The organism is Frankia sp. Allo2 (genome assembly GCF_000733325.1).
GTDB classification, from domain to species: domain Bacteria; phylum Actinomycetota; class Actinomycetes; order Frankiales; family Frankiaceae; genus Frankia; species Frankia casuarinae.
Map to the genome: position 1 here is coordinate 166,643 of NZ_JPHT01000001.1, position 44,807 is coordinate 211,449.

Sequence of the window (44,807 nt, forward strand, 5' to 3'; positions counted from 1 at the left end):
TGGCGCGGGTCCGGGTGGCGCGGGCCGTCATAGCGCGCGCCGTCGTACCGTGGGTCGCCCTGCCGCCGGTCTTCATGGCGTGGCGCGTCGAACCGTGGCGCGTCGAACCGTGGCGCGTCGAACCGTGGCGCGCCACGGCGTCCGTCCGGGTCGACAGGATGGTCCCGTTCCGGATGGTCCCGTTCGGAGTGCCGGGGCCGGCGCGCGAGTCCCCGGTCCGGATCTGGCTGCTCCGGACGGGTCTGCCAGGGATAACCGGGATACGACTGGTCCGGGGGGAACCGGGCCGGGCGTTCGGCCGCCGGGTAGCCGTCCTCGTCGCAGTNCCCGACATNGGGTGGGTCCCGGTCCGACGGTCCACCGCCGGTACCGCGATCACGCCGGGGGTCGGTAGCACCCCTGCGATGCCGGGCCCCAGGCCGGCCCTCCTCCTCGACCGGCGTCATGGGCCGCTCCGTCGCCGTCGGAAGGGAGCTGTGGCCGCCGAGTCGCCGGTGTCCTCCTGGCTGTCGAGGCCGTGGCGAAGGGTGTCTCGGTCCTGGTCGTCATAGCGCCGGACGGCCGTCCGTACCACCGGCGTCGTCGTAGTCGAGGTGGCGGCTTCGCGCTCGTCGTCGCCACTATGCCGGGTCGAGACCGAGGCGGCGGGGGTGAGCGGACCGGCGGGGGTGAGCGGACCGGCGGGGGCGACCGGATCGACCTGGTTCACCTGGTTCACCTGGTTCACCGGGTAGAGCGGGGCAGTCGGCCCGGTCATAGCCTCGTGCGGACCCGCCGGTCTACCCAGGTCGTCCTCGGCCCCACGCAGGCGGGCCCGTAGCCGTCGCGCCAGGCGGATGATGACCGCCAGGAGCAGCACGCCGATGGCACCGATGGTGATCGCGGTCGCGATGGCGCCGTAGACGGTGGATCGGACGAGAACCCGGTTCGGTGGTTCCTTGGACAGCGCCTGCCCGTCGAGGTTGAGTTTGCGGATCTCGAGGGGAAACGTTCCCGCGCCTTCGGCCTCCATCCCGATCTCGACCTGAGCCTTCTGCCCTGGGGGAAGGCGGAGTGTCTGCCGGGCTGGCGAGCGCAGCCGGGACCGGTTGGTCGAAGAGAAGGCGAGCACCACAGTGACCTCGTATTGGGTGTTGTTCTCCAAGGTGATCGGGACCAGCCCACGTTTGCTCGTCAGGTTGACGCTGCGGGAGGCCACCACCTGGATTCCGTTGCGGATCGCGGACGCCTCCCCGTCCNCCTGCTGGCTCAACGACACACCGTCAACCCTGCGGTCTCCCCGCCACGCGGCGGAGGCCGCCGTGACAAGCGCGTTCTTCATCGGGTTGATGAGCTGCAGCTGGCACCTGGGACCGCGCCTGGGTGGGCACAGCACGGGGCTCAGGGCCTGCACCTCGTCGAGGACGTCCTCGACGGCGGTGAGGTAGTTGGCCGGCAGTTCGCGGGCCTGTGCCTCGGCCGGGTAGACGAGCCGGCCCGGCCGGTCGGCCGGCCGGCCCTGGCCCCCGGCACCTGCGTCGAGTCCCACCGAGATGGAGTAGCCGCTGGTGAGGGTGTCGAGTACCGACCGTGCCCAGTCGCTCGGCGGATCCCAGTCCCGGGGCAGCGCCAGGACCTGGAACCGTTGCTCGGGTCGTTCGGCGGTGATCATGCCGAGCTCGGCCCGCAGGCGTGCCAGGGCCGTCCCGAAGTCGGGACCGTCGGGCAGCCCGGTGTAGGCGGTTGCGATCCTGGTGAGCCGGCGGTCGGCCGCGAGCGCCTGGATCGGTCCGGCCGAGGTGGCGAGGCTGACGGTCGCTGACGGAGTATAGGTGATCTTCGTCGCGGGGGGTAGCAGCTGGTCATCGAGGATCACGGTCCCGACCTCCAGCTGGCGCAGTACGTCCACGGTGGTGGCGTCCGCCGACCCGTCGGCAGGGTATGCGATGGTGCCCTTCTGTAGAGGGGCACGCCCCAACAGTTGGGCCAGCACAACTTCGCCAGTCTTGACGGCGTACTTCATCGTGTCCAGCTTCCGGGCGTGGACGAGCGCGGTCAGATCGGCATCCCCGTAGGGCAGCGCGAACACCATGCCTCCGTGCTCGGCGAAGCGCACGATGTCGGAGAGAAAAAGGGCCGCATCGGCGTTCGCCTGCGCATGAACGGGCCCGCCCGGGGTGGCGTAGTCGTAGCCGCCCGGCTGCGCCATGATGGTCAGCGCCTGCACCAGGGTCGGATCGACGGCGAGCGTGACCGGCGGCGCGGCGGCGGTCAGCAGCCGGGACAGCCGGCCGCCCGGCTTCACCTCGTCCGCGAGCGCGTTGTCGGTCAGCCTGCCGTCCGAGCGCAGGCGCGGCTGATCTGCGATCGGCAGGACCGCTGCGATCGGCGTCCTCGGCTGCTGCGGATTCGGCGCCCAGACCAGGAAGGTGTAGGCCGCGCCGATCGGTGCCACGGCGCGGCCCCCGACGGAGCCGGTAATCCGTAGCTGGATCGGGTACACCCCCAGGCTCGGCGGCAGGTCCAGCGCGGCGCGATCGGTGGCGATCCGGAAGGGCACGGGCGCGGCACCCTGGGTGGGCGGGGCGGCCAGCGGCTGGGTGCCGTCGCCGTTCGCGAGGACCACCTGGCGGTAGCTGCGTGTTCTCGCCGTGGCCGGGTCATCGGTCAGGGTGGCCAGCTGCCCGCGTGAGGTCACCCTGGCGCCTATCCACAGGCTCATGGAGAGGTGGGCCAGCGGCTCCCCGACCGTGGTGATGAGCTGGCCGCTGACGGAGAGCATGGTCGAGCCCCCCGGGGTGGGGGGACTTACCTCATCCAGATCAATCGTCACCGGGTTCGGCGAACCACCGGGCCTGGCTGCCGTGTTATCCGGAGTGATAGATGGCAAATTATTCGATTTATCGGTGGATGAAGATGCGGAAGATCGTGGTGTTCTTGTAGATGAACCGTGGTGGGTAACCGGTTCGACGAGGACTCCCCCGGCCGACGCGGGGGCCGAAGCCGAAGCCGAGGCCGCGCAGACCCCGGGCACGGCCACGGCGAACAGGGCCAGCGCCGCGAGCATCGCCGCCCAACGAGGTCCACGACGGCGCCGCCCGGGTCCCTTCTCACGCATCGTCACAGCCTGTCCCGCTCATCCGAACAGCCTGTCTCACTCATCCGAAGTCTGTCGATGCGGTCGTGTGGTCATGCGGTCGTGTGGTCATGCGGTCGTAGTCAGCAGGGTGGGCACCTCGTGGATCAGGCGGCGTTCATCGGCGTACGCGAGGCTGCCGGTCACCTGGGTCAACAGCACCCACTCCGCCGCCCGGCGCAACGGCGCGCGACCGGTGGTGGAGGTCGGCGGCGGCATGGGTTGATCGTACGNNCCCCCGGCGNCCAGCCGGCCCGCCTGTCCGGAACGCCGGGGTTACGGCTTGGTTCCGCTAGGCCCTCCCCGGTTGGACGCCGAGGGNTGGACGCCGAGAAATCATGATCATTGTTTCGGGTCCACGTGCCGGATCACCGGCGGTGAGGCCGTAACCTGAAGGTGTGTCAGTGATCAGTCTGGACAATCCGCGAGACTCGGCCGAACGGGTGGTGAGTGAGCTGTTGAGGGTGCCGCCGGCCGCCGATGAGCTTGGCCGCGTCTTCACCGCGAACGGCTACCTCCTTCACCTCGTCGGTGGTTCGGTACGGGACGCCCTGCTCGGCAGGCCGGCATCCGCTGTGTCCGGGGCCGTACCGGCCGATCTCGACTTTGCCACGGACGCCCGCCCCGAGCGGGTTCTGGAGATCACCCGAGGATGGGCGGAGGCGACCTGGGAGGCCGGAATCGCCTTCGGCACGGTCGGGCTCGCTCGGCACGGTGTCCGGTTCGAGATCACTACCTACCGTAGCGAGGCGTACGACCGGAAGTCCCGCAATCCGGCCGTGACCTACGGCGACAGCCTGGAGGCGGACCTGTCCCGGCGGGACTTCACCGTGAATGCGATGGCGGTGTCCGTGCCCGGCCATGACTTCGTCGACCTGTTCGGCGGGATGGCAGATCTCGCCCGCGGCGTGCTGCGTACCCCCGCAAGCCCCGAGGCGTCGTTCGACGACGACCCNCTGCGCATCCTGCGGGCCGCCAGGTTCGAGGCGGCCCTGGGCCTCACCCCGGTACCCGAGCTGGTCGCGGCGATGCGCTCGCGGGCCGATCGGCTCGCGGTCGTCTCCCCCGAGCGGATCCGCGACGAACTGCGCAAGCTCATGTCGGCTCCCGACCCGGTCGCCGGTCTGGAGCGGTTGGTCGAGGTCGGGATCGCCGACATCGTGCTGCCCGAGGTGTCCGCCATGCGGATGGAGATCGACGAGCACCACCAGCACAAGGACGTCTACGCCCACACCATGACGGTGCTGCGTCAGGCGATGACCCTGGAGGAGCCGGGGGAGCCGGACGAGGTGCTGCGCTGGGCCGCGCTGCTGCATGACATCGGCAAGCCGCGGACCCGCCGGCACATGACGGGTGGGCGGGTGTCCTTCCACCACCATGAGGTCGTCGGCCGGGACATGGCCCGCCGCCGGCTCGCGGCGCTGCACTTCCCCAAGGACGTGACTGACGCGGTCTGCCGGCTTGTCTACCTGCACCTGCGCTTCCACGGATACGGGGCGGGCGAGTGGACCGACGCCGCCGTACGCCGCTACGTGCACGACGCGGGTCCTCAGCTCTCCCGGCTGCACAAGCTGGTCCGCTCGGACTGTACGACCCGCAACCGGCGCAAGGCCGCGGCGTTGTCCCGGACGTACGACTCGCTCGAGGAGCGGATCGCCGAGCTCGCCGCGCGCGAGGAGATCGCCGCGATCCGGCCGGAGCTTTCCGGGGACGACATCATGGTGCTGCTGGGGCTGCCACCGTCCCGGTTGGTGGGCCAGGCCCGGTCGCACATGCTGGAGTTCCGCTTCGAGCACGGGATCGTCGGCCGGGAGGCCGCCGAGGCCGAACTGTTCCGGTGGGCCCGGGAGCACGAGGTGCCCGTCCCCGGTGATGCGCCCGTCCCCGGTGAGCTCACGCCTCGGCGGGGGTGACGGGCCTGGGCTGACCGTCCGGGCCAGGCTGACCGTCCGGGCCAGGGCGGTCAGCCGGTCGTGCCGATCCGGGCTCGCCGATGTGACGGATGATCCGGTCTTCCGGATGGCGGTGGGCGGCCCGGTAGTACAGGATCCCGGCGAGCGCGTAGCCGGCCCCGGCTACCAGGACCACCGGAACGGACCGGCCCTCGTCCGGCAGGACCACGGCGGCCACCGCCGCGGCCGCCACGAAGGCGACATTGAACAGCAGGTCGTAGAGCGAGAAGGCGCGACCGCGGTAGGCGTCGTCGGTCTCCTCCTGCACGATGGTGTCCACGCAGATCTTGCTGGCCTGTGCGGAAAACCCGAGCAACGCTCCCGCGACGATGAACAGCGTCGAGGAGAAGGGTAGCCCGAGCGCGACCTCGACGACCCCGCCGAGTACCAGGACGAGGGCGATCCAGCTCGACTTCGGCATGCGCCGCGTGACGCGGGGAGTCGCGAGCGCGGCGCTGATCGTGCCGGCTCCACTGGCGGCGACGACGGCGGCGAGTCCCGCGAGCCCGCCTTCCGAGCCGGTGAAGTAGTTGCGATACAGCAACACCGTCATCACGAGGATCAGGCCGTAGGCGGCCCGCGAGGTGGTGAGGGCGGCGAGCGCCCGCCGGGCCGGCCCGTGGTTCACCAGATAGCGGGCGCCGTCGAGCATGTCGGCGACGACCTGGGTGGTCTGCGCCCAGGCGCCCTGCCAGGCCATCGTCTCCAGCGGACCGAAGTCGCTCCGCCCCGCCCGCGCCGCGGTGGCGGCGGCTACAAGGTAGGTGAGAGCCGCCAGAGCGGCGACGAACGCCACCGCCCCGTCCTCGCCGCCGATCAGCCCGCGCAGTCCGCTGCCGACACCGGCTCCGGCGAGCGTCGCGACGGTGCCGGAGGTGACGGACAAGGCGTTCGCCGTGACAAGCCGGTCGAGGCCGACCACGACCGGGAGCCCGGCGGACAGCGCCGCCAGCACGAAGCGGTTCATGCTCACCGAAGCCAGTGCCACCGCGTAGAAGTCGAGGCCCGTCTGGCCGGTGGCGATCAGAGCGACCAGGATGCCCATCAACAGCATCCGGACGAGTGAGCAGACCACCAGAACCCGCTGGCGGGACACGCGATCGAGCACGATGCCGGCGAAGGGTCCGATGACGCTGAACGGCAGCACAACGATCGCGAGCGACGCGGCCAGGGCCGCCGCTGAGGTCGCCCGTTCGGGAGAGAACAGCACATAGCTGACGAGGCTCGCCTGGAAGACGCCGTCGGCGGCCTGGGAGGTGAGCCTGGACGCGTAGAGCATCCGGAACCCACGATCGTGCAGCAGCTCACGAAGGTTCTCCGCCCGGGCCACGTCGTCAGCCTAGGACCAGACTGGTCGGCTCGGGGCACAAGGTCCGGCCGCCCCCCTCCGGGCGGCCGGACCTTGTGTTTCCGACCGGGTCCGCTGGCCGGCCGATCCGACGAGGAGGACCCGACGAGAAAGATGAGGACGACGAGGAATCAGCCCTCGATCAGCCCTCGTCGCGGATGAACGCCTCCACCCGGTCCCGGGCCTCGTTGTCGCGGNACTGCTCCGGCGGGGACTTCATGAAGTAGGAGGAGGCGGAGAGGACCGGGCCGCCGATGCCCCGGTCGAGTGCGATCTTGGCGCAGCGCACCGCGTCGATGACCACCCCGGCGCTGTTGGGGGAGTCCCATACCTCAAGCTTGTACTCGAGGTTCAGCGGCACGTCGCCGAAGGCACGTCCCTCGAGGCGGACATAGGCCCACTTGCGGTCGTCCAGCCAGGCGACGTAGTCCGACGGCCCGATGTGCACGTTGTCCTTGCCGNGGTCGTGGGAGACTTGGGAGGTCACGGCCTGCGTCTTGGAGATCTTCTTGGACTCCAGCCGCTCGCGTTCCAACATGTTCTTGAAGTCCATGTTGCCGCCGACGTTGAGCTGCATGGTCCGATCCAGGATCACGCCGCGGTCCTCGAAGAGCTTCGCCAGAACCCGGTGGGTGATGGTCGCGCCGACCTGTGACTTGATGTCGTCGCCGACGATCGGCACGCCTGCCGCGCGGAACTTCTCCGCCCACTCGGGCACCCCGGCAATGAACACCGGCAGGCAGTTGATGAAGGCGACGCCGGCGTCGATGGCGCACTGGGCGTAGAACTTCGCGGCGTCCTCGGAGCCGACCGGCAGGTAGCAGACGAGTACGTCGGCACGGGTCTCCCGCAGGGTTGCGACGACGTCAACCGGCGGTTCGTCCGACTCCTCGATGGTCTCCCGGNAGTAGCGGCCGAGGCCGTCGAGGGTGTGGCCGCGGCCGACGGTGACCCCGAGTGGGGGGACGTCCGCGATCTTGATGGTGTTGTTCTCGCTGGCGGCGATGGCCTCGGAGAGGTCGCGGCCGACTTTCTTCGCGTCCACGTCGAACGCGGCGACGAATGTCAGGTCCGAGACGTGGTACTCGCCCAGCCGCACGTGCATCAGCCCGGGGACCCGGGCTGACGGGTCGGCATCGCGGTAGTACTCGATCCCCTGGACCAGCGAGACAGCGCAGTTGCCTACGCCGACAATGGCGACACGTACCGAGCCCATGATGGTCTGCTCCTTAGCTGAGATCTTCGTGGAAGTGGGTCATATGGGGCACGCAGCTCCGCCGCGGCATTCCCGATCATGCTGGTCGGGAACAGGGACCCGCTACGGGATGACGTTCATCGGGTGGTCGGGACCTCGCCGTCGGGGTCCTGGCCGGCTGTCCGCGGGGCCCGCCTGCTCCGGCCACGCCTGTTCACGTTCACGTTCAGGTGCGCGTCGCCGTCGGCAGGCGTGCCGCTATCCCGTGCGCGCGGGTCGTCCTGGCGGTCCGCCTGCGCCGGAGGGCTTCCCGGCCCGCTTGGGCGGGCTGGTTCGACGACGGGTACCCCCGGCTGCACGGATCCTGTGGACGGGGTTGTGGGCAAACCTGTGGATCCTGTGGACAACTGTGGTCCCTGGGTGCCGACGGGGGTGCCGGCGCGTTCGGTCTCGATCAGCTCGTTCAGCCAGCGGACCTCACGTTCGACCGATTCCAGGCCGTGGCGCTGCAACTCGAGTGTGTAGGAGTCGAAACGCTCGACGGTCCGGGTCAGGGCCGATCGANCCTTCTCCCGGCGCTCCTCGAGCCGCCCGCGGCGACCTTCGAGGATGCGGAGGCGGACAGCGGCGTCCGTCTTCGAGAAGAAGGCGAAGCGCACGCCGAACATCTCGTCTTCCCAGGACGACGGTCCGCCCTCGCCCAGCAGGTCCGCGAGCTTCTCCTTGCCCNNGNCNNTNAAGGTGTAGACGNCCCGACTGCGCCCGCCGAGACGGCTCGCGGCGCCGACGTCGTCCGCGGTGACGTAGCCGGCGGACGCGAGACGACGCAGACAGGGATAGAGCGAGCCGTAGCTGAACCGGTGGAACGCGCCGAGGAGCGCCGCGAGCCGTTTGCGCAGTTCATAGCCGTGCATAGGGCTCTCGGAGAGCAGGGCGAGGACCGCCAGCTCCAGCATGATCCACCCCTTCTCGACCGTGATGCCCCGTGATGCCCCGTGATGCCCCGTGATGCCCCGTGATGCCCCGTGATGCCCCGTGATGCCCCGTGATGCCCCGTGATGCCCCGTGATGCCCTGCCGACCGTTCCGCGGGCCGTGGTGGACCACGGCCCGCGGAACGGTCAGCTCGACATATCGGAGCGATACATCGAGGATAGACGTCGCGGGACGAGCACCGCAACCAGGAATGACCAGTCGGCGACCGGGAGATGACAGATAGGCGCCCTGCCGGTGCATCCCGACCCCTGCCGGACCATCGGTCCCGCGCGGCCAGATCCCGGTGCGGGCGGGCTCACACTGTCATCCGGATCACAGTCGGGATGTGGAGCTGGGAGACCGGTTTGGCGGCTGTGCGGACCGTCTGTGCGGACCGTCTGTCTGGAAGCCGGCTCCGGCGTACCGTTGCTGGCATGCGTCCGCGGTCGGTCATCGACTACGCGCTCGCCCGCCGGGCGACGCTGGCGGATCTCTTCGCGGGCAGGATCTCGTCGTTGGATGTCTGCGACGCGCATCCTTATCTGCTGCGGGCGGCCAGGTACCACGGTGAGCGGACCACGAAGCGATGCCCGGTCTGCCGAGGCGGCGATCCGCTCATCCATGTCACCTACGCCTACGGCGACGAGCTCGGAGAGAGCTCCGGGCGGGTTCGCACCACCAGGGAGCTCCCCGCGCTCGCGTCGAGGTACAGCGAGCTGCGGATCTATGTGGTGGAGGTGTGTCCGCCCTGTGGCTGGAACCACCTGGTCACTTCTTATGTGATCGGGACGGGGNAGCCGAGNGCGAAGAAGCAGATCCGGCGGCGGACCGCGGACCGCTGACGGCTGGTCGTCCCCGAGAGGCGCAAAGGACGCCCTGCGCGAGGGGGCGGAATTCGGCGTGAGACCCTGGTCTGCCATGTGGGTCTCATGGCAGGTCCTGGCGTCGCATCCGCCATGGGCTGACCTCGTCACAGCCTCGCCGGGTGAATGCGGCGAGTGAGCGAACATCACGTAGTCGGCCCCGGTCCGATGGTGGACCGGTGGTCGCCGGGATCGTGCACGGTCCGGGCCGAGACGGGCCGGTTCTGTAGATCCTGTGGAAATCGGACCTTCGGTGATGGTTGGGGGCGCCGGCCCGTCTCCTGCGGCGGTCCGGATACCGGGGAGTCCCGCGGCGACGGATGGAGCGGTTGGTGAGCTCTCCCTACGATCAGGGCTCTAGTCGGGGTGGTCCTGCACCTGACCGAGCATGGCCTAACCCGGACGGCCAGTCCCGGGTACCCGCGGACCGGGTACCCCCGGACCGGGTACCCCCGGACCGCGCCCGGCGGCCGGAGCAGGCCAGGCCCGGCCAGGCCCAGCCAGGCCAGGCCCAGCCAGGCCAGGCCCGGGCAGGCCAGGCCCGGGCAGGCCAGGCCCAGGGACGCCGGCTGGTGCCGCCGACGGGCCGGCCCACCGGCGGGAGAGGGGAACGCACCGCTCTCGTGCCACCCGCGGCTCCCTCCGCCGCGGCGAGGACGAACACGCCGCCGGACGGTGGGACCGGTCGGGGTGCCGGTGCCACCGTCGGGGGGTGGGTGCCGGACCGTGGCATCGGGAAGTCCGACGCGCCCGGCCGTGAACCGTCCAGCGCTCGTCCCGGCATGCCCGTCGGCGAGGCGACCGGTCGTCGCCGAGGCGGCGGCGCGCCCTCCGGTCGGGCGACCCCCACCCGGNGGGTTCCCGGCCGTGGGTTCTCCGATCGGACCGCCTCTGACCGCGGCGTCCCCGATCGTGGGCCGGACCAACCGGCAGACCGGACAGCCGGCGAGGTCAACACCCTGTACGACACCGTCGACCAGGAAGCCCTACGACGGGTCGATGTCCGGGAACGCACCGTGGACGCCACCGTTTACCACAAGGTGATGCCGGAGCGGGACTCCCGGAATGGCCGCCGCAACGGTGTGTCGGACCGCGACCGCATGACCGAGGTGACGCCCGCTCAGCGGGTGGCCGGTCGGCGCGACCTCACCCGCGCCACCGAACTGATGGCCGTCCGGAGCCGGGCACGGGAGGGAGACGGATCGGCCGCTACCCGCCGGATGGCGGGTGGGCGACCGGGCGCGGATCGGATCGAGCCCCGCCGGACCGGTCCAGGCCGGCCCGGTCCAGGCCGGGCCGGCCCGGGCCGATCCTCCCGGGCGGAGATGGGTGTCCCGGGCGGGGCGGGAGGACCCGGGCGCCGCAACGGGAAGGCCCCCCGGCCGGGCCAGGGGCGACACGGCCCGATGTGGTGGCGACGGCGCCCGCGCTGGCTGCGCCGTCTGGTCTTCGCCAGCTTCTTCTCCGGTCTTCTCCTGTTCGCCGCCGGCATCGGCGTCATCTACGCGGCGACCCGGGTCCCGCTGCCTGCCGAGGTGAAGACGGACCAGACGTCGATCATCTTCTACGGACCGCCGGCCGGCTCGCACCAGGACAACGGTGAGGAGCTTGCCCGGATCGGCACCGTGAACCGCACCGACGTGCCGCTCGCCGAAGTGTCCGTGGACATGCAGCACGCGGTGCTCGCGGCCGAGGACAAGAACTTCTATCACGAACCCGGTATCTCTCCCAAGGGCATTGCCCGGGCGCTCTACGTGAACGTCACCGGCGGGGAGCTGCAGGGNGGTTCGACCATCACCCAGCAGTACGCCAAGAACGCGTACCTGTCGCAGGAGCGGACCTTCACCCGCAAGATGCGCGAGATCGTGCTCGCGGTGAAGCTGGGCCAGAAGTACTCCAAGGGACAGATCCTGGAGTTCTACCTGAATACGATCTACTTCGGCCGGGGCGCCTANGGTATCGAAGCNGCGGCGAAAGCCTACTTCAACACCTCGGCCGCCAAACTCACCCCCGCCCAGGGGGCGGTCATCGCGGGCCTGATCCGATCACCCAACTACCTCGACCCGGCCAAGAACCCGGGTCCGGCGGCGAACCGCTGGCACGACGTGGTCGCGACGATGGTCGCCGAGGGCTGGGCTCCGCCGGGGCTCGCCCAGCAGAGCCCCCCACCCGTGGCCGCGAAGGCGCAGGACGCCGCCGCCTCGTCCGACCAGATCGCGTACATCCGCGATCAGGTCAAACGTGAGCTTACGACCGTCGGGAAGATCACCGAGGATCAGATCAACCGCGGTGGACTGCGCATCACGACCACGATCGACAAGGGGCGGCAGTTCAAGGCCTTCCAGGCGGTGAGCGACGTGCTGGGCCCGGCGTACGCCGCCGTGCCGGATCTGCGTACCGGGCTCACCGCGATAGAACCCGGGACCGGCAGGATCCTCGCCTGGTACGGCGGGTCGCTCTACGGCAAGGACGCACAGGGCCACGAGCAGTACGTCGACAACGTGTCAGGGGCGCAGGTGCAGTCCGCCTCCACCTTCAAGACGATCACTCTGGTCGCCGCGTTGCGTCAGAACATCAACCTCAAGTCGACCTTCGCCGCTCCCGCCAAGATCACACTGCCGGGGAATTACGTGGTCAGCAACGACGAGGGTGAGGCGGGCGATCTCGGATACAAGAACCTCATCGAGGCGACGGCGGGCTCCATCAACACGGTGTACGTACCGCTGGGGCAGAACATCGGCGTCTCGAACATCATCAAGACCGCGCGCGACCTTGGCATCCCGGCCAGCACCCAGCTTCGCAACGAAGCGGGTATCACGCTGGGCCAGGACGACGTGCACGCGGTGGATATGACCACGGTCTACGCGACCCTCGCCGGCGCCGGAGTGCGGGCCACACCGCACATCGTGGACAAGGTGGTCGACGGCAACGGGCAGGTGATCTATTCGGGTACCCCGGATGTGAAGCAGGTCATCCCGGCCACGGTGGCCCGCGACGCCACGTACGCCCTGCAGAGCGTGTTGACGGATTCGAGTGGCACCGGAAAGCGGGCCCGGCTGGACGGCGGGCGGGAGGCCGCCGGCAAGACCGGGACGTCGACCAACTTCCGGTCGGCCTGGTTCTGCGGGTACACCAGGGAACTCGCGTCCTGCGTGAACATGTTCCGGGGCAAGGGCACCGAGCAGGATGTGCTGAAGGGCATTCCCGGCGCCGAGAAGGGCGTCTACGGGGGTACCTACCCGGCCAAGGTGTGGAAGGCGTTCATGGACGCCGCGCTGACGGGGGTGCCGCCGTCGAAGTTCGATCCGCCGGCCTTCGGTGGCCTCGTGCAGGATAACGAGCCCGAGCCGACTCCCACACCCACCCCGGCGCCGAGCGCCTCATCGAGCCAGCCCGGCGATACCGGCGTCAACCTGGGCGATCTCCTGAACCCCAGTGGCAACGGCAACGGCGGTGGTCAGCAGCAGGGNGCCGGCCAGGCGGGCCGGCCGGCTCGACAGACGGGGATCTTCTCCGACCCGTTCAACTGACCGGGAGGTCGAGTTCAGTGCTGGTCATGGGCTGTCATGGGGCGAGAATGACGGGCATGGCCATGTCCCCGGCGTCCCCCGTCCGCGTCAGCCCGGCCCGGGAGGACCCGGTCGTCGCGGGGGCAAGCCAGCTCATCGGTGGGCCGCCGGGTGAGCACGCGGCCGTGCCCGACCGGCGTGGTTGGCTGACCCCGCTGCGGGTGCTGATGGCAATGGTCATCGTGGCCGGGGTCCTCGGCTACACCCAGAAGATCAGTTGCCGGGACACCCGGAACTGGACGCATGAGCACCAGTACACGGCGTTGTGCTACTCCGACATCGTCGCGTTGTACAGCCAGGAGGGGCTGGTCGACGGGAAGATCCCCTATCTGGACTACCCGACGGAATATCCGCCGTTGATCGGCGCCACCATGCAGCTCGTCGCCTGGCCGGCCGGTCTCGCGAACGGACCGCGGGCGGTCTACCGGGAGGAGAACGGCGAGCGCGTCTTCGACCATTACACGATGGACATGCGGTCGGCCGTCTTCTACGACCTCACCGCCCTGCTGTTCCTGATCGTGGCCTCGGTCGCGGTGTGCTGCACCGCGCTGGCGGCCGGATCGAGGCGGATCTGGGACGCCGCTCTGTTCGCGCTGGCGCCGACCCTCGTGCTGCATCTGCTGACGAACTGGGACATCATCGCGGTGGCGTTCGCGGCGGGCGGCCTGCTTGCCTGGTCCAGACGGGCTCCGAAGCTCGCCGGGATGCTAATCGGACTCGGCATCCTCACGAAGCTCTATCCGGCCCTGTTCCTGCTAGGGTTGGCCTTTCTCTGCCTCCGGGCCGGGAGGCTGCGCGANCTGGCCCGGACCGTCTGCGCGGCGGCGGTGACGGTGCTGGTGGTCATCGTCCCGCTATGGCTGACCGCCGGCTACTTCAACGCGGAGAACGCCCGCGTCGGCGACAGCATCTGGTCGACCTTCTGGCGAGGTGGTGACTGGATCCGGCTGGTCGGTGGTGGTCCGGACGGGGCCCGCAACGCCATCGCCCGGTTCTTCGATCTGAACTCCGACCGCGGCGCCGACTGGGACTCGCTGGCGTTCGGCGCGACCTGGCTTGCCGGCCGCTACGACCCGGCCTGGTTCGGAGCACTGCACCTGGTGGTCTCCGCGCTCACTGCCGTCGTCCTCGTCGCGGTGGCCGCGGCCGCGATCCATCATCGGCCCGATGCGCGCCGGCTGGTCATCGCGGCGGCCGCGGCCGGCTGGGTGACGATCGTCGTCGCCCTCCCGATGATCCTGCAGGGCTTGCGGAACAACGGCCTGCCCATCTCCACGTTGAACATCATCACTGGGGCGGCCCTGCTGGTCTCGGTGGTCGCCATCGGGTTACTCACCTGGCTCGCACCGCGCCGGCCCCGTCTGCCGCAGGTGCTGTTCCTGCTCGTCGTCGCCTTCCTGCTGACCAACAAGGTCTTCTCACCCCAGTACACGATCTGGCTGCTACCGCTGGCGGCACTGGCTCGGCCCCGATGGAGGCTGTTCCTGCTGTGGCAGGTCTGCGAGGCGTGGGTGCTGTTCACCCGATTCATGCACTTCATCTACAACGACACGCAGGGTCGTCACGGCATCGACCGGGGATGGTTCGTCGGCGCGGTGGCCCTGCGCGACCTGGTGCTGCTCGTCCTGGCCGGATTCGTCGTCCGGGAGATCCTGCATCCGCATACCGACATCGTGCGGACCGGCGGAATGGCGTACCCGGGTGATCCGCGTGTCGCGGTCGGCTCCGCTGCCGTCGGCGATCCGGACGCCGTTGACGACCCTGCGGGCGGGGTGCTGGACCATGCCCCCGATGTCCGCGGCGGCCGGCCGGCGTGGGTTACGGCGGCGGCCACCGGCGAGCCGGCCGGAGGCCCGGGCGCCGGCAGTGCCGACGGGGCCGGGTCCGGCGGTGCATGATCCGATCGGGCCGGGGATGGTCCGAGCGGCCTGGGCCCGGCTGCCGGAGCCGGTCCGGGCCACGCTGCCGATCTGGTTCGGGAGCCGGGTCGCGGTCGCCCTGCTGGCGCTCGCCGCCGCGCGGGTCCTTACCTCGGCGCCGGCGCGAAACGCTCCCGGCCTGCGCACGCTCTGGGACCGGTGGGATGTCGGCCTGTTCACGAAGGTCGCCCGGTACGGTTATCTCTCCCCCGCCTACTCGGACCGGACAGAAGTCGACTTTCCCGGCCTCCCGATCGCGATGCGGATCGTCCATATTGTCGTTCCGGACTGGATTGTCGCGGGTCTGGTCGTGTCGTTCCTCGCCGGTGCGGTCGCGGTCGCCGCGCTGTGGCGGTTGGCCGCGGACGAGGTCGGCAAGTCCGCGGCGCGGTTCGCCGTCCTCAGCCTCATCTGCTTCCCCTACGCGGTGTTCCTGTTCGCCGCCTATTCGGAGGGCATCTTCCTGGGGTTCGCGACGGCGTCCTGGCTGGCGGCACGTCGCAGCCGCTGGTGGTTGGCCGGCCTGCTGGGCGCCGGGGCGGCATCCGCCAGGATCAGTGGTATTCCCTTCGGGGTCGCGTTGGCCGTGCAGTACGTCGCGAGCCGGCGCTCCGCCGGCCTCCCGGTGTTCGCCCGGCCGGCGTTGTCGTTGGGGCTTCCACCCATCCCCGTCCTCGCCTACCTGGGCTATCTCAGGATTCGCACCGGGGGCTGGGGCTCCTACACGGACGCGATGCGGGACGGCTGGCACCGAGGCCTCGACTGGCCCTGGTCGGGCTGGACCGCCACCTGGGCATCGGCCACGGATGGCAACGGTGCGTCGACCTTCGTCTGGTTCTGGCGCGGGGAACTGCTCGCGGTGGTCGTCGGGGTACTGCTGACCATCATCCTGCTGGCCGGGAGACGGTGGGGTGAGGCGACCTTCCTCGGCGTGATGACCGTGATAATGGCCTGCACGAATTATTATGCATCGGGAATCCGTGGAATTTTAGTGGCCTTTCCGTTGTATCTGATGCTCGCGCGAGCCGCCGCGCGGCAGAGCTGGGTACAGTCGGTATATCTATGTACCGGTACGCCGATCATGGCAGCCCTGGTCGTCGCCTTCACGCAGGGACAGTGGGTGGACTAGCCTTTCCCCGCATGGCGCCTTCGGCGCAATGCGGGGGCCCCTGGCATCGGGGGCCGTGCGGGGTTTCCGTCGCCTCGCCTTCGGCGAGGTTCCTGGGGGAGCCTTCGGGAGCCTTCGGGAGCCTTCGGGCGCCTTCGGCGCAATGCGGGGGCCCCTGGCATCGGGGGCCGTGCGGGGTTTCCGTCGCCTCGCCTTCGGCGTTTGGAACTACGGGAGGCAATGCTGTGGACAGGCAGGATACCCAGCCGGGTCAGCCCGAGCCCGGCACCGGGGACGTCGGCGGCGACCCGTCCGGGAGCGACCACGACTCTTCCCCGGGCAGCCACGGCGGTTCCGGGTCCGGGCGCGTCGGTCCGCAGCTGGCTGCCCGCATGCTCGCGGTGGTCGCGGTCGCCGCGGCGCTCGCGGTGCTCGTGTTCGCCCTCGCGGATCCCTCCCCCTCCCGGCACATGCGTGGCCTCCTGATCACGGTGAACCTCGTCTGCCTCGCCGGGGTGTTCACGGCGTGGCTTCGCGTGGTTCTCGTGGTCGGGGCCGCCAGGGCCCCCGGGGGAATCGAGTAAGCTCGGCCGGACATGCCGTGCGCCGGCGTACGTGTGTCCATCCGCTGGTCCAGGCCGACCACTCGTCATGATTGGTCGGCGCGCCTCCGGGTGGCCCGCGTGCCCTGATGATCGTCCGGATGTGCTGACGGGCGGTTCCCTCTCAGATCCATCGCGTCGAGCACGTTCGAGACGGCACAGGTTCCGGTCGCGGTCCCTCCTGCCACGGAAGATCCGTGGCCGCCAGAGTCCACAGGAGGTGGGTTCAGCCTTGGCACGTCATTATGAGCTCATGGTGATCCTCGATGCTGACCTCGAGGAACGCACTGTCGCGCCCTCTCTCGACCAGTACCTCGGTGTCGTCCGTCAGGGCGGCGGCGTGGTGGAGAAGGTCGATGTCTGGGGGCGGCGCCGGCTCGCCTACGAGATCGCCAAGAGTCACGAAGGCATCTACGCCGTCATCGACCTTCATGCGGAGCCCGACGTCGTCGCCGAGCTCGACCGTCAGCTCGTCCTCAACGAGTCGGTCATGCGCACCAAGGTCATCCGGCTTCCAGAGCCGAAGAAGCCACGTCAGAGCCGCCGGGCGGCGGCATGATCCGGTCCGCGGCGACGGCAGTCCCCGTGCCGTCGTGGGCCGCCGATCTCCGGGAGAGTGCCCATGGCCGGTGAAACCGTCATCACCGTCGTCGGCAACCTAGCCAACGACCCCGAACTGAGGTTTACCCCGAACGGTGCCGCGGTCGCCAGCTTCACCGTCGCATCCACGCCGCGCACCCTCGACCGCCAGACCAACGAGTGGAAGGACGGCGAGGCGCTGTTCCTGCGCTGCTCCATCTGGCGCCAGGCGGCGGAGCACGTCGCCGAGTCGCTGCAGAAGGGCGCTCGGGTCATCGTCACCGGCCGCCTCAAGCAGCGGTCGTTCGAGACCCGCGAGGGTGAGAAGCGCACCGTGATCGAGCTCGACGTCGACGAGATCGGTCCGAGCCTGCGCTACGCCACCGCCAAGGTCGTCAAGGCCGCGCGTGGCGGTGGTGGCGGCGGTTACGGGGGCGGAGGCGGCTACGGCGCGCCTGCCGGCGCGCCCCCCGGCGCACCTGCCGGTGTTCCCGCGGGCGTTCCGGCCGGCGGCGGCTACGGCGGCGGTAGTGGTGGAGCACCCATCGATGACCCCTGGTCGCAACCGGCCGGCGGCTACTCCGACGAGCCACCGTTTTGAGCGGCCGGTCGTCGTCCTCGCGAACGACACAACGAGGTAGGAGCACACCCATGGCCAAGGCGGCCGTGCGCAAGCCCAAGAAGAAGGTTTGCGTTTTCTGCAAGGACAAGGTCGACTACATCGACTTCAAGGACACTTCGCTGCTGCGCAAGTACATCTCCGACCGGGGTAAGATCCGGGCCCGTCGGGTGAGCGGTAACTGCAGCCAGCACCAGCGCGACGTGGCGACGGCGGTGAAGAACAGCCGCGAGATGGCGCTGCTGCCCTACACCGCCTCGGCCCGGTAGGGGGTGGCAATGAAGCTCATCCTGACCCAGGAGGTCCCCGGTCTCGGCAGTCCGGGTGACATCGTGGAGGTCGCGAACGGGTACGGGCGTAACTNCCTCGTGCCCCGCCGGTACGCGATCCTCGCGACCAAGGGCGCGGAGCGTCAGGTCGAGCAGATCAAGCGGGCCCGGTCGGCCCGCGCGGTTCGCGATCTCGGGCACGCTCAGGAGATCGCCGGTCAGCTCGGTGGCCTCAAGGTCGAGCTGACCAGCCGGGCGGGCAAGGAAGGCCGCCTGTTCGGTTCCGTGACGGCGGCCGATGTGGTGGAGGCGGTGACCGCCGCGGGTGGCCCCGAGCTCGACCGGCGCCGCGTCGAGCTCACCACGCCGATCAAGTCCCTGGGCGCCTACACCGTCGCCGTGCATCTGCATCCCGAGGTGACCGCGACCGTGAAGCTCCAGGTCACGCAGGCCTGATCAGGTCTGACCAGGGCAGGGCGGGCCTGATCGCGGCCGGATGGGCCCGAGGNCAGGCGGGTCTGACGGGGTGGCATCCGCCGTTTCTCCCGCTGTACCGCCGCGCTCGCTGTACGGGCTCCCCTGGCCGACCGTCTCAGGTGGTCGGCCAGGGGAGTTCGTTGTGTGTGGGGCAAGGGGCGACGACCAGATCCGAAACTTTTTCTCATCCACAGGGCACTCGGGATGCAGGCGCCTGCCAGCTAGGTTTCGTCGAGGTTGTGGTCTCGGGTGTCCACAGGTTTCCGATTTCCGTCCCGATGTCCTCCCCAGGTTTCGGCCGGTTGCCCACAGCTTTTCCACAAGGGCCTGTGGATAACTTTTTGGTGGGTGTGCCCGCCGGTCCGTAAGGTCGGACCCTCCAGGCCGAGGAAGGTACTTCTAGCCTGATCGGGCCAGGCCTCCTTCGGTGACGCGGGCGGCGCCCGGCGAGAGGCTCACCGGGCGCCGCCCGTTCGGTCCCTGCTGGAAGCCCCGGCCGGTCGGGGGCGGAGCGGTCGTTGACAGCGGTTCCGATCTGTACGAACATACGTTCGAATACGGGTCTACGGGAGTCCCGGGAGGGTGCGTCGTGAGCGTCACCGAGATCTCGCGTGGTTCCGGTGGGAGTGCAGAGTTCGACCGGACTCCCCCGCACGACCTGCCCGCTGAGCAGAGTGTGCTCGGCGGCATGCTGCTGTCGAAAGACGCCATCGCCGACGTCGTCGAGGTCCTGCGGACGGGTGACTTTTACCGTCCCGCGCACGGCCTCGTGTACGAGGTCATCGGCGATCTCTACGGCCGGGGGGAGCCTGCGGACGTCATCAGCGTCGCCGCCGAGCTCAGCCGCCGAGATCTGCTCGAACGGGTGGGCGGTCCGGCCTACATGCACACCCTCATCTCGAGCGTGCCCACTGCGGCCAACGCCGGGTACTACGCCCGTATCGTCGCGGAGAAGGCGGTCCTGCGCCGCCTCGCGGAGGCCGGCACCCGCATCGTGCAGCTCGCCTACGGCGCGGCTCCGGACGTCAGCGACGTCGTCGACCGCGCCCAGGCGGCCGTGTACGAGGTGACCGAGCGCCGGACGAACGAGGACTACCTGCCGCTGGGGGAGCTGCTCAACCCGGCGTTGGAGGAGATCGAGTCCATCCAGGGGCACGACGGTTCGCTGACCGGGGTGCCCACCGGTTTCGTCGACCTCGACGAGCTGACCAACGGCCTGCACGGCGGCCAGCTGTGGATCGTCGCGGCCAGGCCGGCCGTGGGCAAGTCGACCCTCGGCCTGGACTTCGCCCGGGCGGCGTCGATCAAGAACGGGATGGCGTCGGTCATCTTTTCGCTGGAGATGAGCCGCATGGAGATCACCATGCGGCTGTTGTCCGCCGAGGCGCGGGTGTCCCTGCAGAACATCCGCACGGGCCGGCTCACCGACGACGACTGGGGTCGCCTGGCCCGCCGGATAGGCGAGGTCGCGGAGGCCCCGCTGTTCATCGACGACAGCCCGCACCTGACGATGATGGAGGTCCGGGCGAAGGCCCGGCGGTTGAAGCAGCGTAACGAGCTGCGTCTGGTGATCCTCGACTACCTGCAGCTGATGTCGTCGCCCAAGAAGGTGGAGAACCGTCAGCAGGAGGTCAGCGAGATCTCGCGGTCGCTGAAGCTGCTCGCCAAGGAGCTCGACGTTCCGGTGGTCGCCATCTCCCAGCTCAACCGCGCCTCCGAGCAGCGGGCCGACAAGCGTCCCCAGGTCTCCGACCTGCGCGAGTCCGGAAGCCTGGAGCAGGACGCCGACGCGGTGATCCTGCTGTACCGGGAGGACACGGTCGAGAAGGAGTCGGCGCGCGCCGGCGAGGCGGACCTCATCATCGCCAAGCACCGCAACGGGCCGACTGGCACCGTCACCGTCGCCTTCCAGGGTCATTACTCACGGTTCGTCGACATGGCGAACTGAATTCTCGGCCCGGGAGCGGGACGAGGCCCACGGGTGGAGAGCGTCAGCGGCCCGCCAGCGGCCCGGGTGGGTGCCCGGGTGTGTTTGGCGTGGTCATGGTTCATGTTGGCGGACCGCAGATCTCCCGATGCTGCCAGACTGGGCGGTATGAGTTTCAGGATCATCCATGGCGAGTGAGAGGCGGGACGGCGGGCGGCCCGCCGGGGCGGGCCTCGAAGTTGCCCGGTTCGACATCAAACCGGGCAGCGAGGACGATTTCGTCGCCGCGTATCACGGGGTGCGTGCGGAGCTCGTCGGCACGCCGGGCTGTCGTTCCGCGCGGATGACCCGCGGGGTCGAGTCACCGTCGAGTTTCGTGCTGCTCGTCGAGTGGGACAGCCTGGACGCCCATCTGACGAACTTCCGGGAGTCGGAGCGGTTTGTCCGCTGGCGTGCCGCCCTCGGCCCGTACTTCGACGGCACCCCGACGGTGGCGCACAGCGCAGACGTCCCCGCCGCTCCCGGCCCGGCCTGACCCTCGACGACCGCCGGACCTCTGATCATGGCAGCGTTCCTCGGGTACCTGTTTTTCGCGCCGCTTACGGCGCTCTTCTTCGGTTTCCTCATCTGGCTGGTGCCGGCGATCCTGCTCCGGAACACGGATGTGGTGAGCCGGCTGAACCTGCGGCCCTTCGCGTTCTTCGTCACCGGCTACGTCTTCAGCGGGCTGATGGCCCTCTACCTGCTGGTGCTGGACGCCGGCCACGACGTCGCGCCGGCGGCCGGCGCCGTCGCATCCCTGGCCCTCCTCTGGGCTGTTCGGCGGCAGTGGCGCCGGCATCGGCCACTGGGCACGCGGCAGGTGGCGAGCAGGCGACGTGGCGGCCCGGTCCAGCCGGTCCAGCAGGGTTACCCTGGCCCGCCGGTGCAGCCGGGTTACCCCGGCCCGCCGGTGCAGCCGGGTTACCCCGGCCCGCCGGTGCAGCCGGGTTATCCGCATCAGCCCGGCCACCCGTACCCCCCCATGCCGCAGGCCGGGCCGGTCGCGAGAGGTCCATCCGGGTATCCCGAGACCGCCGGATATTCGCTTACGCAGCCGGATCAGCCCCGCCCGGGCGGGGGAGGAGACGGTCCGGGCGGGGGAGGAGACGGTCCGGGCGGGGGAGAAGACGGTCCGGGCGGGGGAGAAGACGACCCGGCAGGCGGGGCGGGTGATCCCGGTCAGCCGGGGNATCAGTCTGGGCCCGCGGGTCATCGGGCGGCACCGGACGGCGGTCGCGGGGCCGGTCGGCGGATCGCCGGCTACCCCTGGGCCGTTCCGCCCAGCGGGCCCAGACCGGGGGGCCTACCACCCGGCGCGCCCCCGTCCCCGCCACCGGCCGAGGCGGACCCTGATTCCTGATCACGGGTTCTTGATTTCTGGTCCGGTTCCTGGTCTCTGGCGCCTGATTCCGTCGCTCGTCGTTCGCCGCCCGGCGGGCCGGGCGGCGCGACACGGCAGGCTGGACCCGTCCGGGCGGTGGCGTACCGTCGTGTCATCGTCTGTCAGTGCCGGCGGTCCCCGCCAGCAGTGCCACTGAATTGATCTTCGAGGTCGAGATGCCCGCCCTGCGCTCCCGCACCACCACCCACGGCCGGAACATGGCCGGCGCCCGCGCCCTGTGGCGCGCGACCGGGATGACCGACGACGACTTTGGCAAGCCGATCGTCGCCGTGGCTAACAGCTTCACCGAGTTCGTCCCGGGGCATGTGCACTTGCGTAACCTTGGCTCGCTGGTGGCCGGGGCGGTGGCCGAGGCCGGTGGGGTGGCGCGCGAGTTCAACACCATTGCCGTGGACGACGGCATCGCGATGGGGCATGGCGGGATGCTCTACTCGCTGCCGTCCCGCGAGCTCATCGCCGACAGCGTCGAGTACATGGTGAACGCCCACTGCGCCGACGCCCTGGTCTGCATCTCCAACTGCGACAAGATCACCCCGGGGATGCTGCTCGCGGCACTGCGGCTGAACATCCCGACCGTGTTCGTCTCCGGCGGAGCGATGGAGTCGGGCAACGCGGTCATCTCCGGCGGCACGGCTCGGTCCAGGCTGGACCTCATCACCGCGATGTCGGCGGCGGTCAACCCGGACGTCTCGGACGGCGACCTGTCGACGATCGAGCGTTCGGCCTGCCCGACGTGTGGATCCTGCTCCGGCATGTTCACGGCGAACTCGATGAACTGCCTGACCGAGGCGATCGGGCTGTCCCTGCCCGGCAACGGGTCGNCCCTGGCCNCCGCCGCCGCCCGCCGTGAGCTGTTCGTCGAGGCCGGGCGCCTCGTGGTCGACCTGGCGCGGCGCTATTACGAGAAGGACGACGAGGCGGTCCTGCCCCGGTCGATCGCGACCGCCGCCGCCTTCCGTAACGCCTTCGCGGTCGACGTGGCGATGGGCGGCTCGACGAACACCGTGCTGCATCTGTTGGCCGCCGCCGTCGAGGCCGGCGTTGACGTCACCCTCGCCGACATCGACCAGATCTCCCGCACCGTCCCCTGCCTGTGCAAGGTGGCGCCGAGCTCCACCCGTTACTACATGGAGGACGTCCACCGGGCGGGCGGCATCCCCGCGATCCTCGGCGAGCTCGACCGGGCCGGGCTGCTCGACCCGGACCCGCACACGGTGCACTCCGCGAGCCTGCGCGAGTTCCTCGACCGCTGGGACGTCCGCGGCCCGAGCCCCTCGCCGGACGCGATCGAGCTGTTCCACGCGGCGCCGGGTGGCGTGCGCACGATCGAGCCGTTCAGCTCCACCAATCGGTGGGACACCCTTGACACCGACGCCAGGGACGGTTGCATCCGTTCGGTCGAGCACGCCTACTCCGCCGAGGGTGGGCTCGCGGTGCTGTTCGGCAACCTGGCCGTCGAGGGCGCCGTCGTGAAGACGGCCGGTGTGGACGAGGGCCAGTGGACCTTCCGCGGCCCGGCGCTCGTGGTCGAGAGCCAGGAAGAAGCGGTCGACGCCATCCTCACCGGGCGGGTCAAGGCCGGGAATGTGATCATCGTCCGCTACGAGGGCCCTCGCGGCGGTCCGGGGATGCAGGAGATGCTCTACCCCACCGCGTTCCTCAAGGGCCGCGGTCTCGGCCCGAAGTGCGCCCTGATCACCGACGGCCGGTTCTCCGGCGGGAGCTCCGGACTGTCGATCGGTCACGTCTCCCCGGAGGCGGCCCACGGCGGGACGATCGCCCTGGTCCGCGACGGGGACATCATCGAGATCGACATCCCGGCCCGCCGGCTGGAGCTCGTGGTCTCCGACGAGGAGCTGGCGAGCCGACGCGCGGCGCTGGAGGCGGCCGGCGGCTACCGTCCCACCGGGCGGGAACGGCCGGTGTCCATGGCGCTGCGGGCCTATGCGGCGATGGCGACCTCGGCCTCCACCGGTGCCGCGCGCGACGTCGGTCTGCTCGGCGGCTGATGAGGCGGCGTCCGGGCGGGCCTGGTTCGGACCGGGCCTGGTTCGGACCGGGACGGGTTCAGACCGGGACGGCGGCGGGGGCGGACGACGGCGTCGCGAGCGTCACGGCAAAATCCCCATCGGGATCCGTCCACTGCCGCGCCACCGCCCAGCCCGCCAGCGCAAGCTCCGAGGCGATGCCGTCCAGGGTGAACTTAGCGCTGATCTCGGTGAGGATCTCCTCCCCCGGTTGGAAGTCGACCGTAACGGCGAGGGTCGCGATCGAGACGCGCTGCTCCCGAACGGAACGTAGCCGCATCTCGATCCAGGAGTTCTCGGCGTTCCAGACCGCCACATGCGCGAATCCGCGGATGTCGAAGTCGCCCCCGAGTTCCCGGTTGATCACCGTCAGCNCATTGCGGTTGAAAGCGGCGGTGACCCCGGCACCGTCGTCGTACGCGGCGACGAGGCGGTCGACGTCCTTGACGAGGTCCGTTCCCAGTAGTAGGGCGTCGGAGCTCTCGGCCTGCTCGCGCAGCGTACGGAGGAGGTTCTGCCGCTGCGCAGGGCGCAGATTGCCGACCGTGCCGCCGAGGAAGGCGAGCAACCGATGGCCACCTCGGGGCAACTGGTGCAGATGCCGTTCGAAGTCCCCGACCACGGCCGCCACGGAGAGCCCCGGGTAGGTGGTGAGGATTCCGCGACCTGCCCGCACCAGGGCCGCCTCGTCGACATCGAAGGGGATGAAACGGCGGAGGTTGCCGGCCGCCCGCAGCGCGTCGAGCAGCAGCCTGGTCTTGTCGGAGGTTCCCGATCCCAGCTCGACGAGGGTGTCGGCCGGACAGGCAGCCGCGATCTCGTCGGCGTAACTGACCAGGATGGCCCGTTCCCGCCGGGTCGGGTAGTACTCCGCCAACCGGGTGATCTTGTCGAACAGCATGCCGCCGGTGGTGTCGTAGAACCACTTCGGCGGCAGCTCGCGGGGGCTCGCGGTGAGGCCGGCGAGCACGTCGCGGGCCAGCGTGACGGCGCGATCCGACTCGTGCAGGTGGCGGTCGACGGAGAGGCCCGGGAACGGGATCTCCGCCGTGCCGTTCGCGCCCGTCCCCTCAGGGACGGCATCATCCGCTCGGGTGGTTGTCGGAGTCCTTGGTGTCATGGATGTACCCTCCATCAACGTGGTGCAACCCACGGTAACTGATCTAGGAGATCATGTTACGAAGAGTGACTTGATGTGTGTCGGCTACCAGGAGGTGATGGTCCGGAACGTCCACCCAGCCCGGTTCGTCATCGTCTGGTTCGCTTGCGACCAGGACTCCATCCTTCTCCCTCCGGTATGACAGGCTGTCCCGCCAGGCGGTCGCCACGATCTGGGTTCCATCCNCCACCAGCAGGTTCAGCCGGGCCCGCTCGCCCGAACCCGCCGCGTCCAGCGACAGCACGACCTCGGCGACCGCCTCGGCGAGTGGACGCTTCCCGGCGTGCTCCCACACCAGCGCGGCGAGCAGCGCGGAGTCGCACGTCGAGTCCGGGACCGGAGCGTCGGGCCGGTCGCGCAGCATCCGCCGGACGGCCACCGGGTCGACCCGGCCGTTGTGGCTGAGCAGCCGGTGGCCGTCGGTGAAGGGAGCCGTCGCGCTTTCTTCGATCGGCATGCCGACGGTGGCGCTACGCACGGCCGCCAGCACGCAGCCGGAGGCGACCGCGCCGGCGATCGAGGCGTACGAGGCGTCCGTCCACATCGGCACGGCCCGGCGGAACCGGGCCGGCGCCGCCCGCAGCGCCGGGGCGTACCAGCCGACTCCGAACCCGTCGGCGTTCACCGTGCCGTGGCGCATCCGCCTCGGCGACCACGACTGGCGCAGCAGGCTGTACGGACGCTCCAAGGTCAGCCCCGCCAGGGTCCGTGGCGTTCCGATCCAGGCGAGGTGCCGGCACACCGAGGTCTCCTTCGCACGCGTGCTCGTTCGTCACCCGGCGTCGCGGGCCAGCCGGAATCCGGCGAAGATCTGCCGGCGGATCGGGTAGTCCCAGTTCCGGAACGTGGCGCGGACGGCGACGGCGTCCGTCGCCCAGCTGCCTCCGCGCAGGACGCGGAAGGACGACTCCCGCCCGGCCTTCGGAAAGAAGACCTCGCTGTACTCCCGGTAGGGGTAAGACACGAAGCCCGGGTACGGCGTGAACCCGCTCGCCGTCCATTNCCAGACGTCCCCGATCATCTGTTCGGCTCCGCAGGGACTCGCGCCCGCGGGATAGGCCCCCAGCGGGGCCGGGCCGCTCGTCCAGTTGCCCAGATTGGCACGCTCCGGAGTCGGATCGGTGNCCCCCCACGGATACCGCCGTGAACGTCCGGTGACCGGGTCGTAGGCGGCGGCCTTCTCCCACTCGGCCTCGGTCGGTAGCCGCCTGCCGGCCCAGCGGGCATGCGCCTCGGCCTCGTACCAGCACACGTGCTGGACCGGCTCGTCGAGGGGAACCGGCTCGACCCGGCCGAACCGGCGGCGCAGCCAGGTGCCGCCCTCGCGCCACCAGAACGCGGGCGCGCTCAGGCCCTCCGTCTGGCGCCATTCCCATCCCGCCGCCGACCAGAGCCGCTCGTCGTCGTATCCGCCGGCGTCGATGAAGGCGATCTGCGCCCGGTTGGAGACGGGGAGGGTGTCGATCCAGAACGCGGGGAGGTGGACGCGGTGGGCGGGACCCTCGTTGTCGAAGGCCCAGGGATGGATACTGGTGCCGAGGGTGAACTCGCCGCCCGGCACGAGGACCTCCGGCCGCGGCACCCGGCGGCCGGGCGGTGGCGCCGCGCCGGGAGCAAGTACCGGCGGTCCCTGGCGGAGCTGGTGCGTGGCGAGCATCGTTTCGTCGTGCATGTGCTCGTGCTGCACGACCATGCCGTAGACGAAGCCGTCGGCGAGCAGTCGTTCCCGCTCCGGTACGGCAGCGGTTTCCGCGCCGGCGCCAGCCATCGGTCCGAACCGGTCGGGTCCGAACCGGTCGAGGAGGTCGAGAGTGCGGCCGCGGACCTCGTGCAGGTACGCCCTGGTCTCGGCGGGGCCGAGCAGGGCCAGCCGGCTGCGGCTCGCGCGGCTGTGCCGGAACGCGTCGTAGATGTCGTCGAGCCCCGGCCGCGTCCCNGTGCCGCCGGCCAGCGCGCGCACCAGCCAGAGATCCTCGTAGTTGCCGACGTGGGCGAGGTCCCAGACCAGCGGGGACATCAGCGGCGAGTGCTGGCGGAGGAGATCCTCCGCGGCGATGTCGGTGTACGTGAGTGAACGCTGGCGTGCGGTCCGCAGGGCGTCGGCGACGGTGTCGGCGGTGATCGGCTTCGCCTCCCGGATCGGCTTCGCATCCTGGTCGGCGGCGGTCTCCCGGTCGGCCGGGGCGGCTGGGGATGCCAGGGATGCCGGGGACCGGGTCAGACGAGTGAGACGCACCGGTGGGCCTCCTCACGCAGCAGACCGGCCGGGCCGATCGCGAGAAGTCGTTCGGTCAGTTCGTCGGCCGGACATCGGCCGCGGTCGAGGTAGCGCCCGGCGAACGACTCGACCGTCTCGGCGAGATCGGTCGCGCCGCGGCGGCGCAGGGCGCTCACGGCCAGGTCGACGCAGCGCACCGCCGCGCGTCGCAGGGGCTCGTCGGCCATGCCGAGCATCGCCGCGGCCGGCCAGCGATGCGCGACGGCCAGGCACGCCTCGAACGCTCCGTCCGCGGCGACCGGGTCGTCAAGCAGTACCGTCGGCATCGCGACGGCAGCCTGCCAGCCGTCACCCGGTTGCGCGTCGAGGTAGCGCAGTTCCCACCAGCCACGCGGTCGGACCGGGGGGAACACCGTGGTCGCATGGTAGGAGAGATCCTCGCGGGTCGGGGGACGGGTGACCGGGCCGCGGCCGGCGAGCCAGTCCCCGAAGGTTGAGTCGTCCCGGACCGGGACGAAATGATGATCGTCTTCGGGGTTGCCGGCCCTGGCGGGATTCTCGACCATCATCAGCTTGGCGTCGAGCAGGTACCGCGCCCACAGGTCGACGAGATCGGGCTCGGTGTCCCCGGACCCCGGGGCCGTGAGAGCGGCCGCGACGGGCCGGGTTCGGCTCGCGTCGATGCCGTCCCACACCGCCTGGCGGGTCGACCGCCATCCGGTCCGGCGGCCGGCGTACGCGGGTGAGGCGGCGAACAGGGCGGTGAGGACCGGGCCGAGAGCGTGGACGAGTTGGAACCGCCGCGCCGCCTCGGCAGGCGAGCCGCCGAGGTCCAGGTTGACCTGGACGGAGGCGGTCGAGTACATCATCACCGTGCCGGACGCCCCGCCCCCGGTCCGGAAATGCTCCTCCATCGCCGNGTATCGGGACGCGGTGGTCTGCCGCATCCCGACGCGCAGGGGATCGACCCCCATGCCGACGAGGGCCAGGCCGTCGACCGCCAGGGCGGAGCGGACCAGGTTCAGATCGGCGGAGCTCGCCCGCACGGCCGCGGTGAGCTCGGCCGGCGGCCCGGACAGCTCCAGTTGGCCGCCGGGCTCGAAGGTGATGCGGCTGCCCCCGGGCAGGACCGGCCCGCCGGGACCCGGGGNGGTCCCGGGNATCCGGGCGAGGGACGCCAGCGTGCGGGCCGGCGGGATCAGACAGTGGACTGCCTGCGTGTCGACGATCAGCCACTCCGTCTCGATGCCGACGCATCCTCCCGGTACCGTCGGGCCACCGTTTCCCCGGGTGTCCTTGCGGTCGTTCCCCCGGATGCCCTTGCGGTCGTTCCCGCGGTCGTTCCCGTAGGCCGCCTCATCGCCTGTCCCGTGGACCGGCGTGACGCAGCCGGCCGCGAAGGCCCATACCTGGTCGGTGTCGATCGCCCGCCGCTGCGGCTGTGAGTGAGGGTGTGGTGGCTGCGGCTCGTCATTCCGGATCCCCTCGGGTGTCACGTGGCGTGGCATCCTGTGGCTCCTCTCCGGCACTGCAACTGTTCGACACCGCGCCCGACGGCGGCCTCCGGTGGGTTCTCCCCTGCGCCGCCGGCCCCCTACCCGGCCGCCGTACCCGGTGTCGCCTCGGCCGTCTCGCCGATGGGTGGTATAGATGTGTTTCCAACGTTCTTCTCCCTCGCATATTCCACGCCCTTGACCCTGTCGCTGTTGTGTATTCGATGGAATGGTGGCCGGGACGGACCGGGACGGACCGGGAGTCGGCAGCGCGCCGTGATTGGCTGACGGCGGAGCCGGTTCCGGACCCGGAGACAACGCCGAGCGCAACGGCGTCGTGACGGCGCCGGGAGGTGGTGACCGCGGACGTGTCCGATCGGCAGTCAGCGGGACGTTCGGCCATGGCCGAGTACCTGCGGCGCAAGCAGCTCTACGTCGCCGAGCGCAGCGATCATAAACGGCGGGCGATGGCCGTCGCCGGGGCCACGGCGGGNGNCGTCACCCNCNTCGTCGCCGTGGTCATCCTCCTGGCCGGGCTGCCCGCGCTCGTGGCCGTGCAGCTCGCGATCATCTCGGCCGTCGTGGTGGTCCTCGTCGCGGCGACCCGGTTTCTCCGGTCCCCGCCGGAGATCGAGGCCTGGCGCGAGGACGCGGAGGCCGAACGCAGCACCGCACGGGCGTTGGACCGTCTGGCCCGGGCCGGCTACACCGTCCTGCACGACCGTGCGCTGGCCGACTCGGCCGGCAATATCGACCATCTCGTCATCGGGCCATCCGGGGCCTGGGTGATCGAGACCGACGCCCATCCGGGACCGATCCGCCAGAACACCGCCGGGGTCTGGGCCGGCAAGGTTCCATTGCGGGCGATGCTGGGGCTGGTCGCGTGGATGGGCGAGGAGGCCACCGCGCAGCTCCTCGCGGAACTGCCGGCGGGCTGGCAGCTGGAGGTCCAGCCGGTCGTAGCCTTCGCCCGCGCGGATCTTCCCGCCGGCTTGGCCCTCGTCGAGGGCGTGCTGTTGCTGCCCACCACCGGGGTGGCCGACTACGTGCTCTCCGCCGGGGTCGTGCTTCGGCCCATCGACGTGGCGATGCTGGTCGACGTGGCCGGGCGGGTGTTCCCGGCCTATGCGGTGTCGGGACCCCCGCCGTCCTGGCCGGCCCGATCCCGGCTGCGTGGCCTGCTGCGGCGTTGATCGGTTCGCAGTGACGTTGATCAGGACGATGCGACCCGGTCCGACCACGGTGCCGGCGGGCGGGATACCGTTGGGNGAAGGNGGCCTACGAAGGAGACGAGATGGTTCGCAAGGTGACCGTGCTGGCTCTACTGGCGAGCGCCGGAGCCGCGCTGACCGCCGTCCGGCGCCGCGGCAGGGGCAAGGAGGAGATCGACCTCTGGCGGGAGGCGACCTCCGCGGCGGGCGCCCCGGCCGGCGGGCGCTGAGGTCCGCGGCAAGGCCGGGCTGCCACCCCGGCCCGAGGNGCCCGAGGNGTCAGCCCGTCAAAGCTTCCAGCTCAGGGCCTCAGAGCTCGACTAGGCCCACGTCGACGACCAGGGTGCCGACCAGCCCGGTCGGGGCGGCGAGGTGCAGCTCGATGTGCGTCTCCGGTACCAAATCCTCGACGACGCGCAGCGGCACGTGGATTGAACCCCGTGCTCCGATCGGGAAGAAGCGCATGGGAATCCCGTTCCGCAGGAGGATCGGGCAGATCAGCTCGTCCGTCGAGTTACCGCCCCGAAAGTAGAGCGGCTGGGCGGTGATGCCGGCTGGGACGACGTAGCTGAACGACGAGCCAAGCGAAATCGGAACATCCAGACCTTTGCCCTCGAAGGGGACAATGCCCTGCAGGAAGCGAGGAGTCGTGAACATCCGCTCATCCTTCCGTCGGGTATCCGTGTGCATGCTTTCCGTATCTTCCTCTGGGTATTTTCGCTCGGAGCTGTTTCCACCGCGTTACGTCGGCCATCGAGGGAGCGTCGGGCGCGGCGTGGATCTCGAGCGTGGAGTGTGCCGACTATAAGGAATCTGCGGGTAAAGACGCTGGCAGAAGGCTTGACCTGGCGTGTGGTGGCGTGGGGAGGCACCGTAGAACCATGACCACCCCGACCTCGTCTCGACCGTCCGACGCCCTCGTTCCCGGCGCGGGAGCTGATGCCGACCCCGGGGCGGGCGTGAGCATCGCTCAGGAGCCGAGCATCGACACGTCGCCGCCGTCCGGTCCCTCCTACCTCCCCTCGGTGGTTCCGCACGATCGGCTCGCCGGATGCGCGGCGGCCCATCGGCGTCTGCTGGAGGTGGCCGGCCGGCTGGACGACGTCGTCGTGCGCCGTCCGTTGGGCCTGCCGGGCTGGACGGTCGGTCATCTGCTCACCCACCTGGCCCGCAACGCGGACGGTCACACCGGCATGGTCGAAGCCGCCCGGGCCGGTGGGATCCGGGCCCAGTATCCCGGGGGCGCGCGGCAGCGGGAGGACGGCATCGCCGCCGGTCGCGATCTGCCCGCCGCGCACGTCCGCGACGACCTGGTGGCCGCGGTGACCCGGCTGGAGCGGGCCTGGGACGGCGTGCAGGTCGACGTCTGGCGCACGGGTCTCGGGCACACCGCCACCTATGGCCTGACGACCCTTGCCGATCTGGTCTTCCTCCGCTGGCGGGAGACCGAGATACACCTCGTCGACCTCGATCTTGCCGATCTCGGCGGTCCCGGCTGGGCGGACCTGAGCCCGGCCTACGTCCAGGCCGAATGGGAGTGGACCCTGCGCGGGCTGCCGGCCCGAGTACCCCCGGAGATCACCGTCGTGCTGGCGCCGGGGGACCGGCCGTCGACCGCCGTCGGTCGCGGGCAGCGGCGCGTGGTCGTCGACGCGCCTACCAGGCCGACGCTGCGCTGGCTCGCCGGCCGGGACCCGGGCCGGCCGGACTGGCCCACCCTCGCCCCCTGGGAATGACCGGCGCTTTCTCGGACTGACCGGCCGGCCGCTCGGTGTCCCGGGTCGGGGGCCGGCGGGACCCGCGACGGGGCGGGCTTCTTCTGAGGTTTCCGGCTAGCGCGACAATGTCTGCCGTGTTGGACAACAGGGACAACTGGGGTGAGGCGGCGCGCGGGCGACGTGGGGATCGCGGCCGGGGCTTTTCATGATCACGATGGCCTTGTTCAACAACAAGGGCGGCGTCGGTAAGACGACCCTCGCCTACCACCTGGCGCACATGCTGCAGCGCATGGGTCACCGGGTGCTCGCGGTCGATCTCGATCCGCAGGCGAACCTGACCGCCCAGTTCCTCGACGAGGACGAGCTGACCCAGCTGTGGGAGGAGCCGGAGGTCACCGCGTCGTCCGCGCCGAAGTCCATCATCGACCTCGACGTGCGCCCGGTTCGGATCGTCCCCGGTACGGGGACGATGGCGACGGCGATCGGGCCAATCATGGAGGGGGTCGGGGACGTCACGCTCTTCGATCCGGTGACGATCGAGGACGGTCTGTGGCTGCTGCCCGGCGACGTCGAGCTGAGCGTCTTCGAGGACCGGCTGTCGGCCGCCTGGCCGAACAGCTTCCTCGGCAAGGACATCGCGGCGCTGCGTACGACGACGGCTTTGCACCGGGTCATCGACCATGGTGCCCGCTCGGTCGGCGCCGAGATCGTGCTCATCGACGTGGGGCCCAATCTGGGGGCCATCAACCGGGCCGCGCTGCTGTCCGCCGACACCGTGCTCATGCCACTGACGGCGGACCTATTCTCGCTGCGAGGGCTGCGCAACCTCGGCCCCACACTGCGGGAGTGGCGTTCCACCTGGCAGGGCATGGTGCTGCCGAAGATTCCCGAGCGTATCTCGGCCCCGCGCGGGCTGATGATGCCGATCGGGTACATCGTGATGCAGCCGCCGACGCGGACCGACCGGCCGGCGAAGGCGCACGACCGGTGGCTCGACCGGATTCCCGAGGTGTTCGCGACCTCGGTGCTCACCAGCGGGAACCCCGGACCGCATGACCGTTCCTTCGAGATCGCCACCCTGGGGCACTACGCGAACCTGATCCCGCTGGCGCACGACGCCCGTAAGCCGATGTTCGAGCTGCGGGCCGGAGACGGCGCACTCGGCGGTACGCAGAGCGCGGTGCGGCGCTGCTACTCCGACTTCCGGGATCTCGCGGTTAAGGTGCGGGAGCGGCTGGCCTTCATCGATCCGACCCTGCGCCGGTCCTGACCGACGGGCCTCGCGGCCGGTGCCGGCACGGCCGTAGCCGTAGCCATCGCTGACGGCGGCGTCGGCGGGCCGGTTATCCACAGGGTGGCGATTGGGGGAGTCGCGGCCCGGTTATCCACAGGGCGCCCGCGGGGCCCGATGGTCGTAGGCGGGCACTGTGATCGCCGGAAGACCGGATCAACCCGAGCATCGGTGTCCCCCTATGGTTCCCGTGCCGGACCAACGTCCGAGGAGACCGTCATGCCGTACGCTTGTGAAGCGCTTCGCCGAGGTGGTCATCGTCGGGTGGTTCCGTCCCGGCCGGAGTGCGTCCCGCGGGGGGCGTAGCTCAATTGGCAGAGCACTGCCTTTGCAAGGCAGGGGTTAGGGGTTCGAGTCCCCTCGTCTCCACCGCGGCTGACCTGCTGGTATCACCGGCAGTGACGCCCTCTTTGATCGTTATGTAGCCAATCGTGTAGCCCAGCCGCTACGAGCGTTCGTCGGAGTCGCCCGAGTCCGGCCGGTCGTCTGGCTCGCCGCCTTGGCCGTCCGCGTCATCGTCAGACGCCGTCATCAGCTTGTCCATCGCGTCGGACGCGGCGCGCAGACGCTCGGGGAGCGCGTGGCCGTAGCGCTCCATGGTCATGCGCATGGTGGCGTGGCCGAGGATCTCCATGACGGTGCGGGGTTCGACGCCGGCCGCCAGGAGGAAGCTGGCGCAGGCGTGGCGGAAGTCGTGGAGCCGAAGCGTGGGAAGGCTCGCCCGCCCACGCAACTGCTGGACGCGGCGCGTCACGTTGCGCGGTTCCATCAGCGTGCCGACCGTGGACGCGAAGACGAGACCGTTCTCCTTCCAGGCCGTGCCCGCGTCCGCGCGCTCCTGCTCTTGATATTTCNGGTGCCGCCGGAGCGCCTCGACCGTCGTTGCCGGAATCGGTACAGGGCGCCGCGAGCCCCGCGTCTTCGTCTCGACCAGGCGGAGCGTGCCAGAAACGCGCTGCGCCGAGCGGACGACGCGCAGGGTCCCCGCGTCGAGGTCGACATCGTCCCAGCGCAGGCCGAGCAGTTCGCCACGGCGTAGGCCCATCGTCAGCGCGACCACGAACAGCGCTTCCAGCCGATCGCCGGCCGCGACGTCGAGGAACCGGCGCGCCTGTTCTACCATCAGCTCCCGCGGTTCCGCGTCGCCGAGCTTGGGTGCCTGGACCGACTTCGCGACGTTCCGGCTCACCAGGTCCATCCGTTCCGCGTCGGTGAGCGCCGCCCGCAGGACCGCGTGAACCTTGGCCAGGCTTGCCGGCTTCATCGAGTCCCGGCGCGCGGCGTGCAGCCGGCGGACGTCAGCCGGGGTGAGCTTGTCCAACCGGATCTTGCCGAGTACCGGCACGATGTGCCCGTCGATCGCGTACTGATAGCGCGCGAGGGTCGACGGCCGCGTGCCGTCATGGGCCTTGATCTCGNCGAGCCAATAGGCCAGCCACTGTGCGACCGTCTGTGGCTTCGCGGCGAGGTCCTGGCCCTTGTCGGCCGCTTTGCGTAGCTCCGCCATCTTGTCACGGGCTTCCTTCTGAGTCCGGCCGTAGACCGTCCGGCGACGCCGCTTGCCGTCGATCCACCCGAGGTCGACGACACCGACCCAGCGGCCGTCGCTGGCCCGCTGGTAAAGCCCACCCTCGCCGTGCGCGCGTCGACTCTTCTTCTGGTCCGCCGCCGCCTGGTTGTCCGGGTCGTTCTTCNTCTCGGCCATCAGTCGGCGTCCAGGGGGTTGCCGTCGGGCCATTCGATGTTGTCGCACCACGCGCAGCCGTAGCGGCTGTCGCCCATGTCGCAGGCGAACTTGTTCTCTCCCTCGGGCTGTGGGTAGAGCCGGCCCTGTCCGGCGCGGGCACGGTCGAGATGCTCCCGNAGAGCCTGTTGCAGACTCATCGTCGGGTGTCCGTCGTGGTTGGTAGGCATGACGAATGCAGCTCCTTGCCGAAAGAAGAACGGGGAAGGCACACGCGGGCCGCAGGTGGCGTCGCCCGGTGCCGGGGGGTTTCCGTTCTCTGGCGCTGGGATGGTCTGCCGGGGCGCCGGCCGCGTCCAGGGCGCTGCGCGTCGCTGACGCGATCGGCCTTCGGCCGACCCTGGACCCGTCCGACACCCCGGCAGCTTCAAGCGCCACCAGAGAACGGAAGAAAAATGGGGGAGGAGCAGGCAGAACTGCCGTTACGGGAGCGGAACGCTCGCCGCCGCCGGCCCCGCCGAGGGGTTCACAGACGCCGGAAGCGTTGCCGAATCCCCGGGCACCCGCCGGAAGACGAGTACCGCGTTGACGTCGCCGAAGTGCTCCGTGAAGAACGCATCCGCGGGCAGCGTGCCGAGGATCGCCACCAGGTCGCCGACATCGGCCCCGGGACGGACCGTCAGCACGAGCTCCCCGGTGGCCCGGGTGCGCATCGCGATCAGCGGGGACCCGCCATCACCGGGGGTGCGCCACGCGCCGAAGCCGCCAGACGAGAAAATGGGCATGGGTCTCAACTCCTGTGCAGTCAGGATTGGGATCAAGGTTCCGGTGGGTGTTGGCGCACCCACCGGACCGCTACCGCCTACAGTAGGCATGAGCTAATGGCTCGTCAAGTTATGATGTGCCCCATGTCGACGATCAACCTTATGGGCGCGGCGGAGATCGCCCAGATGCTGAACGTGAGTCCGTCGCGGGTTCATCAGATCCTCCGCGACGATCCGACCTTCCCCGATCCGGTGGCCGTGCTGAGCATGGGGAAGGTCTGGAACGCCGAGGACATCGAGCGATGGCATGCCGCGCGCCAGGCGCCACGGCCAGCCAAGGGCCAGGGCCGGACAGGTCAGTGGACGTTGGATGACCTGCACCAGGCTCTTGATCGTTATGNACAGGTGCTCGTGTCCACCGGACGGACGCCGAGCACGATTCAGACGTACATGGACCATCCCCGACGTTTCCTCCGGTGGCTCGCAGGCGACTACGACCCCCTGAGTAGCTGACGGCAACCACTCTCGGGGACGCAGCCACTCTCCGACCTGGCTCGGGCATCGGTCAGGCAGCCTGCCCCTCGTCGAGGCCCCGCAGCCGCCGGACGAACGCATCGAGCGCCGCCCGCGGGATGCGCCGTGACCGGCCGATCCGCACCGATTCCAGGTCGCCCGCGGCGAGCAGTTCGTACACGGTGCTCCGGCCGACCGCGAGGATCTCCGCGGCCTCAGCCGGGGTGAGCAACAGCTTGGTCATCCGTACCTTCCGGACCATCGCGACGGCGGATCAGGCAGCGTTCGCGGTCACCGGTGGGCCGGTTGCCGGAAGCCCGCTGGAGGCAGGCCGCCGATCCCGGTCGAGTTGGGCACGCCAGGCGTGGCGTTGCGCGACAGCCTGCAACAGCAGGTGTTCACGTCGAGGTGCGGCCGGATCGCCGGGACGGAGCAGCGTCCACATCGTCCGGGCCGGATCATGCTCGCCGACCGGACCGCTTCCGGTCTGCCCGAGCGCTTCGAGCTGCGCCTGGACCCAGGCGAGCCGATCGGCCCGATGATCGGCCAGCGTCTTGCCGGACCAGCGACGGGAGACCAGCACCCGCCGTCCACCGAACCCGAGGGTCTCCCGCCGGTGCGCCTTCCCCCGACACCGGCCCGGGACGAGGCCCGGTTTCGGGTTGCGCGGTTGGACGCCGTAGCGCAGCCAGTTCGCGCAGGTTGGCGAGCACGGTTCGTGTCGCAGCGCGTCCGCGAGCCGCTCGACATGCCGCCGGTGCGCGTCGGTGGCGACGTCGTGGCAGGCATCAAGGCTCTTCACCAGGTACTTCGTGAGATAGCCGATCATCCGGCCGGTGTGCGCCGAGTTCGCCGTGACGCCGTCCGCGCGCAGTTGCGGGCCGAAGCGGACGACGTGCGCGGGTTCGTCGTCCTCGCCGATCGCGTCGAGCGCCTCGTCCCAGGTCGGCAGCGGCGCGCCGGAATCCGGATCGAGGTAGCCGCCGGCTGCCTCGTCCCACACCGGTAGCCGGTCGTCGCCGTAGACCGGCCGGTCACACGACGGCCACCACACCTGCTGATAGGTCGCCGCCGCCACCTGACGCAGCACCACCCTCGGGATCGTGCCCCGGATCGCCGCGTGCAGGTGAGGGGCGAGCCGCCGTTGCGGTTCGAGCGCGGCGAAGTACTGCACATCCCAGCCCACGGCCCGGCGGAGGTTCTGCCAGAACCGGTCGATCAGCTTCGGGAAGTGGATCGCGTCCCGCGCCGCCCGCTGGTAGTCGTAGGAGTCCGGATCGACCGGGGTGCCGTCGGAGGTCACCCGCCCGTAGGTGTCGCAGGTCAGCGTCAGGAACATCGACGGCCGCCACACCGTCCCGTCCGCCGCCTCATACGTCCGCCCGACGGTCCGCCGGTCGACGGGCAGCCGGGGCAGGTCGGGCGCGTCCTGGCGCCGCCGCGTCGAGCGGACCCGACGAGGACGCTCCCGATCCTCCGGAGCCGCCCGCCCCCGCACGCCCAGCGCGTTGAGTTCCTCGTCCACCTGGCCGATGAGCTCGTCGATCTCCGCCACGCCCACCGGGTCCCCGGCACGGTCGGCATCGCGGCGGAACGCCTCCAGATCCGCGCGGAAGCCGGCAAGAACCTTCACATCGTCGGACGGAGGATCCGGGTCGGGAACCGGTTCGTCCTCCAGATGCCACCCCGCCTTGCACTGAGCCATCCGCAGCCGCCGCGCCCGCTCCGCACACGACGGGCACTTGCTCGCCAGGGTGGCGCCGCACGGCACTGGGACGATCTCTGTTTCACCGGTGTCGAGGTTCGTCCGCCGCATCGCCATCGGCCGCACGCACACCCCGTTCTCCAGAGCGACGGCTTCGACGACCTGGCGGGCCAGCGGCAGACGCATCCGCGCTGCCCGGGAACCGGGTCGATCGTCACGATCGTCACGGCTGGGAGTGTCGAGGGTGGTCGNGNNGGTTGGGGTCACGCAACCTCCCCGAGGTCGAACAGATCGCCGTGATCGGCTGGGCTGTCGCCGTTCTGGTGGGGGTTCAGGTCGGGAACCCAGCCGCCGTCTGCGGAGCGCCGGTAGGAGATCACCGTCCGGTTGATCTCGGCGTCGTTGACGAAGGCCGCCCGGACCCGGACCGGTTCGGGCTGTCCCTCGTGCAGCACGTAGCCGACCCCGGGCAGCGAGACCGGGATCTCGTCCGCCCGTGCCCCCCGGTCCCGGGCGCCAGAGCCGAGCACGAGGTCAGCCTGTTCCGGTTCGGTCATCCGCAGCGCGACCCGGACCGGGAACAGGTCCCGGAACGGGAGCACCTCCTTGCGTGGGTCCTGCACCGCCGCCAGGACCACGACCCCGGGCGCCCGCCCCTGGGAGAGCAGCAGCGGCAACGCCGCGCCGATCCGCTTCTTGACATCCCGGTCCGTGACGTAGGCGGTCAACGAGGCGATTTCGTCGACCACGACGACGATCAGCGGCTCGCCGGTCGTCGGGGTGTGCAGCCGGGTCCGGCCCCGCAGCCGTTCCGTGCGTTCCTGCATCACGCCCACCGCGTCGTCGAGCAGGTCAGCGATCGTCTCCGTGGTGGTGGCGAACCGGGCGAACAGCGGCTCCCCGAAGGCCAGTTCCATCCCGCCCTTGGGATCGCACACCCACAGCTCCACCAGGCCCGCCCGCACCGCCGGGCCGAGACCGCGGATGATCGACCACAGCACCGAGCCCTTACCGGCCCCGGTCGCCCCCGCGACGAGCAGATGCGTGCCGCGGACGGGCAACGTCCACGGTTCTCCGTCTTCCTGCCGGCCGACCGGGACCGCACCCAGCCCCGCGACGAGCAGGTCAGGCACGGTCCCGGCATCCTCCGATCGGCCGCCGTCATCCGAGCCGTCGGGACGCGGCGTGTCGAGGTCAGCAGGGCTTACCGGGGTGGTCAGGGTGTCCCGCCGGTGGAAGTGCAGCCGGATGAACCGGTGCTGCTCCGCCTGGACCTGGCAGCGCCGCGCCCGGAACACGTGCCGCAACGCTTCGGCCTGCTCCGCCCACTGCTCCGGGGTCTGACCGGGCAGCAGTTCCACCCGCAGGACGTCCACGGACCGGGTCGAGCGGATCCCGCGGATACGGGGGAAGTACTCGTCAAAGGTCACCTCGTCCCCGGTGGACGCCGGCATGCGGATCGCCAGGTCGGTGTGCACCATCGCCGGCCGCCACCGCCACCGGTAGACGAACGCCAGCCGGGCCCGGCCCCAGACCCACCGGGCCAGCCACCGGAAGGAACGGGGGTGCAGCCGGCGCCACGCCACGGCGACGAGTACCAGGCCGACGAGCAGGCACAGCAGGCCGAGGGGGCCGAACCGGTGCCAGAACAGCGCCAGCCCGACCGCGGCCGGCACGGCGACCCGGTGGCGCCAGCACCAGCGCACAGCCAGCGCCAGGGCCTTCACAGCCACCGCGAGGACGAGCATCCACACCGGGACGCGCACCTTGTCAGCCCGGGAGGGAACCCGAGGGAAAGCCCGGTCGCCGTTGATTCTGAACATGGCAAATACCACCTGTTTTCGAGCGCGCGAAACCAGAGAGAGGAGAAAGGGGAAGGATGCGCCCGGGGCTACAGCGGGGAAGTGCGGCAGTCCCGGGGGCGGTCCGTGTTTCCGGCGCGGATTACGCGGCGAGATGCTCCGGCGGATCGCCGAGCACTGCGAATCGGATACGCTCGCACTCGATGAGGTAATCGTTCACCGCGGCGAGCAGCGTGTACGCGAACTCCACATGGTCCGAGGTGACCGCGTCGTTCGCGACGGACAGGGACAGGTGCGTTTCGCCGGCCCGCACCGACAGGATCGGCGGACGGTCCGGGTACGTGTGGCAGCGCACCGACCAGCCGGATCCGACGTGCATGCCGATATGCGTCGAGGAGCTAAGTCGTTCGAGCCCGCTCATGCCGCCACCCCGGCATTCCCACGCCGGACCGTGCCCGGAGCGCGCATGCTACCTGCCCGCAGCGAGTACGCCACCCGCGGCCTGTCCGCCACCCGTCGATCGATGTAGGGAAGCACCGTGAGCTGGTCGAACTCGACCGGGCGGAACGGCGTCCCGGGCAGCAGGTCCGGCGGGACCGGCTGCACCGCAGCGATCATCCGGACCTTCATCTCCGTCGTCCGGGCCTCCGGATCACCATCGACCACCCGTACCGCCCACATCGGCTGGCCGGTCTCCTCGTCCCGCTGCTGCGGGTCCGCCGCACCACTTTTGATCTTGTCGTAGTCGTTGACCGGCTCCACACCGACAACGAAGGCACCCGCCGGGAAAACCGTCGAGAACGCGACGGGAATCCGTCTCGGTACCGCCACTGCATCTACCTCCCGAGAGATGACCCGCCGACCCCGGACCAGCTCCGGAAGCGGGCATGGACATACCATGCTCCGCCGGAAGAGCGCTTTTCAAGCGGTAGATCGTCAATGCATATTCAGTCGAGATCGGGCGATGCAGTCACGGCATGGCGTCATGCACGCCATGCAGAGTCGACATCCCCCGCTGACCAGCGCATCTAGGTGGATCGAGAATTCGCTAGCATTCCGTCTATGACTGATCGTCTCGACGGTCGGAGCGTTTCCGGCACCGATGCTGCGCAGGACGACGAGGATTGGCAGGCCGTCGCGGCAGCGATCAAGGCCCGGATGTCCGCCCAGCGCATCGGGCAGCAGGAGTTGGCGGATCGGGCGGGCATATCAGTGTCGACGCTGCGGCTTGTCCAGCACGGCGCGAACCGGCGCGTGCGGAACCGGACCCTGACCGCGATCGCGCGTGCGCTCGACTGGCCGGACGATCACCTCGTCCGCGTGCTCACCGGCAACGGCGAGCACGGCCCCACCGGTGTCCAGGCCGCACCGATGGCCGTCGGCCTGGAGATCCTCGCCGGAGTACGGGAGATACGGGACGACATCCGACGGATCGTCCGCCGCCTTGACGAGCTGGACAGCGCGGCCGGGCCAGCCGGCCGGTAGATCACCTTCGCCGTCGCAGGGGATGCACCGCCGCACCCCGCAGGTGGACGGACTCGAACACAGCAGAAGGCCGGACCCCCCGAGGGTCCGGCCTTCTGGCATCAGAGGTGGGACGTCAGCCCAGCGCCGAGGGATTCCACGACCGTGGACGGCGACGGCGGATCACCTGCCGCCGGAACGCATCCGCCGCGTCAGCCTTACCGGCCTCATACGCGGCCCGCTCCTCCTCCGTGGCCCAGCGGCGCGTGCTGTCGACGCCGGCCGCCGACGGGTCGAGCTGGAGCATGCCGCGCAGGAGCGTGCCCGGCACCTCCCGCCGGGACAGCCGCACCCCGTCCGCCTCGTAGACGAGGACCACGTCCGCGTCACCGTAGGCTTCGGCGAACCGCAGGCCCGCCGGCATCTCCGCCATGACCGCGTGTAGCGTCTGCGCCGACGAACCGGCCGGCACCACCAGCGCCCATGCATCCGAGCCCCACGGCATCAAGCCGACCCCCGGAGTTTCCTCGGTCTGGCACGACCCACTGGCCCAGGTCATAGCGAACCCCCGCATCGCTCGTGCCCGCGGCTCGTCCTGGCTGTCGACATGCTCCACACCCGATCCCCTCATCTGTCCGCTGTCCGCGTCCGGTCGAGCGCCGGCGCCGCCCGCGGAGTTGGAATCGGCACGGACGGCACCGACCAGGAACAAGGCTCACCGAAGTCGCATGGTCACGGAATGTCGAGTCAGCATTGATCGACGACATCAGGCGCCGGACCCGCGCCGCCGCCCACACGAGAACAGCGCCGTTTCAGCGCTGGTCAGCCGCTCGATTCGGGCTTGCCATACCGCGACGACATGCCCACAGCTATGCTCAGCGTGCCTGCCCGCTCACGCGGATTGCCCCGGCCCGCCACCGATCAAAGAGCGATGAATGACCGCTGACCCACAGCCGACCTGGCAGCGCTACACCGTCTCCCCCGAGCTGCTGGCCCGCGCCGACATGGCCGAGGCACTACGCACCCGCGACTTCGGCGCCGCCTTCCTGCTCATGCGCAAGTGGGACCACGTCAGCCAGGACCGCATAGCCTCGTCCATCGAAGGCNTCAGCCAGTCCCGGGTAAGCCGGATCGCCAGCGGCAAGGCCAGGGTGGAGGACGTCGACGTGATCGAGCGGATCGCCGACGGGCTCCACATCCCCGGGATCATGATCGGTCTCGCGCCTCGTCCGTGGGAGTCCGGCACGGAAGTCCCCCGGCCCCGCCGGGAGTCCCTGCGGGTCCCGACCCATCTGCGGGACCTCATCGGCAACAGCACCGGCGCCCCGCCGGTCGTCCCCCGCCGCGACGAGGTCACCGAGTCGATCCGCGCCCTGCTCGCCAGCGTCCAGCCACCGGCACCAGGCCCCGGCGGCGGCCGGCAGGTCGCCCTGCCCCCGTACGACCTCGAAGGGCACATCCTCGCCGCATGGAGTTCGGGACGGCCCCGCGAGGGCACCCCCGCACTCGTCATGGTCGCCGGATTCCCCGGATCCGGGAAAACCGAGTTCGCGCGGTTCATCGCCGAGATCACCGGATGGCCCCTGCTCGACAAGGACACCCTCAGCCGTCCACTCACGGAATCGCTGCTCCTAGCGACCGGCGACGACCCGAACGACCGCCACAGCGACACCTACGTGGGCCGGATCCGCCCGCTCGAATACCGCAGCATGTTCGACACGGCGTTCGACAACCTCCGGCTCGGCATCACGACCATCGTCACCGCGCCGTTCGTCCGCGAACTCGGCGACGCCCGGTGGGTGGAACGCATGGCCAAGCGCGCCGGGAACTGCGGCGCCGCCGTCGCCGTGGTATGGCTACGGTGCGACATCGACTCGATGCGCGACTACATGGAGTCACGCGACGCCGCCCGCGACTCGTGGAAGCTGTCCTACTGGGACGACTACCTCAAGACGATCAACCCCGACGCGCGGCCGGTCTGCNCCCACTACCTTGTCGACAACAGTCGGCACGCACAGACCAACCTCGCCGAACAGGCCCGCCGCATCGCAAGCCAGGTCCGCGATGCCTCCTGACGCCGTCATCCTCTACGGCCCACCGGCCGCGGGGAAAGACACCATCACCGCCGCCCTGACCAGCCGGGACGATCGCTTCGTCCACTTCGACCGGCTCAAGGTCGGAGCCGGAGCACCCAGCCGGTACCGGTACGCCACCGCCGACGACCTCACCCGCCTCCAGGACCGCGGGCAGATCCTCTACGTCAACGAGCGGTACGGCAACATCTACGCCATCGACCGGCCCCGCCTCGACGAGATCACCGGCACCGGGCGGATACCCGTCGTCCACATCGGACAGGTCGCCGGCATCGCCGCCCTACGCGCCGAATACCCGGCACGGTGGCTGACCGTCCTGCTCTGGTGCCCCCGCGACATCACAGCCGACCGGCTCCGCCAGCGTGGCAGCACCGACATCCCCGACCGGCTCCGCGCATGGGACGAAACCCGCGCCGACCTCACCGGCATGAGCCCGGCCGAGTTCGGCATGGTGCTCCGCACCGACCAGCGGACACCCGAGGCGATCGCCGAACAGATCCGCCGCCAGGTCGCCGGAACCACCCAGGACGCCGCGCCCATCCGCGATGAGCTGGACTGAACCCCCATGCAGCTCGTCCTACCCACACTAACCTTCCGCCGCCCGGACGGCCGCCTCGACACCACCGCGACCGCCCGCTACGCTGAGCGCGCCGCCGCCACGTGGGCGCACCTGTTCATCCTGTCCGGCACCACCACCGGCGGACACCACGCCACCCCCGCCGAACGCGCCACCGTCGTAGACCTGTGGGCTGACACCGTCGGCACTGACCGACTGACCGCCTGCTGCTGGACACGCGAGGACATCGACCACGCCTGGCGGAGGAACGTCGTCCCCATGGCCGTCCTGCGCAACTGTTCGACCCAGACGGAAGCCCTGGGCTTCCTGGCGGATCTTCCTCGCCCGGCCTATCTGTTCAGCCATCCCGAGTACGGTCCCGCCACCCTCACACCAGCACTGGCCACAGCCGCCGCCCGCACAGACGTTCTCCCCGCCGGAGCGAAGGTGTCGAAGATGCACGTGGAGCAACTCCAGGAGCTACGCACCGCCACCGGACCCAGCTTCACCATCTGGGACGGAACCGCACGGCACATCGCCGACAGCCTCACCGCCGGAGCAGACGGCATCGTCGCCGCACCCCTCAGCCACCTACCCGACCCCTTCCCCGGGCCGAATGTCACCGCGCTACAGCATGCGATCGACACCACGCAAGCCCACCTCGACACCCTCCCCAGCCGGGAGGCCCGCGCAGCGGCCCTGTTCCATCTGGCAGCCCGACCACCAGGACACGCCGCATGAGCGCACCAGCCCCGGACGAGGAACGTTCGTTGCCGAATTACTCGTTTTAGGATCAAGCCGCGGTGCGGGTCCGCGCCGCGCGACCGGCTGCGCGCGGCCTAGCGGCCGTGCTCGCCGGGCCCGTCGCACCCCGCACCACGCAGACCATCCGAGACGTTCGATGAAGGCCGCCGGTCGGCAGGGTGGGGAGAACCAGCCGGGGCACGGGGCAGGACGCCGCGGGTTGTCGTCGCGCACGTCGGTGGGCAGCCGAAGAACGAGCAGAGGGCACGCCAGCCGACAGCCCTATCACCAGTGCCAGGGCGCTTCGCTCCCCGGGCAGCCCTCCCAGCAACTACCAGCGATGGGATTTTCTGTGGTCACCCGCCGAGCGGTTTTCGAACGTCTTCGAGATTTTTGCAAATTTGC

41 protein-coding genes, 1 tRNA gene and 2 pseudogenes are annotated in these 44,807 nt (G+C 70.2%); 24 read left to right on the forward strand and 20 right to left on the reverse strand.

Annotated elements, in window-relative coordinates:
• The 3 genes and pseudogenes from ALLO2_RS26830 to ALLO2_RS25255 form a co-directional block, all read right to left on the reverse strand.
• A pseudogene (locus tag ALLO2_RS26830) lies at positions 1-446 on the reverse strand (murein biosynthesis integral membrane protein MurJ); the annotation flags it as partial.
• Positions 443-3,097, reverse strand: coding sequence for a DUF6049 family protein (locus ALLO2_RS00665; RefSeq protein WP_035729301.1), 2,655 nt, complete (start codon positions 3,095-3,097; stop codon positions 443-445). The pseudogene ALLO2_RS26830 and the gene ALLO2_RS00665, both read right to left, overlap by 4 nt.
• An 87-nt stretch (positions 3,098-3,184) precedes the next feature.
• Positions 3,185-3,334: a hypothetical protein gene (locus ALLO2_RS25255; RefSeq protein WP_023839965.1), complete on the reverse strand. Its 150-nt coding sequence runs from the start codon at positions 3,332-3,334 to the stop codon at positions 3,185-3,187.
• Positions 3,335-3,519: 185 nt separating this feature from the next.
• Between ALLO2_RS25255 and ALLO2_RS00670 the strand changes: the two genes are divergently transcribed.
• Complete coding sequence (locus ALLO2_RS00670) at positions 3,520-5,028, forward strand: CCA tRNA nucleotidyltransferase (RefSeq protein ID WP_011438885.1); 1,509 nt, start codon at positions 3,520-3,522, stop codon at positions 5,026-5,028.
• Here ALLO2_RS00670 and ALLO2_RS00675 read toward each other — a convergent pair.
• From ALLO2_RS00675 to ALLO2_RS00685, 3 genes and pseudogenes are all read right to left on the reverse strand, one after another.
• Positions 5,009-6,397, reverse strand: a complete 1,389-nt coding sequence (locus tag ALLO2_RS00675) for an MFS transporter (RefSeq protein ID WP_011438884.1) — start codon at positions 6,395-6,397, stop codon at positions 5,009-5,011. The two genes, ALLO2_RS00670 and ALLO2_RS00675, sit on opposite strands and share 20 nt — an antisense overlap.
• 160 nt (positions 6,398-6,557) lie before the next feature.
• Positions 6,558-7,631: an inositol-3-phosphate synthase gene (locus ALLO2_RS00680; protein ID WP_035729027.1), complete on the reverse strand. Its 1,074-nt coding sequence runs from the start codon at positions 7,629-7,631 to the stop codon at positions 6,558-6,560.
• A gap of 116 nt (positions 7,632-7,747) precedes the next feature.
• Positions 7,748-8,566: pseudogene (locus tag ALLO2_RS00685) on the reverse strand (PadR family transcriptional regulator).
• 452 nt (positions 8,567-9,018) lie between these two features.
• On the opposite strand from ALLO2_RS00685, the gene ALLO2_RS00690 reads away from it, so the two are divergent.
• From ALLO2_RS00690 to ilvD, 13 genes are all read left to right on the forward strand, one after another.
• Positions 9,019-9,426: a DUF5318 family protein gene (locus tag ALLO2_RS00690; RefSeq protein WP_035729304.1), complete on the forward strand. Its 408-nt coding sequence runs from the start codon at positions 9,019-9,021 to the stop codon at positions 9,424-9,426.
• 353 nt (positions 9,427-9,779) lie between these two features.
• Complete coding sequence (locus ALLO2_RS00695; RefSeq protein WP_035729306.1) at positions 9,780-12,977, forward strand: transglycosylase domain-containing protein; 3,198 nt, start codon at positions 9,780-9,782, stop codon at positions 12,975-12,977.
• A gap of 47 nt (positions 12,978-13,024) precedes the next feature.
• The gene (locus tag ALLO2_RS00700; protein WP_035729029.1) at positions 13,025-14,914 is read left to right on the forward strand and encodes a glycosyltransferase family 87 protein; all 1,890 of its coding nucleotides are present in this window, start codon (positions 13,025-13,027) and stop codon (positions 14,912-14,914) included.
• Positions 14,907-16,064 (forward strand): hypothetical protein, encoded by a 1,158-nt coding sequence (locus ALLO2_RS00705; protein ID WP_011438878.1) that lies wholly within the window; start codon positions 14,907-14,909, stop codon positions 16,062-16,064. Before ALLO2_RS00700 ends, ALLO2_RS00705 begins: the two co-directional genes overlap by 8 nt.
• A 224-nt stretch (positions 16,065-16,288) precedes the next feature.
• Positions 16,289-16,627 (forward strand): hypothetical protein, encoded by a 339-nt coding sequence (locus ALLO2_RS00710; protein ID WP_011438877.1) that lies wholly within the window; start codon positions 16,289-16,291, stop codon positions 16,625-16,627.
• Positions 16,628-16,877: 250 nt separating this feature from the next.
• Positions 16,878-17,204: a 30S ribosomal protein S6 gene (gene rpsF, locus ALLO2_RS00715; protein WP_011438876.1), complete on the forward strand. Its 327-nt coding sequence runs from the start codon at positions 16,878-16,880 to the stop codon at positions 17,202-17,204.
• A 63-nt stretch (positions 17,205-17,267) separates the two neighbouring features.
• A complete protein-coding gene (locus ALLO2_RS00720) occupies positions 17,268-17,825 on the forward strand; it encodes a single-stranded DNA-binding protein (RefSeq protein ID WP_023839971.1) in 558 nt (185 codons plus the stop codon).
• Positions 17,826-17,875: 50 nt separating this feature from the next.
• Complete coding sequence (rpsR, locus tag ALLO2_RS00725) at positions 17,876-18,112, forward strand: 30S ribosomal protein S18 (protein ID WP_011438874.1); 237 nt, start codon at positions 17,876-17,878, stop codon at positions 18,110-18,112.
• Positions 18,113-18,121: 9 nt separating this feature from the next.
• Entirely contained in the window at positions 18,122-18,568 is a 447-nt protein-coding gene (gene rplI, locus ALLO2_RS00730; protein WP_035729030.1) for a 50S ribosomal protein L9, read from the forward strand.
• A 610-nt stretch (positions 18,569-19,178) separates the two neighbouring features.
• Positions 19,179-20,537 (forward strand): replicative DNA helicase, encoded by a 1,359-nt coding sequence (gene dnaB, locus ALLO2_RS00735; RefSeq protein ID WP_011438872.1) that lies wholly within the window; start codon positions 19,179-19,181, stop codon positions 20,535-20,537.
• A gap of 166 nt (positions 20,538-20,703) precedes the next feature.
• The gene (locus tag ALLO2_RS00740; RefSeq protein ID WP_035729034.1) at positions 20,704-21,051 is read left to right on the forward strand and encodes an antibiotic biosynthesis monooxygenase; all 348 of its coding nucleotides are present in this window, start codon (positions 20,704-20,706) and stop codon (positions 21,049-21,051) included.
• Positions 21,052-21,078: 27 nt separating this feature from the next.
• Positions 21,079-21,918, forward strand: coding sequence for a hypothetical protein (locus tag ALLO2_RS28000; protein WP_051874758.1), 840 nt, complete (start codon positions 21,079-21,081; stop codon positions 21,916-21,918).
• A gap of 197 nt (positions 21,919-22,115) precedes the next feature.
• A complete protein-coding gene (gene ilvD / locus ALLO2_RS00750; RefSeq protein ID WP_035729311.1) occupies positions 22,116-23,969 on the forward strand; it encodes a dihydroxy-acid dehydratase in 1,854 nt (617 codons plus the stop codon).
• Positions 23,970-24,027: 58 nt separating this feature from the next.
• Here the strand turns inward: ilvD and egtD are convergent, their stop codons facing one another.
• The 4 genes from egtD to egtA all read right to left on the reverse strand — a co-directional run bounded on the left by egtD (position 24,028) and on the right by egtA (position 28,872).
• Positions 24,028-25,107, reverse strand: coding sequence for an L-histidine N(alpha)-methyltransferase (gene egtD / locus ALLO2_RS00755; RefSeq protein WP_157493225.1), 1,080 nt, complete (start codon positions 25,105-25,107; stop codon positions 24,028-24,030).
• A gap of 43 nt (positions 25,108-25,150) precedes the next feature.
• A complete protein-coding gene (gene egtC, locus ALLO2_RS00760) occupies positions 25,151-25,888 on the reverse strand; it encodes an ergothioneine biosynthesis protein EgtC (RefSeq protein WP_035729036.1) in 738 nt (245 codons plus the stop codon).
• A gap of 30 nt (positions 25,889-25,918) precedes the next feature.
• Positions 25,919-27,382 (reverse strand): ergothioneine biosynthesis protein EgtB, encoded by a 1,464-nt coding sequence (egtB, locus tag ALLO2_RS00765; RefSeq protein WP_084588316.1) that lies wholly within the window; start codon positions 27,380-27,382, stop codon positions 25,919-25,921.
• Positions 27,364-28,872: an ergothioneine biosynthesis glutamate--cysteine ligase EgtA gene (gene egtA, locus ALLO2_RS00770; protein ID WP_035729038.1), complete on the reverse strand. Its 1,509-nt coding sequence runs from the start codon at positions 28,870-28,872 to the stop codon at positions 27,364-27,366. Before egtA ends, egtB begins: the two co-directional genes overlap by 19 nt.
• A 386-nt stretch (positions 28,873-29,258) precedes the next feature.
• Between egtA and ALLO2_RS00775 the strand changes: the two genes are divergently transcribed.
• The gene (locus tag ALLO2_RS00775; protein ID WP_035729040.1) at positions 29,259-30,050 is read left to right on the forward strand and encodes a nuclease-related domain-containing protein; all 792 of its coding nucleotides are present in this window, start codon (positions 29,259-29,261) and stop codon (positions 30,048-30,050) included.
• A gap of 101 nt (positions 30,051-30,151) precedes the next feature.
• Complete coding sequence (locus tag ALLO2_RS00780; RefSeq protein WP_035729042.1) at positions 30,152-30,298, forward strand: DLW-39 family protein; 147 nt, start codon at positions 30,152-30,154, stop codon at positions 30,296-30,298.
• Positions 30,299-30,377: 79 nt separating this feature from the next.
• Here the strand turns inward: ALLO2_RS00780 and ALLO2_RS00785 are convergent, their stop codons facing one another.
• Positions 30,378-30,725, reverse strand: a complete 348-nt coding sequence (locus ALLO2_RS00785; protein ID WP_011438863.1) for a hypothetical protein — start codon at positions 30,723-30,725, stop codon at positions 30,378-30,380.
• A gap of 224 nt (positions 30,726-30,949) precedes the next feature.
• Between ALLO2_RS00785 and ALLO2_RS00790 the strand changes: the two genes are divergently transcribed.
• The 3 genes from ALLO2_RS00790 to ALLO2_RS00800 all read left to right on the forward strand — a co-directional run bounded on the left by ALLO2_RS00790 (position 30,950) and on the right by ALLO2_RS00800 (position 33,446).
• A complete protein-coding gene (locus tag ALLO2_RS00790) occupies positions 30,950-31,804 on the forward strand; it encodes a maleylpyruvate isomerase family mycothiol-dependent enzyme (protein ID WP_023839976.1) in 855 nt (284 codons plus the stop codon).
• A gap of 187 nt (positions 31,805-31,991) precedes the next feature.
• A complete protein-coding gene (locus ALLO2_RS00795) occupies positions 31,992-33,056 on the forward strand; it encodes a ParA family protein (RefSeq protein ID WP_011438861.1) in 1,065 nt (354 codons plus the stop codon).
• A 317-nt stretch (positions 33,057-33,373) separates the two neighbouring features.
• Positions 33,374-33,446, forward strand: a tRNA-Ala gene (locus tag ALLO2_RS00800).
• Between the two features lie 76 nt (positions 33,447-33,522).
• Here the strand turns inward: ALLO2_RS00800 and ALLO2_RS00805 are convergent.
• The 3 genes from ALLO2_RS00805 to ALLO2_RS00815 all read right to left on the reverse strand — a co-directional run bounded on the left by ALLO2_RS00805 (position 33,523) and on the right by ALLO2_RS00815 (position 35,546).
• Positions 33,523-34,782, reverse strand: a complete 1,260-nt coding sequence (locus ALLO2_RS00805) for a tyrosine-type recombinase/integrase (protein ID WP_051874760.1) — start codon at positions 34,780-34,782, stop codon at positions 33,523-33,525.
• Positions 34,782-34,991 carry a hypothetical protein gene (locus tag ALLO2_RS00810; protein WP_023839978.1) on the reverse strand — a complete coding sequence of 70 codons (210 nt, stop codon included), beginning with the start codon at positions 34,989-34,991 and terminating at the stop codon, positions 34,782-34,784. Before ALLO2_RS00810 ends, ALLO2_RS00805 begins: the two co-directional genes overlap by 1 nt.
• Positions 34,992-35,243: 252 nt before the next feature.
• Positions 35,244-35,546 (reverse strand): hypothetical protein, encoded by a 303-nt coding sequence (locus ALLO2_RS00815; RefSeq protein WP_023839979.1) that lies wholly within the window; start codon positions 35,544-35,546, stop codon positions 35,244-35,246.
• Between the two features lie 123 nt (positions 35,547-35,669).
• Between ALLO2_RS00815 and ALLO2_RS00820 the strand changes: the two genes are divergently transcribed.
• Positions 35,670-36,038: an AlpA family transcriptional regulator gene (locus ALLO2_RS00820; protein ID WP_035729043.1), complete on the forward strand. Its 369-nt coding sequence runs from the start codon at positions 35,670-35,672 to the stop codon at positions 36,036-36,038.
• Positions 36,039-36,090: 52 nt separating this feature from the next.
• Here the strand turns inward: ALLO2_RS00820 and ALLO2_RS00825 are convergent, their stop codons facing one another.
• The 5 genes from ALLO2_RS00825 to ALLO2_RS00845 form a co-directional block, all read right to left on the reverse strand.
• Positions 36,091-36,282, reverse strand: a complete 192-nt coding sequence (locus ALLO2_RS00825; protein WP_023839981.1) for a helix-turn-helix domain-containing protein — start codon at positions 36,280-36,282, stop codon at positions 36,091-36,093.
• A gap of 30 nt (positions 36,283-36,312) precedes the next feature.
• Positions 36,313-37,929: a replication initiator gene (locus tag ALLO2_RS00830; RefSeq protein ID WP_035729044.1), complete on the reverse strand. Its 1,617-nt coding sequence runs from the start codon at positions 37,927-37,929 to the stop codon at positions 36,313-36,315.
• Between the two features lie 77 nt (positions 37,930-38,006).
• On the reverse strand, positions 38,007-39,566 hold the full coding sequence (locus ALLO2_RS00835) for an FtsK/SpoIIIE domain-containing protein (protein ID WP_023839983.1): 1,560 nt from the start codon (positions 39,564-39,566) through the stop codon (positions 38,007-38,009).
• 121 nt (positions 39,567-39,687) lie between these two features.
• Positions 39,688-39,966, reverse strand: a complete 279-nt coding sequence (locus ALLO2_RS00840) for a hypothetical protein (protein WP_023839984.1) — start codon at positions 39,964-39,966, stop codon at positions 39,688-39,690.
• Positions 39,963-40,376 (reverse strand): hypothetical protein, encoded by a 414-nt coding sequence (locus ALLO2_RS00845; protein ID WP_023839985.1) that lies wholly within the window; start codon positions 40,374-40,376, stop codon positions 39,963-39,965. Before ALLO2_RS00845 ends, ALLO2_RS00840 begins: the two co-directional genes overlap by 4 nt.
• 231 nt (positions 40,377-40,607) lie before the next feature.
• Between ALLO2_RS00845 and ALLO2_RS00850 the strand changes: the two genes are divergently transcribed.
• Complete coding sequence (locus tag ALLO2_RS00850) at positions 40,608-41,030, forward strand: helix-turn-helix transcriptional regulator (RefSeq protein ID WP_023839986.1); 423 nt, start codon at positions 40,608-40,610, stop codon at positions 41,028-41,030.
• 115 nt (positions 41,031-41,145) lie between these two features.
• Here ALLO2_RS00850 and ALLO2_RS00855 read toward each other — a convergent pair whose 3' ends face one another.
• Complete coding sequence (locus ALLO2_RS00855) at positions 41,146-41,625, reverse strand: hypothetical protein (RefSeq protein WP_330218918.1); 480 nt, start codon at positions 41,623-41,625, stop codon at positions 41,146-41,148.
• A 319-nt stretch (positions 41,626-41,944) separates the two neighbouring features.
• Here ALLO2_RS00855 and ALLO2_RS23050 point away from each other — a divergent pair, with 319 nt between their 5' ends.
• Genes ALLO2_RS23050 through ALLO2_RS00870 form a run of 3 tightly spaced genes read left to right on the forward strand, consistent with a single transcriptional unit; the run spans position 41,945 to position 44,399 of the window.
• Positions 41,945-43,084, forward strand: a complete 1,140-nt coding sequence (locus tag ALLO2_RS23050) for an AAA family ATPase (RefSeq protein ID WP_051874763.1) — start codon at positions 41,945-41,947, stop codon at positions 43,082-43,084.
• Positions 43,074-43,661 carry a guanylate kinase gene (locus ALLO2_RS00865; protein WP_023839989.1) on the forward strand — a complete coding sequence of 196 codons (588 nt, stop codon included), beginning with the start codon at positions 43,074-43,076 and terminating at the stop codon, positions 43,659-43,661. The genes ALLO2_RS23050 and ALLO2_RS00865 overlap by 11 nt, the downstream gene beginning before the upstream one ends.
• 6 nt (positions 43,662-43,667) lie before the next feature.
• On the forward strand, positions 43,668-44,399 hold the full coding sequence (locus ALLO2_RS00870; RefSeq protein WP_023839990.1) for a hypothetical protein: 732 nt from the start codon (positions 43,668-43,670) through the stop codon (positions 44,397-44,399).
• Positions 44,400-44,807: the final 408 nt, after the last annotated feature.

Coding starts and splice junctions, on each gene's coding strand:
- ALLO2_RS25255 (WP_023839965.1), bottom strand. CDS start 3,334: ATGCCGCCGCCGACCTCCACCACCGGTCGCGCGCCGTTGCGCCGGGCG.
- ALLO2_RS00720 (WP_023839971.1), top strand. CDS start 17,268: ATGGCCGGTGAAACCGTCATCACCGTCGTCGGCAACCTAGCCAACGAC.
- rpsR (WP_011438874.1), top strand. CDS start 17,876: ATGGCCAAGGCGGCCGTGCGCAAGCCCAAGAAGAAGGTTTGCGTTTTC.
- ALLO2_RS00740 (WP_035729034.1), top strand. CDS start 20,704: ATGGCGAGTGAGAGGCGGGACGGCGGGCGGCCCGCCGGGGCGGGCCTC.
- ALLO2_RS00780 (WP_035729042.1), top strand. CDS start 30,152: ATGGTTCGCAAGGTGACCGTGCTGGCTCTACTGGCGAGCGCCGGAGCC.
- ALLO2_RS00785 (WP_011438863.1), bottom strand. CDS start 30,725: ATGTTCACGACTCCTCGCTTCCTGCAGGGCATTGTCCCCTTCGAGGGC.
- ALLO2_RS00790 (WP_023839976.1), top strand. CDS start 30,950: ATGACCACCCCGACCTCGTCTCGACCGTCCGACGCCCTCGTTCCCGGC.
- ALLO2_RS00795 (WP_011438861.1), top strand. CDS start 31,992: ATGATCACGATGGCCTTGTTCAACAACAAGGGCGGCGTCGGTAAGACG.
- ALLO2_RS00815 (WP_023839979.1), bottom strand. CDS start 35,546: ATGCCCATTTTCTCGTCTGGCGGCTTCGGCGCGTGGCGCACCCCCGGT.
- ALLO2_RS00825 (WP_023839981.1), bottom strand. CDS start 36,282: ATGACCAAGCTGTTGCTCACCCCGGCTGAGGCCGCGGAGATCCTCGCG.
- ALLO2_RS00830 (WP_035729044.1), bottom strand. CDS start 37,929: ATGCGTCTGCCGCTGGCCCGCCAGGTCGTCGAAGCCGTCGCTCTGGAG.
- ALLO2_RS00835 (WP_023839983.1), bottom strand. CDS start 39,566: ATGTTCAGAATCAACGGCGACCGGGCTTTCCCTCGGGTTCCCTCCCGG.
- ALLO2_RS00840 (WP_023839984.1), bottom strand. CDS start 39,966: ATGAGCGGGCTCGAACGACTTAGCTCCTCGACGCATATCGGCATGCAC.
- ALLO2_RS00850 (WP_023839986.1), top strand. CDS start 40,608: ATGACTGATCGTCTCGACGGTCGGAGCGTTTCCGGCACCGATGCTGCG.
- ALLO2_RS00865 (WP_023839989.1), top strand. CDS start 43,074: ATGCCTCCTGACGCCGTCATCCTCTACGGCCCACCGGCCGCGGGGAAA.
- ALLO2_RS00870 (WP_023839990.1), top strand. CDS start 43,668: ATGCAGCTCGTCCTACCCACACTAACCTTCCGCCGCCCGGACGGCCGC.